Here is a 57,671-nt window from a genome sequence, read left to right as displayed (position 1 = left end):
ATGATGCACAGGGCAACGAAACCGTGTTTAGCAGTGACCTGTTCAGCACCAATCCTTACTTTGCCGCCTACCGCTTTATCAACAATACAAAGAAGGACCGCGTGATTGGTATGACCAGTTTACGCTATGCGCCTACTTCCTGGTTGTACATACAGGGTCGTGTGGCAAATGACTTCTTCAGTTTCAATGCCACCTCTATTACGCCGACTGGTACTGCTTACCGCCCTAAGGGTAGCTTAGACCTGGAGCGTAACAGACAGTTCAACGAAATGAACGCAGACGTGCTGATTGGGGTGAATAAAAACATCACCCGCAACCTGAGCATGAACCTCAATGCCGGTGCGAACCTCCTGCAAAAGAATGATAAGGTGAACGATGTGACGGCGTCTAACTTCGCTTTCCCATTCGTGTACAATCCATCTACTGCAGGTACGAAGAACAGTACTATCATTGAATACAAAAAAGAAGTACATTCTGTGTATGGTGCGTTGGAACTGGCCTACAGCAACTTCCTCTACCTGAACCTGACAGATCGTAATGACTGGAGCAGTACCCTGCCAGCGGCAAATAACTCCTACAATTATCCATCTGCTACTATCTCTTATGTTTTTTCTGAAAATGTAAAAGCAAACTGGCTCAACTTCGGTAAACTCCGTGCTGGTTTTGCACAGGTAGGTGGTGATGCGGATGAATATAAAACTGCATTGTACTACAGCACGCTGGGTAGCACCGTCAACGGTGCTCCAATCGGGGACATTGACAACAAGATTCCTAACAAGGCACTGAAACCACTGAAAGTAAAAGAACTGGAAGTGGGTGCTGAATTCAAGTTGTTCAACAACCGTGTGTTTGCTGACTTCAGTTATTATAACAAGAAAGCCACGAACGATATCGTGACTGCTACCGTATCATTAGGGTCTGGTTATTCCAGCGCTCTCGTGAATGTGGGTGAATTGCAGAACCAGGGTATTGAGTTAATGATCGGTGGTACGCCTATAAAATCCGGTGCATTGACATGGACCACGACATTCAACTTTGCCCATAACCAAAACAAGGTGATCCAGCTGGCACCGGGTCAGAATGAAATGGTGGTAGAAAACGGGGAATCCCGCACAGAAGCTGCTTTCATAGAACATGTGGTAGGTAAACCATATGCACAGATCATGGTGTACGATTATAAGAAAGATGCAAAAGGCAACCTGGTAGTGAATGCTTCCGGCCTGCCACAACGTACAGATGCACTGGTGAGTGCTGGTACAGGTGTAGCGCCTTTCAGCGGAGGATGGAGCAATGATCTGGCTTATAAACAATTCCATCTTTCTTTCCTCATCGACTTTAAATCAGGTGGTCATATTTACTCAGGTACAAATGCGAACGCGTACGGATATGGGCTGCAGAAAGAAACATTGCCAGGTCGTGAGACAGGGGTTACTGTAACAGGTGTAGATGATTCCGGTGCACCCGTAACTACCAACATCACTGCACAGACTTATTATAGCCAGCTGGCAACGATCTCTGCCCTGCATGTATATAAGACGGACTTCATCAAGTTCCGTTCTGTAAGTCTTACGTACGACTTCAGCACCAGCACCCTGCACAACAAACTGCATGGTGTGAGTGTATCGCTGGTAGGACGCAACCTGTTCTACTTCAAGAAGTCTACACCTAACATTGACCCCGAATCCAACTATAGCAATAGTAATGCGCAGGGTCTTGAATATGCCGGTCTGCCTACAAGCAAATCCTTTGGCGTTAACCTGAATGTTAAATTCTAAAACCAGCTGCAATGAACGCTCTATATAAAAAGATAATTGCTTTTTCTTTTTCTGCTATCATGCTGTTGCCAGCTTGTACCAAGAACTTTGAAAGCATTAATACAGATAAGAATAAATCCAGTGAGAACACGGGTGTACCTGAGTACAACTTTACCCGTGCATTGCTGGAATATACTGGTAACAGTGATTACAGTTATGATACCTGGCGTGTGAACATCATCTATTGTGCGATGATGATGCAACAGTTGTCAAACGTATCCTGGTATGCAGGTGATAAGTATATGCAGAATGATGCATGGTCCAATGCCTTGTTTGATAAGGCATACACCGACCAGGTGAAATACATCACAGATGTGATCCGCCTCACGAAGAATGATACATACTATAGCAACCAGTATAACATGGCGCGCATTGCCAGGGTACTGATCTTCCAGCGCCTGACCGACGTGTATGGAGATATTCCATATTCTGAAGCGGGTGAAGGATATAGTGATCAGAACTATGCACCTAAGTATGATGCGCAGCAGGACATCTATACGAATATGGTGACAGAACTGGACGAAGCGGCCAAAGCTTTGGATGCCACGAAAGCCATCCCGGGACAGGGCGACCTTATTTACAATAAAGGAGGTAGTTCCACGGCAACAGTAGTGGTAAAGAACTGGCAAAAACTGGCTTATTCACTCATGCTGAGAATAGGGATGCGTCTTACAAAAGCAGATGTAGCCACTGCACAACAGGTAGTAGAAAAAGCTTATGCCGGTGGTGTGATTGCTGACAATAGTGAGAATGCCTATATCCTGCACGATGCAGCAGGTGGTAGAACCACTGTGAACAGAAACAGTAACATCCTCTCTGGTGAGTGGAATGCAATCGGCAATGCAGGTGAAGCAAGTTTAGGTACAACTTTCATTGATTTTCTGCGCAATACCAATGATCCCCGTCTTGCATACATCGGTACCGTTCCTGCTACAGGTAGCACGGCAGCGGCAGATCAGCTGGGTATGCCGAATGGATTTGATACAAACGGCGCATCAAGTGCTACAGATATTACGAAGGCGCCGAATTATCCCGGTGATCTGAAAAAGTATTCAGTACTGAATAAGAACGTATTTCTGAAGCTGGATGGACCTACTTTTTTAATTACTTATGCACAGGTAGAACTGCTGTTGGCAGAAGCTGCCAAAAGAGGCTGGAATGTGGGAGCAAATGCCGCGACACATTATGCCAATGGGGTGAGCGCTGCAATGGGTCAGCTGGCGCAGTACGATGCGTCAGCGGCCATCAGCAGTACGACTATTCAAACTTACCTGACAGCACATCCTTATAATGATGCTGATGGTTACAACCAAATTAATACGCAGTATTGGGCTGCAAGCCTGCTGGATTGGTATGAAGTGTGGGCGAACTGGAGGAGGAGTGGATATCCGGAATTAACACCGGTAAATTATGTGGGAAATGCGACTGGTGGACAGATTCCAAGGAGGATGTTGTATCCTGCATCAGAGGCGGCTAGCAATGCAACGAATTATCAGGAGGCGATTTCAAGACAGGGTAGTAATTCGTTGATGACGAAAGTGTGGTGGGATAAGTGATGAACTAACTTATGTATAGCCATCTATACCGCTATAAAAAGCAGCAATAACAAGCCGGACCTGTTCAGGTCCGGCTTTTGTTTATTTACTTGAGTAACCACATTGATCCGTTAATATCATCACTGCTCAATCCCTGGTTGCTCAGCGCTGCTTTCCAGTTAGCTGCATTCAGGTTCTGTTCCGAACTTGGATACCCCCATCTCTTTGGAATCACTCCATTATTCCCGATACCAGTTCCTTCATCAAAAACAGGTACTCCTGTTCTGCGATAATTAAAATAAGCCTCCCAGCCGGAATTCTGGAACATGGCAATGTACTTCTGTGTCAGGATCTGTTTCAACCCTTCATCAGCACCTGCATACTTCACGGAAGATTGGGCTAAATAGGTACTTAAATCGAACGTAAAGGCATAAGAGGTATAATCACCCAGTGAGCTACCAAACTTCAGGAAATAAGCTGTATAACTGGTCTGTGAAGCGGTAATACCATAGAATTTCATAGACTCTGTAATACCTGTATTATACCAGGTCTCGGCATCACCACTGATCCAGCCTCTGTTGATCGCCTCTGCAATGTTGAAACACATTTCTTTGTAACCTACCAATACATCCGGCTCACCAGTGTAAGTTTCATAATAATGCTTACGATTGATCAGGGAAAGGTTACCAGCAATGGCATCAGAATACATGTTCGCAATGGATTCACCTGTGCTCGCGCCTACAAATGAACGATAATCCACCGCGCTGTAACCTTTTGTAGCAATGATATTCCATGCCGGCTCGCAGGTGATGAACACACGTGCATCGTTCAGATCAGTAAGGTTATGCACATATGTATTCGCCATGTTGTACCGCTGTGCATCGGATCCAAAGTTATTAGGACTCTGTGGATAAACATTATAGGTTTCTACATAAGTGAATTTGAAATCATCATCTACAGAGGTGAAGATCGGATAAGTTGAAGGATTATTGATGATAGTGGCAAACTGAGATACCACATTCAGTTCATTGTCAGACGTCTTATTACTCAGACTAATCAATACACGGAGCTTGAAGGAATTAACCAGCTTGCGCCATTTGGTCAGATCACCTGCATAATAGATATCCTGTGTAGAACCGTTGATGGTATTATCACCAGCATTGATCAGTGTAGTCAGGTGGTTATTCACAGTATCCAGTGTATTCAGTACAAAGGTGAATACATCTTTCTGTGAAGCATAAGCCGGGGTAAGGTTAGCTGTACCCTGCACTGCACCATCCAAAGGAATATCACCCATCATGGAGGTCATGTTGTAATAGTAGTATGCACGTACAAATTTACCAATCGACTCATAAGGATTGATAGAATCTGCACCACGGGTGGCGGCTTCTTTCTCCATCTGTACTACGTTTTTCAGTACGATGTAGCTATCAAAGCTACCACTTGACCAACCATACTGGTTATCACCATAATATTCATAGTTACGGCAAAAGTACTGGTTCCAGCGATGTACGGCGCCCCATGATCCATAGCCTTCCAGTGAACCATCATCCTGCGTACCCGACATATCAGTCAGTACAGCCCCCAGCAGTAACTCTGCTGTGACACTACCCGGCTCATTCGGATTGGCCTGTAGTTCTTCGATTTTTTTGTTACAAGCTGTCATGATCAGACAACTCAATGCGATGATTAATATATGCTGATATCTTCTCATTGTGTTCGGGTATTAAAAAGTGATATTCAGGTTCACACCATAACTGCGGGTAGTAGGCGTCTGCAGGCCAGAACCACTATCCTGTGTGTACTGGTCTACGTCCATATCCTTGTAGCGGTTAGGGAAGAAATACAACAGGTTGCGACCTACCAAAGAAACTGATGCCTGCTGGAACAGACGGCCACCCATCAGGGTTGAAGGCAGACGATAAGTGAGGGTCACCTCTCTCAGTTTAGCATATGTTTTCTTGATATTGTTCAGGTCATGAATAGAAGCCATCCTGGTTACATACTGCTGTACAGATGTCTTTGTCGCATTTTTAGATACAGTCAGTTCTTCTTCGTTAGTGATCTTACCTGTGATCGGATCCAATGAAATGGTTCCACCCGTCAGGTTTACACCTTCACCCACATAGGAGAAACCAGCAGACCCAAGTGCGTCGTCAGGGCGTGCTTCCCCAAATTTACCCTGTGTGCTTTCGATATGACGACCTCCCTGCAGGGATTTCTGACGTACGTAGTCGTGTACCACACCACCTACCATACCATCGAATCTGAAGCGGAAAGAGAAGTTCCTGTAACTGAAAGTATTGGTGATACCCCACTGCCAGTCAGGATCTGAGTGACCATACACTTTCTTGGCGTTTACACCCAGGTCAGTATAACGCAGCAGCAAACCAGATGACTGGTCGATGACTAACTGGCCACCAGAAGTTCGAACGAATGCATTGTCATACACCAGGTCAGTACGGGTACCGCTATGTACCCAGTTGTCACCACTTGGGTTATCAATCCATTTGCGTACGAATTTGAACCAGTTTACATTCACATCCCAGTTCAGACCAGTCTTGTTGCGGATAGGAGAACCACCCAGTGTTACTTCCCAACCGTCGTTCTGTGTCTTACCCTGGTTCTTGATTAACTGTGAATAACCTGTTGATTCAGAAACATCCGCTGTATAAATCAGGTCGTCTCTGTAACGGTAACGGGTTACATCCAGGCTCAGTCTGTTTTCGAGGAAACGTACATCCAGGCCTCCTTCGTAAGCTTTTCTTTCAGCAGTTCTGATATTGTTACCCACCAGGGTATTGGTATAGGAAGCGCTGTTTTGATTGCTATAGTAAGGCTGCAGGGTGTAAGTCTGTGAGAAATCGTATCCTGGACCATCGTATGGAGAATAGTAAGTATATCCATAACCACCACCTGCCAGGTTAGATACATTTGGCGCAAAATAGGTATCAGTACCACCCGACTTACTGCTGGCAAATGAACCACGTACTTTCAGGAAAGAAATACCTTTTGGCAACTTCACATAATCAGAGATCACAGTAGCCAGGTTGAACGAAGGATAGAAATAAGTATTGTTTTCAGCCGGTAGTGTGGAAGACTTATCGAAACGGCCGGTAATGTTGGCAGTCACATAAGATTTGTAACCCAGATCCAGTGAATAATAACCACTCAGCACCAACATTTCAGCATTATAAGAAGCTGCCTGTACAGAGTTAAGTGAGTTAGAAAATGAATATACACCAGGTACATTCAGATAGTTGGTAGTAGTATACTCTGAATTGAAACGGAAGGTTCTGGCATTACCACCAAACATGCCCTGTACATCGAGGAAACCAAGGATAGCGTTTCTATGGTACTTAGCCTGAAACTCTACGTTCGATTCGAAAAGAGAACGGTTATCCACACGGTAGTCACCTTTATGCTCAGGTCTGTCGTATACTGTAGCAGAATAAGGCAGTTTCTCTGTATTGGTAAAGTTGTAAGTAGTTATGCTAGGACGTAAAGTCAGATCAATGTTGTTATTAACATTATAGTTCAACGCTGCATAACCATTTACGTTATTTACGTAATGACCTCTCAGCCACTCGTAACTCATGAACCATGGGTTATTATAACGATAATATTCAGCGTATTTCTGCTGAACACCTACTTTACCTGGCTGCCAATAATCACGCATATCGTCTACGCTCCAATCCGCACCACCCCACAGGATCATATTGTAGATGATACTGTTAGGACCATAGTTTACATCCGGAATGTTCGGCGTAGACTGGCGGCTGTAGTTGATATAGGTCTGAATGGAGAAACGCTTTGTAAATTTATACCCAATGCTGGCAGAAGCATTGAAGTTGTTCAGTTGTGTATTGGGTACGATGCCTTTCTGGTAACTGTTACCCATAGAGAAACGCAGGTCAGCTTTGTCGGTAGAAGAGCTGAGTGCCACGCTGGTGCTGTTCAGGATACCTGTTTGCAAAAAGCGTTTCAGGTTATCCTTACCACGCGCCGTCCAGGCAGTTGGTTTGATATGACCCTGAAAAGATGTACCATCTTCGAAGTTGGTAGTATAAGTAGTGTTTGCATCATATTCACCATCGTACTGTGGCAGCATACGACCATCCAGCTTAGGGCCCCATATGTCGTAGTCATAGTCGTTTACACCCCCACCCTTGCCATCGCCAAATGCATATTTACCATATTCACCTGCACCATATTCATCCTGGTATTTAGGGAGCGCAATGAAACCACCATTCCACTGTGTACTGTTGTTTACATCAATGGTATAGCCGCGTTTATTTTTAGTACCTTTTTTAGTGTTGATTATGATCACACCATTCTTACCTCTGAAGCCGTATAATGCCGCAGCACTAGGTCCTTTCAGCACAGTGAAACTTTCGATATCATCCGGGTTGATGTTGTAAGTATCAGAGCTTAATGGTACACCATCTACCACATACATTGGGCTACCATCACCACGCATAATTACGCCGGGTGAGTGACCAATTTCAGGTGTAATATTTATAGAGAGACCCGCTACATTTCCTTTCAGTGAATTGAGTACACTGGGTTCGCGGGCCTGTGTCAGATCATTGGCTTTTACGTCCTGGATAGCATATCCAAGCCGCTTTACTTCTTTTTTTACCCCGGTAGCGGTTACCACTACTTCATTGAGGTCTTTAGTGCTGGCGTCAACTGTGATCGTGATGTCCTCACCATTTATAGTAAATTCAGATGGAGTGATACCAAGACCAGAGATAGCTAATATATCTCCCTTCTGTGCCCGGATAGCAAAGCTCCCATCTACGTTGGATACTGTTCCGTTTTTTGTGCCTTTTACAATGATCGTCGCACTGGGAATGGGCGTCTGGTCTGATTTAGCCAATACATGGCCATTTATTAGTTTTTGCGCAAGGGTGGAAAAAGGTAACAATAGCATTACCATTAACATCCATGCGAATGCATTACATCTTTTTGGCATAACTGTTTTTTAGTTGATGTGAATTACTACTATAAAGCGATTTAATTGATTTAGATAATTTATGATGGCTATCTACTACAATCCCTGTGATGATGGGTACAAAGATCTAAAAGGAGTTTTAACAATTTGTTTAGTATACCTTAACTAATTGTTAAGTATTTATAAATGGGGATAAACAAAAAAAGCGCTTTTACCGGGTGGCAAAAGCGCTTTTTATTATAAGTTATAACTACTATTTACGAGCCTCCTGCATTGGGTTACCTCCTGTGGAAGTACCTCTTACTGCATGCTCGCTGCGGAACAACTCAAACCTTGTTGGTGTCAATGCCTTTGGCCAGCTGTTATTTGCTTCATCTATGTCACCTGTCTCTCGCTGTGGATCCAGTTTAATAGATACGACTTCTTTATCTTTCGCAAATACCTTGGTCACATGGTTTTCATCATGACGCCAGATGTAGGCCGAAATACGCTCTGTTTCCTTCGTACCATCTGCATATGTCCATTCTATGATCAGTGGCATTACCAGCCCACCTACATTCGTGAATGATACCTGGTAGAAGTTCTTTTTGCTATCGTACAGTCTCTTCTCTTCAGGGCTCAGGGCTGCATAGTAATTACCATACGCCTTTTTATCTTCTTCACTTACATCAAAACGATTCCATTTATAATAGAAATCCTGTAATGCAGTATCCTGTTCTGCTACGAATTTCATGCCCTCTGCTTTGTTGCGTGCGCGGGAAATATGGTCTGCGTTACGATCATATTTTGCTTTCGCTTCTGCTTTTGCTACCTGTGGCTCTTTTGTATCCAAACGGAACATCTTCACACTATCAATAGAGATATCCACCGGCTCAATACCATAGAACCATCCCCTCCAAAACCAATCCAGGTCTACTGCAGAAGCATCTTCCATCGTACGGAAAAAGTCGGCAGGTGTAGGATGCCTGAATGCCCAGCGACGTGCATATTCACGGAAAGCAAAGTCAAACAGTTCACGCCCCATCACGGTTTCACGCAGTATATTCAGTGCTGTACTAGGTTTAGCATAGGCGTTCGGACCAAACTGCTCAATGTTTTCAGAGTTGGTCATAATAGGTTCCAGCTGATCCTTCGGCATGCGCATATAATCTGCAATCTTGTAGGCAGGTCCACGGTTGGAAGGGAAATTGTTATCCCACTCCTGCTCGGCCAGGAACTGGCAGAAAGTATTTAGCCCTTCATCCATCCATGTCCATTGTCTTTCGTCAGAGTTTACGATCATAGGGAAGAAGTTGTGGCCTACTTCGTGGGTGATCACACCTATCATACCATTCTTCACTGCTTCAGAATAGGTACCGTCTTTTTCAGTACGGCCATAGTTAAAGCAGATCATCGGGTATTCCATACCATTGGCAGCTTCTACTGAAATCGCTACTGGGTAAGGGTATGGAATCGTATGTTTAGAATATACCCTCAGGGTATTTGCAACTACCTTCGTCGAATAGCGTTTCCACAGCGGGTAAGCTTCAGGACCATAATAAGACATGGCCATTACTTTCCTGCCTTCTACATTTGTGGCCATTGCATCCCATACCAGGCGGCGGGAAGATACCAGTGCAAAGTCACGCACGTTTTCTGCGTTATATACCCATGTTTTACGTGCGGTGGAATGGCTGCCCATATTACTTTTCATCTCATCAGGCGTCACGATTTCCAGCGGCTCTTTTGCACTCTGTGCCTGTTGCCAGCGCTGGTACTGTGCACCTGTCAGCACCTCTTTGTAATTCTGACATTCGCCGGTAGCACCTACGATGTGGTCAGCAGGTACATTCATGCTTACATGGAAATTGCCAAAAGTAAGTGCGAACTCACCACGACCGGTGAACTGATGGTTCTGCCAACCCTGGAAGTCAGAATATACAGCCAGGCGGGGATACCATTGAGTGATTGTGTAGAGGTAGTTTTTATCTTCAGGGAAGTACTCATAGCCGCCACGACCACCTTCGATCATACGATCAGAAATGTTGTACCACCATTCAACCTTGAACCGGAACTTCTGGCCCGGTTGCAGGGTTTGTGGCAGATCCATACGCAACATGGTCTGGTTAATGGTATACGGAATCTCTTTCCCGCTTTCGTCGGTGATCTTTACGATGTTGGTACCGAAACCAGGGCGTGGGCCAAGGATCTGCTTTACATCCTTCATCGTCATTCTGCTCTTAATGGCGCTACCGTCAAAGCTGTTGTTATCGCTTTTTGGATTGTGCTCATTTTCATCCAGTTGCAACCAGATGTACGTCAGCGGATCGGGAGAGTTGTTGTAGTAGGTTACGGTCTCCTTCCCTGTCAGCTTTTGCTTCTCATCGTCCAGGGTAGCGGAGATATCGTAATCGGCTCTTTGTTGCCAATACTTAGGACCTGGTGCACCGGATGCAGAACGGTATTCGTTAGGCGTCTGGAGAATGGTTCCTAATTGCTCAAACTTATTACCATGGTTAGAGCCGGTAGGTGGTAAAGATTGTGCGCTGGCACCGGCAGTGATACAACAGGCCGCCAGAGCCAATTTGATTGCTTTTTTTCTCATAAGTAATCTGCTGACAGTTGGTTGTCCCTGTCTATTTTGTTATAAATTCTTTACATCTTTCAATGGTTATCAGAACGGCTACACCAAAGATGGCTGCAGAGAGGTAAATATTCCAGTCTCTGCGTTTTACCCCTGTAACATTTACAATAATACCGGCCAGTAATAATACGCCTGCTACGACCATCATCTGCCCTACTTCCAGCCCCAGATTGAAAGCCAGCAAGGGTGTAAGGATGTTTTCCTGTGTGCCGATCAGACTCTTCAGGTAGGCAGAGAAGGCCATACCATGAACAAGACCGAAAAACAATGCGAACAGATAGTTCAGTTGGACTCTTTGTGGCGACAGCTCTTTTTTAAACATATTAAAAAGAGCAGTAATCCATATAGTAATTGGTATGAGCAGTTCTATCAGACTGCTTTGGATATATACGACGTTTGCAACACTTAAAACCAGTGTGATGGCGTGACCAATTGTAAAAGCTGTGACAAGAACAAGCACTTTTCTCCAGTCCTGCAGCATATAAATAGCGGACAACGCCATGATAAACAGGATGTGATCGTAGCCATCCCAGGCAATGATATGCTGCCACCCCATTTGAAAATACATCCCGAATTCGGTGCTCACAATTTCCTATTTTTGGTAATTATACAAGGATACTGCTAATATTTAAAATTTTTTAGGCAAGTGGGTTTAATATTATATAAATGGTTATTGGGGGCTTTTTTCGCGTTTCACCCATTCTATGTGAGTGTCACTGAAATCGAGCATGTAAAGGCTAAAAACGAGGTCCAGGTCAGCTGCCGGATCTTTGCCGACGACCTGGAAAATGTACTGAAAAAGGAATCAAAACTCCCGCTGGACATCATCCACCCAACCAATAAGGCACAAATAGATAGCCTCATCGCCGGCTATATCAATAAACATTTATATATCAATGTGGATGGAAAAGCCGTAAAGCTTACCTATCTCGGTTATAAAATTGAAGAAGAAGCGGCCTGGTGCTTTTTGGTGGCACAGAACATCACTCCTTTTAAACAGGTGAATGTCAAAGACGATATCCTTTATAGCGAGCATCCCAACCAGATCAACATGATCCATGTGATCCGGGATGGTGTAAGAAAAAGCAATAAACTGGATAATCCGAAAGCCGCTGTATCTGTGAGCTTTTAACCACGGTTATCCACAAACTTCACGGGTTTGCGTAGCCCTTCAGGCATCAGCATCTTCATGATCTCCGTTTGCCCTACATATCTGATCTGAGGTATTACCCGCAGTTTGGCTTGTAGGTAAGAACGGATCTTTCTGTCTATATCTTCTGATTCCTGTATTGGCCACAGGTGCAGTAAGATCTCGTCTGTGCCTATTTCGTTGGAGAATACTTCTACTACAAACTCTCTCACTTCTTCCATATCATTCAGCAAATCAAACAGCGCAGGTGGATACAACGTTGTACCCTTGTACTTGATCATCTGTTTACGACGCCCTATCACAGGTGATAAACGCTTCGTCTGGCGACCACAGGAACATGGTTCTTCAAAGTAACGGCAAATGTCTCCTGTTTTGTAGCGCAGCAATGGCATCCCTTCTACACCCAGTGTAGTAATCGTCACTTCGCCATCCTGGCCAGGGCCTACAGGTTGATTATTTTCATCCAGCAGTTCTACATATAGCAACTCAGGATGATGGTGCCCTCCATGACCTGCATTACACTCCGTAAATGCCGTCTGCATTTCTGTACTGGCATAGGTAGAATAAAGCTTGATATCCCATTGCTCTGTAATCCTCTTGCCCAATACATTGTAAGTGAAATCCGCATTACGGATATTTTCCCCTATACACACCGCCTTTTTTACTGAAGACGAGTTAATATCGATATTATGTTCTTTTGCAAATGCAATCAGCTTCACAATAAATGAAGGTACCGCTACTATTGTGGTAGGCTGTATCCGCTGTATATTTTCCCATTGCAGAGAAGGTACACCCGGCCCCACACGCAATACACCGGCCCCCAGCTTACGGATACCATTGTAATATGCCATCCCCGCCATAAACTGCCTGTCCAGCGTAAGCATCAGCTGAAAGATATCATTCTCAGTACCATCTGCACAGCAAAAAGAAATGTATTCATTATACGCCAGCCGATCCTGGTCTTTCTGTGTCAAAGCAATGATCACAGGTCTGCCCAGGGTACCGGAGGTAGTGGTATATTCAGCAATCTTGCTTTTATCCACGCACAGAAAATCCCAGTTCTGTTCTTGCAGGTGCTCTTTCGTGACAGGTGGAATCCGCCAGAGGTCATCCAGCGATTTTACGTCGGAAGGCTGTATGCCATGTTCGGCAAACCAATTCCGGTAAAAAGGTGAAAATTCCCGCAGGTAACCCAGCAGGTGAAGGACTTCTTTTTCCTGAAATGCCCTGATGGAAGTAGCGGGCTGCAATTCAATATTGGGTATGTACATGGTATCAGGTTGTCAGACTTCAATGATCACAGTCGCCACCGCAGTGGTATTAATATGTGACAAAGAAACCAAAATCTGTTTGATCTGTAGCTGTTCGTAGTGGAAGCGTGCATTACCTATCAGCTGTAGCAATGGCTTGCCGGTAGCATCATTGGTAATCTCTATTTCATTGAAATGTACACCGCCATGCATGTAACCTGTACCCAGTGCTTTCAACAGGGCTTCCTTGGCTGCAAACCGGGCGGCATAATGCTCTTCGCTATGTACCTGCTGCTCGCAATAGGCGATCTCGTGAGGGGTGAACACAAGTTCCTTAAAACCAATCCCCCTGGCTATTTTGGCGCCTATGCGTGCCACGTCCACGATATCTGTTCCTATGCCGTAGATCATGATTTTTTATTACACAATTCTATTTGTTTCCGGATATGGATCTCTTCTGATTTGTTCGCGATCACCTTGGTGAGCGCTCTTTCATAAAATACTTTTGCTCTTTGAAGGTCACCATGCTTGAATGCATAATCACCTGCCACTACATAAGCATGGTAAAATTCAGGATCCAGCGCTGGTATCATACCAGGATCCAGGTCCACTCCTGCCTGTGCAGCAACTTTTAAAGAACGATATACTTTAAAATTAGTAAAGGCTTTTGTTTGCATGAATGGATCAGGTGCTATCATGCGGCTACTATCGTACACCTCATGATCCGTTTGTAAACCATGCATGCTAAAGATGGAATCCAGGTTGTAGCATACATACTCACCCAGCTGCCAGGGTGCTGTAGATACCCATACCAGCTTCTTCTTTGGTTCAAATACAACGGAATGATGTGCAATGAACTGGTTGATCGCTTTCTCATTACCTACACCAATATCTTTACCATGCAGGCCAAAACGGTCACGCAGGATATCGACAGTGTTTTGAACTGTATTCGGACCTTTCTCTTTCAGCAGTTCGGTCAGGCGCTCAAAGCGGTAACCGGAAGCTGTTTCATCTCTCTGCCTGATATTTTCAGGCGTCGCTTTAAAGTTCTCCCCCTGAAAGTGATTGGTGCAGGTGATGAAGTTCTTTTTAGGATCATACAGCTCCATGCTGTCTGGTGTCTTTTCAATGATGGCGGCACGGTTGTCAAATGCTGAACCAATCAGGAAAGACTCAGATACGAACATGGTATGCTTCTTTGCGATGGCATATGCTTCGTCGATGTTCTTTGCATACTGCAGGATCTCGCGCGCTACCAGCGATACAGGCGTTGCTGAACCGGTAGGAATTTTACTCTTATCTGCATTGATGGTCACGGTCAAACCTGCCTGGTTCATACCCGAAGCACAACCGGTGAAACCAGCCCAGGTCACAATCATAAAATTGAACCCCTTGTCAGGATGATAGAAGGCAATCACTTTGTCTTCTGCAAACTTATCGCCTACATAGAAGTCAAAGTTACGGCCTATGATCAGGCTACTATCAGCAGAAGCGTCATTCCAGGTAGCGAAGCTGGTACAACCCACCAGTGCCATATTCTGCAATGCGTGACCAATGTCGTGTGCAGCGTGGTAGTTGAGCAGGCGCTCATAGTTAGTACCAATGAAATCGTATTTGTCAGACGCAGAGAAAGAGATACCGTATATTTCTTCCTTGTTCTCTTCTTCAATATTATTAGCCAGATTGCGGTTGAAGAAACCTACAAAGTAGCGGAGAAACTTGAGGTACGACTGGGAAGGGATCATCTTCTTTATCTGATCCGTGAAGTTGTCTTCCTGTCTTTTCACCAGTTCTGCAGAGAGCTTGCCATAGATCACACCTCTGTCAAAAGGCTTTCCTTCTACATACATTTCATACAGACCACTGTTGCTCTTACGGAACCAGTTGTTGCCAATGGTATACGCCGTTGAATCCAGTGATTTACGTTCCAGTTTCAGTGCACGCTTGTCAGCAATATCCGGTGGATTGATATGACCTACGCTCACCACATAAATAATCAGCGCTATCAGCAGCAATAAAAAGCTACCAAAAATAAATAACAGCGCTCTCCCCAATTTGCGCCATCCGCTCCGTTTTTTCCCCTTGTTCATATATAATTGCTTAACTCTTATTTATCTCTTCCACGATGGTTTCAATATTTACTAACCCCGCACAGGTCAGCACCGCGCTCATCGTTACCCCCAAAATACCATGTAAGTTCAGATTTTGCCCTGTAAGATACAAATTAGGTATTCTGGTTGCTGCAGGAATCATAGACTTTAACGGTTCTCTAGCATCTTTGACCATGCCGTACATACTACCTTCCGGAATGTTCAGGTAGTCACGGTACGTAAGTGGCGTGGCCACGTACATGGAATGGATGCAGCTACGCAGGTGAGGATATTGTTCCGAGACCATATCCAGCAGCTTTTCAGCTTTCTCTTTTTTAAATTCCTGGTAACTGGCATCCCGTTCGTGTGGCTTATCGTCAGTATTGAATGTATCATGCCATTGCGCCACATCTCCGTAACGCATATAGGTCATAATAGACAGGTTATCAGCATATTCCTCGTGACCAGTACTGGCAGATACGAACATGGCGTAAGTCAGCGGCCAGTTGTCCGCAGTATAATTAATGCCATCCCATGCATTGGAAGTGGCGTGATGATATATGTTGTGATTCAGGTATGGAAAAGTATTGGGCTTCAGTACCACATTGATCATAAAGGTACCGGGTGTATTTTCCAGCGAGTTAATACGGGACTTGTAAGCATTACGCAATCCGTCACCTTTTAACATACCGATGGTACGGGCAGGGTGCAGACCGGAAATGAAATACTTCCCTCCTATTTCCTTACCGTCTTCCAGTACGATATGGCTCACCTTCCCATCCTTCTCTACGATTTCTTTTACTTCTGTATTACGAATGATGTCGCCCCCCTGTGCACGGATCGTCTTGTTCAGACTACGGGCAATGATGGAACCTCCGTCTATGCATTTCCAGGCACTTTCTATATAGCTGTGTTGTACCAGGGCGTGTACATACAACGGTGTTCTTTCAGGGAAACCGGCATAGAGCATATTATTCCCCACAAGTACATGTTGCAGACGTTCATCGTCCGTGATACTACGCAGAAATGCGCAGACCTCTTCTCCCATTGCACTTTCCTTTTCAGCAGCACTACCCATTCTCAGGTTAAAAAGTGGGAACTTGCCACATACTTCTTCCAGTTTGTTAACATAGGCATGCAGGGCATCCTTTTCTTTTGGAAAAGAAGTTAACAGTTGCTGAATAAAGTTATTACGTCCCTGGGCCATCTTGTACACCTGCGGCTCATTGCCGAAATGGATATGATCAAAACCATCCATCTCCATGCGAAGCAGCTTCATGTTGTTCAGTATACCAAGGTACCTGAACACTTTGTGAAGGGTTTGTCCATCTTCCAGGCCACCCAGATAGTGTACACCGGAATCGATAATTGCCTTGTCGCGTGAATAAGTTTGCAGACATCCACCTATCTGCCTGTTTTTTTCATATAAACAAACGCGATAACCATACTTGCCGAGGATGGCTCCGCAAACTAAACTGCCCAGGCCACTTCCGATAATTATGACATCATATTGCTGCATCTTCAGGGGGTAACTTTTTGATGATAAAAATAACATTTGAGGTATAACGCGTGTTATCAATTTTCTCCATCACGGCGCCATTAGCTGCTACAATATTGGCGATGGCTGATGAGGAAAAGAAGGACAAGGGTTTATCTTTTGTCTTGTTGAACCCAAGCAGTTTAGTAGAAAAGAATTCAGTAAGACGGGTACCTTCATGCCTTTCGGTGAGGTCACTGTCTCCATCCCTTACTATGATCACGCCACCCGGTTCCAGTTGATCGATGCACGCTGACAGTACTTTTGCCTGCTCGTCCGCCTGCAGGTAATGCAATACATCTGTGATCACAAATGCATCGTACCTGTCAAATGTATAATTGGTTACGTCTACGCATTCAAATGACAGCTGCTCTCCTCTCAGGTAGCCATGCTGTGCGGTGATGATCTTATCTTCATCATAATCGATCCCCTTAATCACTCTGTCAGGCGACATCCAGTGGAGCATATAGCTCAGGAATCCATATCCACAGCCTACATCCAGTATTCGGCCTTTCTTTGGCAGCAGCTCATCGAACAGTTCATAGTTACCTTCCAGTTTTGTTTTGATACGCATGTACCATTCCAATACCGGGCCTTTATAGATATAGTTATAGATCATCTGCTCACGATAGTAGGCAGGTGTTTCTATGGACTGACGCAGCACTTCATACTCTGCTTTGAAATAACGGCTCACCTCCTTGGTACGCGCAGCATAGTTATCACCGGGTGCAATACGGGGCAGGTATTTCACCGTGATATGCCCATCCTTGAGCAGGAAGTCATTCTTACTCATGGTGTAACCTGTGCCATGAATAATGATTGGTAGAATATCCAGCCCTAACTGTTCTGCGATATAGAAAGCACCTTTGTGGAAGCGTTTCATTTTACCATCAGGAGAACGGGTACCCTCAGGATATACTACGATAGAGTAGCCATTGTCTACCTGTTCTTTCAGTTTCTCAATACTACCTTCTGCACCATCTGCCACCGGGTAGTAATCAGCCATTCTCACCACTGCACCAAATACAGGTGAGTTCCATACCCACTTACTGGTGAGCAGCACCACATTCGGATGCAGCATAGTAGAGACCAGGATATCAAGAAATGACGTATGATTGCTGATGATGACAGCTGGCTTATCCAGCTTTTCACCCAAAGGATTAATGATCTTCTTTTTCACATTGCCCATAATGTATATTACAGACCATGTGTATTTTGACAATAAGCGATGATACAACCGCTTACCAACTTTCCTATTGAATGGATTGATACGGAGCAGGAACCATCCTATCACCGTCATAAGCAGACAACCGAATACAAAGTAAGTGAATGAGAACACTGACTTCAGCCAGCCATGCAGTGTCCACGGCGCCCTGCCTTTATTGACCCTGTTAGTAATGAGCCAGTTGAACAGGAACGGAATCAGTACCTGTGATACCAACACTACGGAGCTGATACCAATGATAGAGATCAATGCCAGCGACTTCAGGGAAGGATGTTTTGCAAAGATCATTACTCCCAGACCGATGATAGTAGTAATCGCCGACAGGAAGATGGAAGAACGGAATGAAGATAGGTTCTCTTCTTTACCCGTCTTGTATCGTTGCAATAACCCATCCATGGTAAAGATGCTGTAATCGTCACCCAAACCAAAGATGAATGTACTGAGAATAATATTCACAATATTGAACCGGATACCAAACAGCCCCATGATACCCAATATCCACACCCAGCTGATGGCCATGGGGATAAAGGTGATGATGGTGAGTTCTATACGACCGTATGAGATTAATAATGCAAAGAATACCAGCAATGAAGTCATCCAGGCAATGCTGCTGAATTCACTTTGCAATACGACTACTAAACGGTTCGTTACATATTGCTTGTCGAGAATGGTAGTATTGGGATCGTGTTCCAGCTTTTCGTAGACCGTCTTTTTCTGTGCAGGATCTACTTTCAACAGCGTTACGAGCGATATCTTACCATGCTTTTCTGTGATAAAATCGCCTAATGATCCTGTACGCAGGTTATGTAAGGTTGCATCCGGTATATGTTCGAAGTGCTGTGTGAGCCAGTGTGCAAATGGTTCGAAGGCAGCGGGTTTAAAACCTACGGCAGGGCCATGCTGCTGCAGATATGCAATGACCTGTTGTTTCTTCTCAGGTGTCCAGTAACTGTTCCATCTTTGAATACGACGTTGTTGTTCCTGATTGGAAAGTAACAATACATTCACACCAGTATACTTTTTCACAGCACCCTGTTGTTGTAACTGATTTACCTCTGGCAGCAATGCTTCGCTGCGTTGCAAGGCGGTTTCCAGGTCGGGACCTTCGGTGATCAGGTATACAGATTGTGCGGTGTAAGCATTGACCTTATTGAGGGTAGTTTCTGCTTCTTTCAGCTCAGGACGCATAAAGTTCATACGCATCATATCGCTTTCAAAAGCTACATTTTTCATAGTAAAGATGAAGATCACTGTCAACACAAGAATACCACCTACCAGCCATTTATTTTTCTCTGGTTTATAAGTAGACATCTTATCTAACCAGGTGTCATGATGAGCTACTTCTTCTCTCTTTCCTAATACAATCAGATGGGGTAAGAAAATAAGGGAGAACAATGCAGCCCCAATCAGACTGAATGCAGCAAAGATGCCCACATCCTGCAAAATAGGAGATTCTATGAACTGTAGACAAAAGAAACCACCGATCGTGGTAAAGCTACCGATCGTCATCGGTGCCGCAAGGTCATTGATCACCTCACGGATGTCGGGGAAATGTCGGTAGTGGTTAAATACATGCAGGGAGTAGTTGATCGCAATCCCCAATACGACCGCACCCACACCCAATGCAATACCAGAGATGCTACCTTGTACCAGCCAGATACAGGCCAGGGAAAATAAGCCACCGAATACTACCGGCAGCATTAGCAATACCGCTGCTCTCTTTTTACGGAAATACAATGGAATCAGTATCACAAATACAACAATGGTAATGCTCAGTGTAAGCACCAAATCCTTTTTCAACTGTATCGCATTACCTGCTGATACAGCCGTTCCTCCAAAATAAGAAGCGGTCGTAAATGAATGATGTTCCTGCAATGAATCGATCTGCGCCTGTAGTTCATCTAAGAAAACCGTATTCTTTCCCGTTGCACTGGGAGGAAACTTTGGAGTGATGAACATTAAGATGTGCTGATGGTCCTTCGTCATGATGTAACCATCATACAGCTCAAAATGGTCGTCGTATTGTAAGTGTTGTAATTTCTTGATACCCAGCCAGGACATGCCGGTAGGATCCACGCCGATCACTTTTTTCACCACCAATCCTGCCGGTGAGATCAGGGTGTTATAATTGCTTTGCAGTGATTGCTGTAAGCGCCCGGGGGTAATGAGTGAATCGATGCGTGCATAATCCTGTTCTTCCAGGAATACAGGCAGGTGATCCTGCATTACCTGCATCATATCCAGCACGGTACTATCCTGTACCTGTGCCTGGATCTGGTTCATCCAGGGAGCCAGGTGTACTTTTGCACTATCAGCCAGTTCACCGGCAAATGCAGTGAGACTATCCGGTTGTGCAGCAGCAGTGCTATCTTTTTGTGAAATAGTAATGACCAGCTTATCAGCAAAGTGTGAATCATTGAACACCTGCTGTAACTTATCGAGGGTTTTATCCTGGGGCAGAATACGGGTAATATCCTCTTCCAGCCGGATCTGCCACGCCCCTACGCCTACCAGTACAAAACTGAATAGCATACAGGCCCAGCACCATGCTTTGTGACGATCAAAGAAATTGTATATGCCTACGAATATTTTGCCCATACTGATAATGCTTAACTAAATTGGCTGGTCTTGTTTTATAGGATCGTTCCTGAATATAGAAAGTAATGCATACACTATCAATCCTGCCAGCAAGCCAGCCACGATCGAAAGCGTAATACTACCATAGAGATATTGTTCAAAATTCAGCTTCACCGTTTCAAAGCTCAGTTGCTTACTAAAGTTGATGGTCATACTGCCATTCTTCATCCAGAACTTACCTGTTGCAAAGCTGACAAAGATGATAAAAGGGATCATAGGCGGTACGCTGATATTACATGCTATCAGCACCAAAGCCTTGTTGAGTTTTAATCTCGCTGCCAGCAGGTAAGCACTCAGCAGCTGAAAACCCCATATGGGTACGATACCCAGGAACACCCCCAACGCGATGGCCGCTGCCTTCTTCGCATTGGATTCATTCCTGTTCAGAATATGATCATTCCAGATACTCTTCCAGCTCTCCTTTTTGAAGAGGTAGCGGATAAAGTCGCGTGGCTTGATATACAGAAAGGTGATCAGCACCAATACCGTGTTCAATACACTGATACGGGAAAAATCGCGCAGCGGGCGGAAGTGAGAAACCCGCTCCTCAGCTGGCGGATAATATACCTTTACAGGCGCTGAATTGATGCCTATGCCCTTCCAGGCACTGCGCACCATTACTTCTATTTCAAATTCATATTTTGTACACCAGAAGTGCATGCCCTTCATAGCATATATTGGATACAGGCGATAACCGGATTGTGTGTCCGGCATTTTCAACCCTGTTTCCACATAGAACCAGAAGTTGGAAAACTTGTTGGCAAATGTATTTTTGCCGGGCATGTTTTCCTGTTGCAAATTACGTGCACCAATCACGATGGACTTAGGATGCGTGCTCACCATTTCCAACATCACCGGCAGGTCTGAAGCAAAGTGCTGCCCATCAGCATCCATAGTGATCACATAGTCGTACCCCTGCTGCATGGCGTATTTAAAGCCTCTGCGCAGGGCAATACCTTTTCCTTGGTTCGGCGTGTACTCCACCCGTTGAATGTGCGGAAACTCATCCAGGATAACAGTAGTACTATCCGTGCTGCCATCGTTCACCACGATCACATGGTGGGTATAGGATAATACATCCTGCAGCACAGCTTTGAGTGTGCCGGCATTGTTGTAGGTAGGAATCAGTACGGCTACTTTGTGTGCCGAAAACTGATCGTTGTATATTGGCTGTTCCGTCATGAAGCGGCTACGAATGATCCCTGAAATTTCATAAATGTGAGCACATCAAACTTCAGCGAGGCTGTCACTTTGATTTCTCCTTCCTGTTCCTTGTGCTGAATAGTCACGTCCACCTGCGGGTTCGCATTTGGATCAATCATGTTCAGAAACTTCATCTGGCTGGCTTTTTTCAGCACCACCTTCTGCTGTAACCTGCCTTCCAGCAGTTCCTGGATGGTTTGCATCATCGTTACACCGGGTACCACAGGGCGCCCGGGGAAATGGCCTTCAAATACAGGATGCTGCGCATTCAGCACAATACGATAAGTGGCGCTGTCTACGGCCTCCTGTAATGTCTGTTCCAGTGTATATAATTTTCCTGCTAACATTATTTCTGTACGCGTTGTAGTGAAATATTAAATTTGAATCCCTGATGTCTGATCAGGATTGTATCCGGCACACCGTTTTTATAATCCGTGAGCCAGGCCTTTACTACCGGTTTGCGGGAAGATGATTTTTCAATCCTTTCCAGCTTTGTACAGGTAGTGTCGGTAATATAATAGTTGTTCCCTTTTGCTGTAGGAACGATTACATAGCGAAAGTTATCATCCTTCTTAACTATTGCCTGCCGTAAATCAGGATGTAATAACACCAGCTCAAAATCCCCTCTCAACGTCTTTACGACCGCCTTCTTATCCATCTTGTCCATCATGTAATGCTTGATGAACTGTCCGTCCTTAGTAAACTCAAAGTCGAAGAACTTAAAGCCCATCTCATTTGCAAACACCACCCGCTGACTGCTATCCGGCATTTGCTTGAAGAACAGTAAACCACTCAGGTGATGCTTCATCACATCTACCTGTGTGCTGTACAATGTATTGTCAAACTGTGGCCTGAACTGCGTAATGCAGGCAGGATCGCCTGTTGCCTGTCGCAGGTCTTTGTATACATTGGTACAGCTGGTCAGTATGCATAGTAGCAACAGACTATTTAGCAGCAAAAGTCGCATCCGGTATATTTACATTCAGTTGTTTGTGCAGAAAGCTGATGGTGGTATTGTCTCCACCGGCTTCGTACATCTCAATCTTATTCACAGTCAGATCTTTCTTGTCTACCAGCAGTACGATGGTCTTGAAGTACTGTGCCAGCTGTTTGTTCACTGGTGTCATTTCCAGCAGGTAACCAGCGGTGTTTTCAAGGATGGTGGTTTTAAAATCTGCATTGTCCACTACATTTCCCTGTACACAATCCACAGTGATCCTGTTGATCTGCTCGAACAGTTTGTTGCCTTTGGTAGATACATGGCTTTCTTTCTGACCATCTTTGGTTTTGATGTCTTTGCCATTCATCACCAGCAGGTAGTACGATGGAGTGGTATACTCCATTCTTACCTTATTTTCTTTTTTGAACCAGAACTTGCCTTTGGAAGTGATCTTGTCTGCCAGCATGCTCAGGTTTTTTTCCTGCACAAAATCACATTGTATAGACTGCGTCTGACGGGAGGCTGTGGCAAACTGCTGCTTAAAACCTGCTACGTCTGCTACCAGTTTGTATCCCGGATGCTGTTGGGCATTTACCTGTACCCCACCACACATCATTATCAATGCTATTATCCATCTACGCATATGCGGGTATATTTAGTAATTGATCAATTCTTTTAATAGTATATCCTTGTTCACGGATGCGCGCGATCAATGCCGGCAGTATTTCTACAGTGAGGGAGATTGAATCATGCATGAGAATGACAGCACCAGGTTTCAAACCAGATAAAATCCTGTTCATCAGTTCATCTGCTTGTTTGGCCACTGTATCCAGCGAACGGATATTCCAGCCAATAGCTGTGTATTTTCCTCTCTGTACAGCCCTGCGTACATTCGGATTTGTCACACCATAGGGCGGGCGGAAGAGGCGAGGCCTTTTGCCTGTCAACTTTTCAATAGCGGAATCTACCTGTTGCAATTCTGCCAGCATTTTCTTTGCTGGAAACAGGTCAAACCAGAAGTGATGAGAGTAGCTGTGATTCCCGATCACATGTCCTTCTGCATCTATTCTTTTCAGCAAAGCTTCCTGTCCTGCTATCCTGTTGCCAATGCAAAAGAAAGCAGCAGGTGCCTGTGCTTTGTGTAAAACATCGAGTATCTGTGGGGTAAATTTAGTGAGTGGACCATCGTCAAATGTGAGGGCCACTACTTTCTCTGCGGTCTCAGCAGCACATACTGCTTTCAGAAAAAAACCTGACTGAATCTGCATGGCGCCCCATACGAGTGCGCCTGAATAAGGAATAAACAGCAATACAAATGCCCACCATGGCAATGACAGCCATAGAAACAGTGCAATAAGTGCGATCAGGACGATATTTGTATTCCGGTGTGTCAGCATATTGATAAGAGGATCATCGAATGATGCGAGGCGTCATGATGATTGTACAACAATACCTTCTTTATCGATGTTGGCGCATTTCCCTTGAATAATACAGCAGGAGTCACTTCCTGACTGGCAATGATTCTGCTGGCCATCCAGGTACCGAATGCATTGGCAGTAGGATACTCTCCGCACAGATGTTTAAATTGCGCCACAGGCAACTCACTAAATAACTTATTCTCCACATGCTCATACCACGCATCCCCTGCCGGATCCCCGTTACGACCTGTAATAACCAGGTCTACATCTTCCTGGCTACAATTATGTGCGGCAAGGAAACCAACGATATCAGCAGCCACTTCTTGAAAAGATTCCGGTTTATACAACACAGACACTCCTTTCAGTTTCGCAATGGCATTCGGCCCCTTCTCTGTGCTCAATACAAAACAGGCGGCACCTTCACCGGAATGAGCGTGTTTAAATAAATTGAAACGGGAAAGGATATTAAAGCTGTGATTCGTCAGCTCATCCATCGCCCCAGCAAGTATGTTGGATATCTTTCCTTCGCGCAGCTGCATGATACTATCTATCAGTGCATGTTCGAAAGAAAAACCCTTGTGTACAAAAGTACTATTGTAAGCATGGCATTCCAGTAAAAGAGCTATCTGTCCAGCCACTGTATTGTGAGTAGACTGTATGAATGCCGTTGGTGTCAGCATTTCTTCGTTCTGGTTAATCATTTTGGTGAGGAACACACCTGTATCATCCAGGCAACCATACGCAGTGCCTGTGATGATGCCTTCCGGTTTGGAAATCCCCGCTTCCTGAAGACTCAGTTGTGCTGCAGCTACACCCATTTTAATGACACGGCTCATCCTGCGGATCATCTTGATGTCGATCCATTGCTTGTAATCAGGTTCTGCCGATTTGAGACGGATATTGTCGTACAAAGGCCTGGCCGATGGCAAACGCCCTTCTATCGCTGTTTCCAGCGGCGAGACACAACCCGTTCCGTTTATATAAATGTTCATAGTTCCTAACTAATTTCCTTCGAGAAGACAAGGCTGGAACAGTTTCCGCCGAATCCAAAAGAGTTTGACATGACATTGTTGATCACATTGCCTTCTGAAAATGTCGTCACCGGCGAAAAATTCAGTTCCTTCATCTGATGGCTGAACTGTGCATTGGGATAAAGATAGCCCTCTTTCACTGCCAGTGCAGCAAATACGGCTTCTATACCACCACTGGCACCCAATGTGTGACCGGTGAACGATTTGGTACTGCTGGCCGGAGGCACGGCATTCCCAAATAAACGCTGAATGGCTGTACCTTCTGACAGATCATTGTTGAGCGTACCTGTACCGTGCAGGTTGATATAGCTCATGTCCTCAGTAGTGATGCCTGCCATTTCCATCGCTTGCTGCATCGCCAGGTAGTTACCAATGCCATCAGGCGAAGAAGCCGTTTGGTGGTAAGCATCATTGGCATTGGCATAACCCGTCAGTTTACACCATGGCTGGATGTCCATCTTTTGTGCAATGGCATCGCTGACCATTACGATATAGCCGGCGCCTTCTCCAAGGTTCAGACCAGTGCGGGTATCGTCGAATGGACGACAGGCTTTCTGATCGAGGATCATGAGGGTGTTAAATCCATTGAGGGTGAAGCGGGTCAGGGCATCTGTTCCTCCTGCAATTACAACGTCGACCAGGTTGTTTTTGAGTAATCTGGCGCCATACATAATCGCATTTGCAGATGAAGAACATGCTGTACTGATAGTAGATACATGATGGCGGATGCCCAGCATATCGGCTACCAGTTCAGTGATGCTGCCACATTCGTGGTTGACTACATCGCGCAATCTGCCGGATTGGTTATCCTGCAGGTATTCGGCGAAGAAGTGTTCCGTTTTGTCCATCCCCCCTACGGTATTTGCTGAGACGAGACCTACCCGGTATTCGCGGATATTGCCCAGCTTTGCACGCTCCCATGCTTCCTTTACTGCAACGGCACTGAGTAGTGCTGTTCTGCTGATGTGGGCAGGGAGACCTGCCTTTGCAGCCAGCGTAGCGTTGTCAGCTTTTACTTCTACTACCGGAAAGCTGTCGCGATGTGTGGAGGTCAGGTATTGCATAGTGGTCATGCCCGGCTTCATTTGCCGGAAAGCCGCAATACACTCCGGTACGTTGTTACCGATACCGCAAATGACGCCACCACCTAATACCCAAACATCGTTTCCGCTCATGGTTTATTGATTTTGTTGCTGATGTGCTGTGATGAAATTGGCAATTGAGCGTACGGAATGAAAAATTTCAGGTCCCTGCTCAGGATTGGCAATACGAATACGATAATGCTGCTGCAGCAGAACGATCAGTTCCAGTGCATCGATGGAATCCAGTCCCAGTCCGTCTTTGAACAGGGGGGTATCGTCGCCGATATCCTCCGGTTTTACTTCCTGCAGGTTCAGTTGCTCTATGATCTGGGCTTTGAGTGTAGCCATCAAATTTTCCATGATATTTTTATTTTAAACGGCGTGCCCCACAGTGTGGGTCACGGAAAGAAATTATTTTTCTATCTGATGAAGAATCACTTCGTACTCACTTCCCATCACCTCTACCCATCCGCACAATACAGCACTTACCGCCCCTTCTGTCAGTAACTGTTTTGTATAATCCATGAGCAGCACTTCATCATAACGATCCGAAGTAAAGAACGCATTCTCTCCTTTGAATCCATGACGGATGCTGATCTCCCCCATTACTATATTGGCCAGCGTGTATACAAACAACGCCGGACTGGGAAATTCCTTTATTGAATCAAAATAGCGCAGGTCTGTATCCAGACTGGCGCTACGATTGGCTAATATCAATCCTACCTGCTCAGGTGCATACCCGGTAAACGGTCGGTGCTGTAACAGGACTTCTGCCGCCAGCCATCCCAGCTTGCTGAGATGATCCATCTTATGAAATTTGGGATACTGCCCTGAAAAATGATCATACGCCGCCCGCAAAAAGTCAGGCAATAGCTGATCTTCAGGTGTCTCCCAGATCACCTCATTATTCCTGTAGATCCGGTTGTTCCGGATCACCACACTTCCTGTTATATTTAGCCTGGTGCTATCCAAATCTTCGCTATTAAATGATACTATACAAGGTTTTTACCTTCTTCTTCAATCTTTTCCATCAGTTCGATGGTACGTGCCAGGCGTTGCAATCCTTTTTCATGGTTCTTTACATATGGATTGGTTTCATCCCATACATAACCTGCCAGTACCGAACATATCTGGTTTTTCATATCCTGCTGAATATTCTTTGCAAAGAAGATCTTGTCCAGGGTACCCTCATACCATGCCATTACATAAGAGCGGAAGGTGTTCACCCCCTGCATAGTGGGTTGCATGTATTCTTTTTCCCAATCTACATCTTCGCCTTTCAGCTTACGGATCACCAGTTTAGATGCCGTCTGTGCAGATACACAAGCCAAAGTTACGCCAGATGAAAAGATCGGATCAAGGAATTCGGTCACATTACCCGTTAATACAAATCCTTCTCCATAGAACTTATCTGTGGTGGCGGACCATGATTCCAGCACCCGTGGTTCAAACACCAGGTCTACGTCTTTGAAACGCTCTCTGGTATAAGGTTCTGCTGCCAGCATAGCTCGGAACTGCTCTTCTGGTGTACCTGAAAACTCATTATGGAAAGAAGGATCACTTACAAAACCTACCGAAGTATTGCCTGAACTGAATGGAATAATCCAGATCCAGGTTCCTGGGCGGTGCACCACAGCTGTAATACGGTTAGGCTCGTCATATTGCAACCTGTTTACATCCACCGTGTGGGCAAACAGTGCTTTACGAGGTTGTAAATTAGAGTTCTTTTCGAGATTGAAGAGGCGTGGAATCACACGACCATAGCCACTTCCGTCTACTATAAAACGGGCTTCGATCTCATACTGTTTACCATCTGCTTCTTCTACAGTAGTAACAGAATCGGAGCCATTAAATTCGATATTGGTCACAGTGGTATTGTAGCATACCGGCACCCCCATTGCTTCTACTGCATCTGCCAGGGCTTTATCAAAATCGGCCCTGGTTACCTGCCAGGTCCAGTCCCACCCCTTGGTAAATTGCTCTTTAAAGGTAAAATCACAGATCTTGTCGCCCTTTACGAACTTGGCGCCAAACTTCTGCTGGAATCCCTGAGCAGTAACTGCATCAATGAACTTTGCTTCTTCCAGGGCTTCCATACTACGGGGCAACAAACTCTCCCCGATCACAAAGCGGGGGAATTGTAATTTCTCGACGATTTTCACAGCATAACCTGCCTGCTTAATGATAGAAGCAGCTACAGTTCCTGAAGGGCCGGCACCAATGACCAGCACGTCTACTTTTTCTCTCATTTTTGACACTTTAAGAGGGTATAATTTAAGCCCATCTGGTTGTTTTCCTCTACGATACGCAGACCTGCATCAGCAATGCATTTAAAGAAATCGTCAGTGTGGTACATCTGACTGTTTCCATTGGCCATAGCGGTAAAGTAAAGGCTGGTCTGCTGCAGACTGAATGCTGCTGACTTAAAACGCTGCCTGTTCCAGAATGGTTCCAGGATATAAATGGTACCATTTTCGGTCAGCGCTTCACGGCAACGTTTCAGGATAGATACAATTTGCTCTTCGGAGAAGCAGTCAAGGAACTGACTCATCCAGATCGCATCAAATCCCTGTGGGAAAGGCAGGCTTTCATCCAGGATATTCGCTTCGTGGAAAGATACACGATCCGCTACACCCTCATCTTTCATCTTTTGCGCAGCAATTTCAATTTCACCTGGCAGGTCAAACATGGTCACACGAACATTGTCGTCATGTTTAGTGCATGCCAGTGTCCATTTGCCGGTATTACCGCCAATGTCAAGCAGGGTGCGTGGTTTATTGGCAAATACGATCTGTAGTGCCTGTGGAAAGGCCAGATCGGAATAATAATGGTCAAAGTCGAACCAACTCTTGCCAATTTCAGGTGGCAGGAGTGGTAAACCCGGGTAAATGGTATCCCATGGCCCCAGTTCTTTCAGGCCTGCAGGGCGGCCTTCTTCCAGACTTTCTTTCAGGTGGTTCATACCCAGGTAACAGATATCCTGTGAGAAATCCATATTGATGCGGGTCAGCCTGTCGTGTTGAATAAAGTAACCTGTCTTGGTCAGGATATACTTCTTCTCCTCACTTACAATCAGTAATTCCATACCGAGACCCGCCTCCAGCAATACACGTACAGCATAGCGAGACAGTTTTACTTTCTCTAATACTTCTTCAATCGTCAATCCCTCAGGACCACTGTTGCTGATCACTTCCAAAATGCCAAAGTCACGCAGTGCGCGGGTGGCCTGGAATGCGATCGGTGCAAATGCCAGTCTCAGGGCTGCTTCCTGTGCCTGTAGGGCTGTCTTTGTTTCTTTACTAAAAAGCTCCATGCTGTATGTATATCTATTTAGAAAATACCATCGCAGCATTACACCCTCCAAATCCCGACACTGTTTTCAGGAAATGCTGCATTGGTTTATGTGTTATCTGATTACTAACCAACACTGGCTGACTTACACCCAGTGTTTCAAATCCCAGTGTAGGTATCACTATATCCTGCTGTAGCGCCTGCATACCGATGATAGCTTCTATCAGGCCGGCGGCACCCAGGGTGTGTCCATAGTATCCTTTCAGGCTGTTCACTGGTGTTTCCAGCAAACCTGCCAGTTGTAAGGCTTTGGACTCCATCTCATCGTTGTACATTGTAGCAGTACCATGTGCGGATACAAATCCTATATCCGATGGCGTTAACCCCGTTCCTTTCAGTGCCTGCAGCATCGCATAACTCAGTTCTGCACCCGTACGGCTCGGACCAGAGATGTGATTGGCATCGTTTGTGACTGCGCCCGCACCCACACGAATGCCCATTTCGCGAACAGTCAACAGCACTGTGGCGGCTCCTTCTCCCAATGTAACCCCTTTGCGCGCTGCATCAAAAGGACGACAGGCTTCAGGACTTACTGCCTGGAATGACTGGAAACCGGATAATACAAACTTCGTCAGCACATCTGCTCCCGTTACAATTGCCTGGTCATACCTGCCAGAGAGGATCAGTCTCCTGGCGGTGAGTATCGCCAATAATCCGGAGATGCAGGCATTGCTTACTACAATCGGATCCGCCATATAACCAAAGTGAGTGGCTACCTTGCGGGCAGTATGGAACAGTTCCATCTCTGCCATCACAGGGTTTTCCTGTTCTTCCAGCAGTTCTATATTCCCCTTAGTGGTGGATACGATGAAAGCAGTACGCCCATCGTTTATATCAATATTGGTTTGGTCCAGTACCTGCTGTACAGAACGGATGAGCATCTGTTCGAAGCGTGTATGGGCAGTCATCTTCAGCTGTCCGGGTGCAAACATGGCAGCATGAAAAGGACCCGGTGAAAAGGCCGGATCATCATGCAGGCGAATGCCGCTCTGCCCATTGCATACCTGTGCAAAATTTTCAGCTGTCGTACTACCCAGCGGAGAAAAGATATTATCTGCCGCTACATACACATTCCTCATGTCCGCTCATTTATTTAGTCTGCTCGAGCTGACCATGCTCCCTTTTCCATTTCTCGAAAAAGGAAGGCAGGGTCAGTTGCAATGAATTTGTCTCAATGTCCAGAAATACCTGCATGGAACTACCGTCCGCCACCAGTTCTCCGGTGGCAGCATTGTATAGTTTATACTCAAACTTCAGTTTGGCTGCCCGGGTATTTACATAGGTGGTTTCCACAATAACACGGTCTCCGTAGCGTAAAGAGCGTTTGTAATTACAATCTACCTTTACAACCGGCACCGAATATCCGTGATTATATATATCGAGGTAACGGAACCCATACTTTTCTCCAAAGGCTTCGCGGCCGTCTTCAAAATAGCGTATGTAGTGACCATGCCATACTATTCCCAGTGGATCTGCTTCATTAAACTTTACCAGTATATTGGCCTTTTCCGTTAGTGTCGGGTACATATTTTCATCAGTTTTATCACACGGCCTTCTTGCCTTTCTTGGCGGCTTTCGGCTTCGCAGTATCAGCTTTTGGCGCTTCTGCTACCTTTTCTTCAGGAGCTGATGCAGCGGTTTTTGCCCAGTCTTTATATTTATCGGAACTAATTGTGTGCAGTACTTTGTAAACGGTATATGCCCAGTAATTACGGAAACCGAAACCCTGTGCCTTACCTGTTATTTTTTCTGTGAGCAATACTTTCTTTGTGCTCAGGTTAATCAGGGTCGCATACATCGCAGCTTCCTTGTTTGTTTTGCTCATGCCATCCATGATGAATACCAGCCCGATACCAGTCTTACCATTCAGGTTATATTCTTTTACATGTTTGCTGATATCGTCAGGTGTCAATGTGCCCAGGTCGCTCACATTATCAGTCTTCATTTTGGTCACATTCGCGTTTTCATTCACTTTGTTTACCGCATCAGGGTAATTAATGACAGCTGCATCTCTTTTGAAAGAGCCTGTTATGTCATACTTTTTAGCTTCAGTAATGATGACAGAATTAATAGGTTCAAACTTTGTGCTGATTTCAGTTGGAGTCGCAGCCTCTCCCTGAATCTTCGTCAACGAGAAGTCTACGCCCAGATAGGTTAGCGGTGTAGAAGTGTTGGCGAAAAATTCTTTTAAAGTTTGTGCATAACAGGATATACTTGCGCTACATAACAGGAACAATGTCAGGAGAAGAAAAGGTTGTTTTCTAACATGCATCATAAAGAATGGTTTTAAGTGATTAGGGGTTTATAAATATTTTGAGCTCACACTGAGCCATCACTTTTCCGTTTAACTGAACTTTGGCAGCTACCATGGTAGCATTGAACACCTGGCTCACGATCTCCGTGGTAGTTTCGATAAAGGAGCCTGCAGGTGGGAATTCAAACACTTCAAAATCTTTTACCGCACCGATAAAACCGATGGGTACGGGGGTATTTTCCTGTTGTGCTACGTAACCTACCCTGGCAGCCGCAGTCTGTGCCATATTCTCCAGCAGGCCTGGAGTTTTGAGTACACCATCTTCTACAAACAGGTTGTCCGGCGCTATCTGAAGGCCGGTACGGGTGATATTATCTTTTACTTCCAGGATACCACTGATCATCACGATCGGTGCACGCTGTGGAATATATGCTGTAATGTCGTCAGTATGGATGAACATCTTTTTTTAATTAGTTTTAGGCTGTTCCCAGAAATCGTAATAATTAAACCATTGCTCAGGATACTTTTTCACCATACCTTCCAGCTCCTGCACAAAATCCTGTACAGCCAGTTCTACCCCCTGCCGGCGCCTGCCATGATATTCATGTGGTGGCGTAGCATAGAGGTGGTAATGGGTATTGGTCTCCTTAAATGCAAAAACCAGTGATACCGGTACCCTGAAGGTGGCTGCCAGCAGGAATGGTCCTGCGGGAAAACTGGCTTCCTGCCCCATAAAGGTAGCATTCACTGTTTTGTTGCCTGCCAGAAACCGGTCCGCATGCATGCATACCAGCTCCTGATTGCTCAGCGCTTCATTGATGGCGTAAATGTGCGACAAATCATCCTTAATAACAATGATATTCACATTACGTTCTCCCGTTATACTGGATAAATAATTTTTGATCCTTTCATGCTCCCCGTCAAACATCACAATATTGATGCGGGTCTCCAACCTTGTAAACAGGTGACCTGCTACCTCCCAGTTACCCAGGTGGGCACTGAGCATGATTCCGCCCTTACCCGCTGTGGTAATTTCTCTGAGGTATTGCTCCCCTTCAAACTCAAAGGTAAATTTATTAGACAATCCGGACATGACAATGACCTTATCGATCAGTACCTGTCCGAATACATAGTAATTCCTGTACACACTCCACAATGACTTCCACCAGCCATAACCTACCTTCGTATGAAAATATTGAAAAATAGGGCGAGATGAACTATAGGAAAATAAGAAATAATATGCGGCTACAAACCTTAATAAAATGTAGGCAGGCAATACGCCTCCATAACGTAATGTCCCAATGAAGATGCTGTACCCCAGTTTATTCCCTTTCGACTTTCCCTCCCAGGAAGCCATTATACCAGTTCTTTTTGTTTAAGACGATTGGCTACGTAGTCATAAAAGTCCTGGAAGGTAACAATACCCTGGAAATCTTCAGGGTTTACCTTGAAGCCAAAATTATTCTCAATTACAACTACCAGGTCGATGTAGTCCAGGCTATCCAGATCCAGGGTAGCTTTCAGGTTAGCATCAGGCGTCAGGGAAGCCAGATCAGCCTCAAATTCCTCTACAAGGAATGCATTCGTCGTTTGTATAATCTCTTTCTTATCCATAATCAAGTGTAAACTAACTCAGATATAGGTTGTGTGTTTAAAAATTGGTTTGAAATAGTTCGCGTCACCTAATCATCTTTAGTATTCCTTTATCTGTCTGTACCCTTCTTAATGTTGTGCGTTGATCTTTGCCTCAAAGTTATAATAAATACTCTAAAGTGCTGACAGTTAACAACAAGCTATTCATTATTCCACTTGCGGACTATCAATGAACTGTTGGTTCCCCCAAATCCAAAAGAATTAGACAAAAATATATTAAAATCTTTATTAATGGTAGTATCAGCTATATTTAATCTGGCTGCTGCGCCATCGGGGTTTTCCAGGTTAATATTCGGCGCTATAAAGCCATTTTGCATCATCAGCATGGAGTATACAATCTCACTGGCGCCTGCCATCCAGCACTCATGCCCCGTCATTGATTTGGTGGAGCTCACGTGCGGTCTGCTCTCGCCAAATACCTGATCGATGGCGGCCGCTTCGCTGGCATCACCGGCAATGGTACTGGTAGCATGTGCATTGATGTATTCCACATCTGACGGTTTTAAACCAGCATCTTTCAGGGCGATTTCCAAAGAACGCACCGGCCCTTCTATAGTCGGGTTAGAGATGTGCGCACCATTTGATGAAAATCCGTAACCAATCACCTCACCCAGGATCGTTGCACCACGGCGCTGTGCCGATTCCAGACTTTCCAGTATCACAGTTGCCCCACCACCACTTGGTACCAGGCCATCTCTGTCTTTATCAAACGGACGACTGGCCTTTGCAGGGTCATTTTCCCTTACTGAAAAGGCAGCAATACCGTCGAAGTTGCCCATTGAATAAATATTGATTTCCTGTGCTCCCCCACAGATCACACAGTCCTGCATACCGTTGCGGATGAACATGTACCCTAGTCCAATAGCATGGGAGCCACTGGCACAAGCCGCACTCACACTAAAGTTGATGCCTTTCAGTTTGAAAATGGTGGCCAGGTTCATATTGATGGTAGAGTTCATGGTCTGGAATACAGAACCGGAACCTACCAGCATGGTATCTTTCTTTTCGCGCATGATGTCTGTCGCCTCTATCACTGGCTTGGAAGAGCTGTCATTACCAAACAACAACCCCACTTCCTTCTTTTCCAGGTAATCCTGATCCAGTCCCGCCATAGCCAGGGCTTCGCGGGTACTCATGTAGGCAAACTCCGCCTGCTCCGGCATCATGAGACGGGAACGGCGATCCAGCATACCTTTCAGGTCCGGACGGTCTACATAACCCGTCAGCCCTGAGCGATACCCAAACGCTTTCCGGGCAGGATCCAGGATAATACCGGACTTACCTTTATATAATGAGTCTCTTACAGCTTCCAGGTTTTTTCCAATACAGGAATAAATCCCCAATCCGGTGATCACAACTCTGTTCATGATAACAATTTTTTAGAGCAGCCTTTATGCGAAAATAAAAAAGTATACGGGGTTTCTACCCGTTTAGCAGGCTGGTTGATAATGCGTGGGTGTGTGACAGTAAGGTGCATTGATCTACAATGAATTATACTTTTTATCAGGTGTACAGACCACCATTGATGGACAGTACTTCACCTGTGATATAAGCAGATGCTTTGCCGGCAAAAAATGCCACTGCTTCTGCTACTTCCTCGGGGGTTCCGAACCTGTTCATAGGTACCTGGGCAGCCAGTTCCTTTTCATTCAGTTCGGCTGTCATATCTGTTTTGATAAAACCGGGCGCTACTGCATTCACAGTCACACCACGTTTGGCTACTTCCTGCGCCAAAGCCTTGGTAGCACCAATCACACCTGCTTTAGCTGCAGAATAATTGGTCTGACCAGGCAATCCTTTGATTCCTGATAAGGATACAATATTAATGATACGTCCGTAACGTTTCATCAACATATTGTTCAGTACCTGCTTGGTTACATAGAAAAATCCATCCAGGCTTGTGTTTACCACATTGCGCCATTGGGTGGAATTCATCCAGAACATCAGGTTATCTTCACGGATACCGGCATTGTTTACCAGTATTTCGATTTGTTTTTCTTTATTGGTTTCTACCCATCCTCCCAGTACTGCCTGTACCTCCTGCTCATTGGCTACGTCAAACTGTAAGGCTTCTCCGTTGCTTCCTTTCGCACGCACTGCTTCCAGCGTTTCATTGGCAGCAGCCTCGTTTCCTTTATAGTTGACAATCACATAGTAACCCATTTCGGCCATCTTCACACATATCGCTCTGCCTATGCCCCTGGAGCCACCTGTTATTAAAGCACATTTCATCCTTTAGTATTTTAATCCTTTTAGATATTCACTTTTGGTTCGTGCTGCTGCAGGTATTCCTTAATCCTTTTAGCATCCTTGTATTTAGGGCTGTCCTGGATAAATTTAGGGAAAATTGCCCTTACCTCCTGGTAGATCAGGTGTGAGAAGGATGACAGTTTATCCTGACAATTCAGGTAATCCACTGCCTGGAGCATCGTCATCACCTGGATAGCCAGCACTTCGAAGGTATTTTCTATTACCTTCTGGGTCAGGAGCGCTGAGTTGGTACCCATGCTCACAATATCCTGGTTATCATTATTGTTAGGAATACTATGCACATACATCGGGAATGACAGCGTCTGGTTCTCCGCTACAGTAGAAGTAGCAGTGAACTGAATACCCTGCATACCGAAGTTGAGACCCAGTTTTCCCAGGTTCATGAACGGGGGGAACTTGTGATTCAGCTTGTCGTTCATGAGGTAATTCAGCTGCCTTTCAGAGAGCATGGACAGTTTGGTGATCGCAATCTTCACCTTATCCATTTCCAGGGAGATGTAATCACCGTGGAAGTTACCACCATGGAATACATTCTGCTGATGATGATCCACTACCGGGTTGTCGCTCACGGAGTTTAGTTCCTGTACCAGGATCTGCTCAGCATGTGCCAGCGTATCGTAAACCGGACCCAGCACCTGTGGTACACAGCGCAGGGAGTAGTACTCCTGTACTTTATCTTTAAAGATTTCTTCTTCCAGTTCTTTGTAGAAGTGGTCAGGACGGTGCCTTACCATCTTACTATCTTTCAGAATGTCGCGCATAGCGGCAGCCACTTTGTTCTGACCGGCATGTTTCTTTACGGCATTCAGTTCGGCAGAAAGGTGGTCGTCAAATGCTTCCACAACCTCGTTGATCATAGCGGACAGGATCAAACTCCATCCCAGCAGTTTCTTTGCCTGGATGATGTTCACCAGACCTATACCAGTCATGGTAGAGGTACCGTTAATCACTGCCAGCCCTTCACGTACATGCACACTTATTGGCTTGATGCCGAGTTCCGCAAATACTTCGGCTGTCGGGCGCAGCTGGCCTTCATATACCACTTCTCCTTCACCGATCAGTACCAGGCCCAGGTGAGCCAACTGAACCAGGTCGCCGCTGGCACCTACTCCACCATGCTCATAAACACAGGGGGAAACGTTTTTATTGATCAGGTCTCTCAGTAATATCACCAGTTCAGGATGTACTCCGGAATGTGCCTGCATAAAACTGCTGAGACGGGCTATCATCAAACTTTTGGTCAGTACAGGATTCAGGTAGTTACCAGCTCCTGAACTATGGCTGCGTATTAGATTATATTGCAGCTGATGTGTATCGTTTTCGCTGATGCGGTATTGTGCCATAGGGCCAAAACCGGTATTGATACCATAGATCAGTTTTTTGGCGGAAAACTGCTTTAAGAATGTAAAATTCTCCTCTACCTGTTGTAAAGCCGCTGTATCAAGGGATAATTCCTCCCCATTGAACAAGATCCGGTGCACTTCTTCCAAAGAAAGCTCTTTACTTCCTAATACGACCATTGTATTGTATTAAATTAAATTATTTACTTATGTAAAAGAGAGCGCAAAATTAATAAATTCACCCAATTATCCCCCCTGGGAGTTAACTCATTTTTTTGCATTCAAGGTTATCCTTCCTCCACTTCCGGTGACGGAGCTACTACAAGTACTTTATCAATTCTGTGGGCATCCATGTCAACTATCTCAAAGGTAAATCCTCTCCACTCGAACTTCTCCCCTACTTTAGGGATGTGTTCCTGGTGGTGCAGGATAAATCCGGCCATAGTATCAAATTCCTGCTCAAACTCCGTCATCCAGCCCTCTTTGTCAAACTTGCTGAGGAAGTCATAAAACGGGATCTGGGCATCTACCAGGAAACTACCATCCTCACGTTCCACAATCTCCCAGTCATCGTTCTGACCTGTTTCAGGCATGTCGCCCACGATCGCTTCAAGGATATCGTTCAGGGTGATCATACCCAGGAAGGTACCATATTCATCTACGATAAAGGCTGCACGGCTTTGGGTTTCCTTAAATTTTTCCAATACCTGATAAGCAGAGTTGTTCTCCGGAACAAACAGGGGCTTTCTCAGAATGGTACTCAGGGAATAATTATTAGAAGCGGCAGCCATATAGAGATCCTTAATCTTAATGATACCTACAATGTGGTCTACCTGTCCTTCACATACAGGGTATACTGAGTGTGGACTGTCAAATATTTTCTTCCTCACTACCTCTTTATTATCATGGATGTCCAGCCATTCAATATCTGTACGGTGGGTCATGAGAGAGGTAATATTCCGGTCTCCGAGGTGAAAAACACGCTCGATGATCTCCTGCTCGGTTTCTTCAATCGCGTCTGATTCAGTGATCAGGGCCTTGATTTCATCTTCCGTGAGGTTATTGTCTGATGGCTTCACATTGAAGATCTTTACCAGCAGATTGGTAGAGATTCCCAGAAACCAGATAAAAGGATATGTGATTCTGGATAACAGGATCATAGGTCTGGCTACGCTCTTCGCAATACCTTCCGGACGTGCCATTCCCACCCTTTTGGGCAGCAGTTCTCCCAGCACCAGGGTCACATAGGTCACTACAACCACGATTATCGTGATGGCAATGCCATTGCTGTATGGGCTAAGCAGCGGTGATCTTGAGATAATGTCGACGAGTGTCGCTCTGAGGAAAATACCAGATAGAAGTCCAATGGCAATACTTGTTAGGGTAATGCCGACCTGTACTGTGGACAAAAACCTGTCCTGATTGTTTGCAAGCTTTAATGCTGCTTTTGCTTTTTCATCCCCTTTATTGGCAAGGTATTCCAGCCTGGCCTTCCTCGAATATTCCATAGCTATTTCTGCCATGGAGAAGAGACCGTTCAGTAAAATAAGGATGAAGATAATGACGACGACTTCCATATTAAAAGCCTAAAAATAAAGAATTATTCAAATATTAAAGTAAGAAATGCTAAAAGGAGTCCTGCCATTATGGCCAACACCTTCCGCTTGCTCAATTCATGATGACGTGTACCACTTTCATAGAAAATGGTAGTGGATATATGTAAAAACGCTCCGATTACCAACGCTACGAGGTAAACGATAATGTTTGTAATATACACGGAGTGACTGCCCAGAACGGCTGCCAGTATTGCGGCGGCCGGAGTGACGGCTGAAAAGATAAGAAGAATACGCCATAGTTTCGCTCCATGCTGATGACTATGCATCATAACAGTGATCAAAGTCATCGCCTCCGGCAACTTGTGGGCAGCTACTCCTATCACCAGCGAAGACAGTGCTGCCGGGTCTGCGAACCGGAAACCCAGTGGAATTCCTTCCATAAATGCATGTACGGAAAGTCCCAGCAATAAAGGGGTAATAGACACATGATCATGGTCCCCCTGTGGCAGGTGGGTATGCCCATGCTCTGTACCATGTGATAATTGCTGTAACGCTACCTGGAGAAAAAAGCCGGCTACTATGTAAATACCAGCCTTGTGACCCAGTTCGTGATACACTTCCGGCACCAGGTGCAGGATAGTGATGCCGAAGAGGCAGGCGCCAGACAATGCCAGCAGGTAAATGGGCAGGTTGGGATTTGCCTTCCTGACCACCATTGGAATAATACCACCACCTATGGTAGCAGCAAATATGATGATTAATAAAAGCCAGTTCATGTCGTTAGTTCAGGTTCCAGTCGGATACGGCGTTGGAAAAAGCTGCCGCTCATTACTCCTAAAAATATCCCTAATATGGCACCGCCAGCTACATCAAATGGATAATGCACCCCTACGTATACCTGAGCATAGCAAATAGCAAGTGCCCACAGGAAAAACAGGGAAGCCAGCCATTTGTTGATATGGCGAAAAGTTAAAAAACAAAAGGTCCCCAGAGCAAAGTGATTGGCTGCATGGTTGGAAGTAAAGCTACCACTCTGCGGGCAATAACTCACCAGAATGCGCACGGTACCCGCCAGATCCGGGTTACGGCAGGGTCTTACCCTGTCGAAAAAGTCCTTAATGTGCAGACTACCCTGGTCTGCAAGACCAAAAGTGAGCAGGAAAAAGGCAATCCACCAGAAACCTCTCCAACCAAAGTTGATAGTGACAAACAAACCGAGGAAAAGGTATAATGGCGCCCACATAAAGGGTTCCCTTAGCATGGGAATGAAGGCATCCATCCACGGCGTATGCCATTGGCCATTGATCAGGTTGAACAACTGATGGTCCAGGTGAAGCAATGCTTGTTTCATGTCTAAGGTTTTGTGGCAATAATGATCAGTCTGGGTGACAATTGCTCATTATAAGCATTGAAATGATAGTCACCAAAGACCTCAGTTATCTGTAAACCCTGACGGGCGAACATCTCTTCAAAGTCGGCTAAAGTATAGGCGCATACGCTTTCGGTGAAGGAAGCACGCTGCAGGCGGGCACGATCAAGGATATTGATCTGCTTGTGGAAGTGACCGTCTACCAACTCACGCTGAATGTCGAAAACAACATCGTCCACTTCTTTTATCTCGCTGCCTACCAGGTGCTCAGCTACATAAGTGCTGTTCAGATAGTCCAGTACGAGTTTTCCTCCCGGTTTGAGGGAGTTTTTAATGGTGCGGAGCGCATTGTCGTTTTCCCTTTGGGACTCGAAGTAGCCAAAGCTGGTGAAGAAGTTGAAAACCAGGTCGAAGTAGTTGACCCTGAATGGGAGACGCATATCGTGCTGGAAAAAGGTCAGGTGATCATTTTCCAGTTTTTTTGCAATATTGATACTGTTGATGGACAAGTCAATGCCTGTAACGAAGAAGCCCTTGTCCGCAAGGTAGCGGGAGTGACGACCACGGCCACAGGCTACATCCAGCATGGTTGCGCTGGCGGTTGGTTGCAGATATTCCAGCAACTTGTCGATAAATGAGGCAGCTTCTTTATTATCCCTGTTGTTATACAGCAGGTGATAATAGGGAGAATTGAACCAATCTTTGAACCACTGTTTTTGTACTTCCACGTCCGTATCGTTATATGCTTCTAGTATCATAATTGGGAGTGCAAGATACTAAATATCCGGTTGGAGTTTGTGAAAGCAAACTCCAACCGGTTAAATACAGAGGGGGGAGGACCTTATCATCCCCATCTGGTGCTATTTAGCGTTTGGTTTCTTATTATTAAACATCAGATACCTCGTACTCTCATACATCGCCTTCACCAGCCTGTCCAGTCCCTTTGCCGTATCCGGCAGCTCCTTTACCACATTCTTCATGGGATCTTTGGATTTCAGGTCATATAGCGCCGGTTCCCCGGTCTTCATATTTATCTCGTACTGGTATTGATTCCCGATCACTGCCATATGCGTCATCAGGTTCTTGGCATATACACTGAGCGTATACCTGGTTTTAATGGTAGAATCCAGCATATCCCTACCCATCGTGTAGTTCTTCACTGGCATACCTACCAGCTTCGCCATAGTTGGATATACATCTACAAGGCTTACCGGGTAATTGATCTTCGCAGGTTTTATCGTACCCGGTGCATATATAAAGCAGGTGGCATGTACCCCACCGCTACCCAGTTCATATTCCGGTACCGGCATGAAGTGGTAAGGATTGAGGCTACAGTTATGGTCGCCGAACATGATAAAGATGGTATTGTCCAGGTAACCGTTTTTGCGCGCCTGATCTATCAGGTGGCCTACGTTGTAATCTTCATAACGGAGGGCATTGAACTGATCGATGGATACAAAACCAGCTTCTTTGAACTTTGCCATGTCGATATCCTTCTCTGTTACCTTTTTAAATCCGCCACCACCAGAAGTAGTGGTGTATGGAGGGTGATTATCAGCCAGTTGCAGAAATGCGATGAACGGCTGCTTTCTGTTATTGGCATCTTTGAACAACTTATCGGCCTCATTTACCAGGTCATAGTCAGCAATTCCCCACACATCAGCCTTGGGTGCACTGTACATCCCTTCTTCATATACTTTTACTCCTGCCACATTGTTGGTAAACACAGCTCGTATATTTGCCCAGTTGGTATTTCCTCCCAGCAGATAGTATTTTTCATACCCCTTGAACTGGTCCATAATCACCCGCTGGTCTACCATCCGGGGATGGCGGCTGGCAGTTTGGGTGACTGTCACATCCGGTACACCAGTTGTCACCCCATACACAGTACGGGCGGTGCTGATAGCTGGTACATAGAAATGATTGAAGAGGATACCACTGTCTGCCAGGGCCTTCATATTTGGTGTAGCCTGCATCGGGTTGCCACACATACTGGTGATACAAGCCCCTGTTGATTCCAGCATAACCAGTACCACATTCATTTTCTTCTTCTCGTCCGATCCGGGAATTTCCCGCTCAAAGTTCAGGTTATCCACATCCGGGTGGTCAATACCCAGGTAATCTACAATAGTCGGGTATAATTCCTTCGTTTTTTTCTCGTCAAAAGTGTCGGCCTGTACACTCAGGTTCGATAAATAGTATAAAACCGGGTTCAATCCTAAGCTGGTAATACCATTATCCCTGCTAAACATAGCCTGGCTCCAGCGCAATGGGAAGTAAGCCACATTGCCATAAATGCCGGCGGCAAATAACAGAATGATACTCACTGTCCAGCTGGTATAACGGCCTGCCTTCAGGTAAACCGGCGCTTCTTTGCTGAATCGGCGGTACAGCCCCTTGTACTGACGGCCCATGAGCCACATAAAGAGGCAAACGGCGATCACGACCCTTACAATAGGATAAGTTTCCCACAGCATGGTCGCATTATCCCCCCTCTCCCCGTCAGACAGGAAGCGCGTTACCGATGGTTCTATTCTCAGACCGAGATAGGCATAATGCCCCAGGTCAAAGATGTACATCCATACCAGGACGAAATAGATAATAAAAAGATAGATAAACGTGAATCTCCTTATCCAGGTCTTTGTAAAAAAGGAATTCCGGGAGATAAGGGCAATGATCAACAACGGCACCATGACATAGAGTGTCAGGCGAATGTCGAAGCGCAAACCAAAATTCCAGGCTTTAGCAATGGCTCCATTATCGTGAACGGTTGATTTAAAGAAGAAAAAATAAAATATCAACCGAAACAGCAATGTGAAAAGGTAGAGGAATATGGCCTGAACAATCACATACCGAATATACTTAGGTATATTCTTCCAAAATGATTTCATGTAATGTGGTGCTATTTTAGTACTTGAGAATGCATAAATTATTAACAATAATTTAAACAGGGGGCAAATATACCAAATTCCGAATGTGAAGATCGAAGGATAAGTTTAAAATCCCATTAAAAGGTAGTAAACCAATTATATAGGTATTAAACCCTGCTGAGTATGCTAAAAAGGCAAAAATTGATGAAATTTTACCTTATATATATTATATATAGTAGCGGATAGAGAGAATTCAGCCAGCGGGGGATATAATTTTTGTACACTTTACAAAAATTGCTTGTATATACGCAAAGGGTTGGAAATATGGAATTTGTCATTTGAGAATTGGAACTTTATCTTTGCCCTTCTCTAATTAAATTGAAATTCGTGGCACTGATCAAATCGATTTCTGGTATTCGCGGAACCATCGGAGGAAAACCCGGCGAAGGGCTTTCTCCTCTTGATGTGGTAAAATTTACAGCAGCATTCGGGACCTGGCTCACACAACAATCTGACAACAAAAAAGTAGTTATTGGCCGTGACGGACGTATTTCCGGTGAAATGGTCAAGCAACTGGTTGTTGCCACCCTGAATGGTTTGGGACTGGACGTGGTAGACCTCGACCTTTCCACTACCCCTACGGTAGAAATTGCGGTAAAAATGGAAAATGCTGCCGGAGGTATCATCCTGACTGCCAGCCATAATCCAAAGGAATGGAACGCACTGAAGCTACTGAATGGCGATGGCGAATTCATTTCCGGCGAGGATGGTGCAGTCGTACTGGACCTTGCAGCCCGCGAAGACTTTACCTTTGCTGATGTCAACAAGCTGGGTACTTATGAAAGGAACGATACCTATATGCAGAAGCATATAGATATGGTCCTGAATTACCCGCTGGTAGACGTTGCGGCTATCAAAGCGCGCAACTTTAAAGTAGTGGTGGATGCGGTAAACTCTACTGGTGCTACCTTCATTCCGGCTTTGCTGAAAGCCCTGGGTGTGGAGGATGTAACAGTACTGTTTGGTGAAGTGAATGGCCGGTTTAGTCATAATCCCGAGCCTCTGCCGGAGAACCTGACTGCGCTGAGCAACGAAGTAAACAAGTCACAGGCTGATCTGGGTATCGCCGTAGATCCGGATGTGGATCGTCTTTGCTTTGTTTGCGAAGATGGCAGCATGTTCGGTGAAGAGTACACCCTGGTTGCGGTTGCTGACTATATCCTGAAGCACCGGAAAGGGAATACCGTTTCCAACCTGTCTTCTACCCAGGCACTGAAAGATGTGACCCTGAAAGCTGGTGGGGAGTATCACCCTTCAGCTGTAGGCGAGGTGAACGTAGTAAGGAAGATGAAGGAAGTAAATGCCGTGATCGGTGGTGAAGGTAACGGTGGTATCATCGTTCCGGACCTGCACTATGGTCGCGATGCGCTGATCGGTATTGGTTTGTTCCTGAGCCATGTGGCACATACAAAGAAGAACCTGAAGGCCATCAGAAACAGCTATCCTGATTACTTTATTTCAAAGAATAAGATCGAGCTGGATAAGGGTGTGGATGTGAAGACGATTTTTGAAAAGATCAAGGGTAAGTATAAGAACCAGCCGGTAAATACCGAAGATGGTCTGAAGATTGAGTTCGACAAGGATTGGGTTCACCTGAGAACTTCCAATACTGAGCCAATCATCAGGATTTACTCTGAAAGTCAGAATGAAACGACTGCAGATAACATCGCTAAAAGAATAATGCAGGATATCAGAGAATTCATGCATTGAAAATAGCGCCGCAGGCAATCGCCAGCCGAAAAAAAAACGCTTTTGCCTACGCGGCAAAAGCGTTTTTTTTGGTAGGTATGCGCCAAAGAAATCGGTGCTGTTTTATTAAAAAAAGTTGGACATTTGTACCCGCCTATGGCGTTTTATCAGATCAAAAACCACCTAACCACCTTGAACAGAATTTATTTTGACAACGCAGCGACCACGCCGCTTGACCAGGATGTGCTGGATGTGATGCTGCCTTTCATGACGGAAAAGTTTGGAAATCCTTCTTCCATCTATTCCTATGGCCGGGAGTCACGCCTTGCCATTGAAAATGCGCGCAAGTCAGTAGCCAAAATACTGAATGCCCATCCGGGAGAGATCTTCTTTACTTCAGGCGGTACGGAATCCAGCAATACCGCTATCAGCGCTGCCATCCATAACCTCGGCTGCCGACACATCATCAGTTCTGAGATCGAACACCATGCCACCCTGCACTCTGTAGAGCACCTGCATGTACGTGACAATATCAAACTGAGCTATGTAAAACTGCTGCCAAATGGACATGTAGACATGAACCACCTGCGTGAACTGCTCTCTACATCCAAAGAGCGCTGCCTGGTCACACTCATGCATGCGAACAACGAGATCGGCAACCTGCTGGATATACATGCTGTTGGTAACCTCTGCAAAGAGTTTGACGCCATCTTCCACTCAGATACAGTACAGACAGTAGGTCACTATCCTTTTGACCTGCGCAATACTCCTGTTCACTTTATCAATGGTGCAGGACATAAGTTCCATGGCCCTAAAGGCGTGGGTATCTTATATATAAACGAAAATGTGAAGATCACACCGTTCATACAAGGTGGTTCACAGGAAAGGAATATGCGTGCCGGTACAGAAAATCTGTATGGTATAGTAGGTTTTGCCAGGGCATTAGAACTGGCTACTGCTCATCATGAGGAACACAAAGAATACATCAACGGATTGCGTATGTATATGGCAGAGAAACTGAAAGCAGAGATTCCGGGTGTAGACTTCAATGGTGATCTGTATGGCCGTAGCCTGTATACAGTGCTAAATGTAAGCTTCCCTAAAACGGAGAAGAGTGAAATGCTGCTGTTCAACCTGGATATAAATGGTATTTGTGCTTCTGGTGGTAGTGCGTGTACATCCGGTGCGGATGCAGGTTCTCATGTGATCCGTGCCATTAGCAGCAACCCCAATATGATTGCAGTGAGGTTCTCTTTTAGTAAGCACAATACAAAGGAGGAAGTAGACCGGGTAGTAGCTAAACTGAAGGAAATCATCTAAATAAATCCTAAAAAGCTTTTGGGGTCTAGATAAAAAAAGGCCTTTGCGGTAGCAAAGGCCTTTTTTATTTAGCTATTTCTATTGATCACATCATAAAACTTCTCTCTATACCCATCACTGATCGGAATACTCTGATTCGCAATCATCACTGTATTCTTCTCCACAGAGTTAATCTTATTTAAAGACACCACATAAGAGCGGTGCACCCTGATAAACTTGTCCGATGGCAATCTTGTCTCAAACGACTTTAAACTACGTAAAGTCAATACTGGTTGAAAAGGTGTATAGATCTTCGTATAATCTTTCAGTGCTTCTATGAAGAGAATATCTTCCAGGTTGATCTTAATGATCTTGTACTCTGTCTTGATGAAGATATAATCATTCACATGATTGTTATTGTTATCATTATTCTTCTGCTGCGACATCGTCTGCAATTCCAGTGCCTTTGTAGCTGCCCTCAGGAATCGCTCAAATGGTACCGGCTTTAACAGGTAATCCACGACTTCCAGGTCAAAGCCTTCCAGCGCATATTCTCCATACGCCGTTGTAAACACCACCATAGGCGGATACTTCAACGACTTCATGAATTGTATACCCGTAATGTCAGGCATTTTAATATCCAGGAACAACAGGTCTACCCGCTCCTCCTGTAAAAAGCGTAATGCTTCTGCAGCATTTTCAAATGTGCCCACCAGCTGAAGAAAGGGTATTTTCTTCGCAAAGTCTGTAATAATTTCCAATGCCAGTGGTTCATCATCCACCGCTATACACCTGATCATTTTTCAGCTCGATTTTAAGATCAACAATAAATTGGTTTTCAGCTTCTGTTATTTCAAGCTCGTGGTCTTCAGTATAGAGTAATTCCAATCTCTTTTTTACATTTTGTAAACCAATCCCCCCTTTTTCGGCCATCCGCTGTCTGAAAACAGCATTTTCCACCACCAGTCGTACCTGATTCCTTTCAATCGCCACCGCAATGGCAATAAAAGAAGGCTCCGCATAACTGATACCGTGCTTAAATGCATTCTCTACGAATGGGACCAGGAGCATGGGTTCAATACGTAATCCTGCCGGATTGCCCTGTACTGCATAATCCACGACGATATCCTCAGGCAGCCTAAGTCTCTGAATATCAATATAATCTTCTAGATATTGCAGTTCCTGTTGTAGCTGTACCTTGTCCTCATTTGACTCATAAATCATGTACCGCAGGATGGTCGAGAGCTTAATAATAGCATGCTCGGTCTGTGCAGAATGTTTATGTGCCAGTGAGTAGATAGTGTTTAGACAGTTAAAAAGGAAGTGAGGATTAATCTGGGACTTTAAAAATTTTAATTCGGCGTTTAAATTCTCCAGTTTAAGGGCTTCACGCTGCTGTTCAGACTTAAACCACTCCTGGGCAATCTTGATAAAACCACTCATAAACAACATGAGTAGGGCAGCAAAAACCGTCTTTCGCAGTATTTCTGGAAACAAAATATCGTCCAGAAAGGTTGGGACCTTTCCATTTACCGACCCGTCGTCAAATGCCAGCGGGGGTCTTTCCCGGAAATCTACTCCTCCATGTGGCCGGTCATGATAATAATGGTACATGGGCGGTGGCATAAGCCCCTCCTGCCCCGACTGGTGTAAGGCTACGTCTTCTTTCGCATACACTTTCCAGAACACATATTCGGAAACTGCCTGCTGCATAATCACAAAAACCAGTACCATGACCACAAAGGATAGGTAATAGACAATTTTCTTGATAGTAAAAAAGCGGGGAATAAGGAAGTAAAAATTGAGGTAAAACACCCCTATCAGAAAGAGGTTATCCACAATTTCACGTACAAAGAACCAGGGATGCTGAATCCTGATCCTATAGATAAAAAAGGGAAAGAACAGGAAACAGGTCCATACTGCAATATGTAAACCAATATTGAATAGTCTGTTCCTATAGAGTTGTTTTAAATTTATCATGTGCCAAAAAGCACGATAAACATACACTCAATTCCTGTAAAATCTGCTAAGTGTGCTGAAAAGAATCGTTAAAATTTGGGGTATAGGAATGCCCATGTGGCCAGATACAGTACTGCGGCCAGTATTAATATAAGTTTCCATATGTCTGCAAAACTGCTCTTAGCGCTCAGTTTGCTCATTATTTTAAAGAAAACCGACCTGCGGGACAAGCCGGTTTTCCTCAAAGGTGATTATTTCACACCTGCAATATGCATGTCCAGCAGTTCCTGACGGGTAATGTCCGGGAAACCTGTATGCTGGGTTCTCATTTTCTGAGCCATATTCTCTCCTACCTTCAGGGCGTCCTCTTTAGTCGCAAATGGTATACGACCCAGTATCACAGGAATGAACTCCTGGTGAATCCGGGTCTTGGGTCCGATTTTAATATCGAAGCCCCAGCCACCACCTTCTGGTTGAAAAGGCACTACCGTAATGTCCTGTTCGGACGTTACGGTAGCGTTTATAGTATCTCTGCTTTTCAGTTTGTTATCGCCGGAATGGCCTTTGTTCTCCTGACAAGCAACAACCCCAGTAGCCATTAAAGCTACGAGTGCTAATTGCTTAGTTGTCATTCGTATCGTTTTCTGCGGTTGGATCAAATACGCGGAGATCATCCAGACCAGAAGAACCGTTCAAACCAGTAGCAATATAACCGTTACCTTTTACGGTGAAACCTACTGCACCGGTACGGCTGGTACCATCAAATGCAGTTTTCTCGTCCCAACGGTCAGTAACCGGGTTGTATTCCCATGTGTTCAGAACAGAACCTGTAGCTAAATAAGCTTTGTTGTTGATGGTGAAAGCAACTGCCTGTGTACGTGCAATGGTGGTATAATCATCATCGTAAGAATAGTCGGTCGCGTTCCTGATCTGGCTCTTTTCTCTCCACTCATCCTTGCTTCTGTCATATACATACATGTAGTAAGCGCTGCTACCAGAAGAACCTGTACCCGATACTACGTATGCACTGTCATTGATTACAAAAGAAACTGCGTTCTTTCTTTTATCCTTCAGAGAAGTGATGGCATCCCATGTATCGTTGATTGGGTCATATCTGTAGAAGTCGCTTAGGATAGTGCTGGAAGAACCAGTAGTACCTGTACCAATATAACCGGAATCACCAATTGCAAAACCTACTGCATAGTAGCGTGCTACACCAGGGAAGCTTGCTTTTGAACTCCATGAGTTTGCAGTTGGATCATATGACCAGGTATCATTCAGAGAGTTAAATGAGCTGTCGCAACCAGTTACCACATATCCTTTACCAGCAACCGCAAATGCAGAAGCACCGGTACGGCCCAGGTTTTTGAAAGGATCTGTAGGATCCTGCATAGATGCAATTACAGACCAGTTGTCTTTACTAGGATCATATTTATAGAATGTACTTAATCTCGCACCTTTGTTGGGTCCTCCATAACCAGTTCCTACATACGCTGTATCTCCGATCACGAAAGCCACAGCTTCATACCTTGCATCACCTGCGTAGTCAGCTTTTTTAATCCAGTTACCCAGCTTTGTGGAGTCATCGCTCGATGAACAGGAGGCTAACATCAAGACGGCTGCTAAACCCAGAAAACATACATTTAAATAGCGCATAGATAATTTTTACTTTTTTAATAGCTGCCAAAATTATCTGCCTTTGTTTTGGCGTAATCAGAAAATAGACTATTCAGGTAGTTTTGCCAGACGAATCAAGACATTTTATCTACGAACTGGATTTTTAGCTTACCCAAAGGGCTACTACCCCAGCAGTAGTATAGAGACCTTCATCGAGCATTCGTCGATAAAATATGCCAATTGGCATATTAAATAACCGGGAAGTTGGCCGTCTGTCTAAAATTGCGCTCCATGAATAAAAATATCCGTGCCAAAATGGCTTATAAATACCTGGTTTGTGCAATATTAGTGGCAGGCGCTGCAGCTTGCGACAAGGAAGGCTTTAATTATAGTAATGAAGTTGAAACTAGCGGTACTGAGTACCTGGTAACGGATTCTATTACAATGAATGTAAGCACTGCTTATATTGATTCCATTCCTACTTCTGATCAGAGCGTCGCCCTCGTAGGCACCGCTGTTGATCCTTACTTCGGTACCATCTCTTCCAGCACTTACTTCAAGGTGAAGGCGCTGACCACTTCCACCACCCTTGAAGATCTGGCTGTGTATGACTCCCTGGTACTCGTTATCCATCCTAAGACTTATTATTATGGAGATACCACCAAGTCTCAGCACTTTGAGGTTTACAAAGTGACGCAGACCATCCAGAAAACAACTGGTACCTCCTATTATTATAGTGGTATGTCGTTTACCACCGACCCGTCACCTATCGGTTCCCTGCAGATCTCACACATCCGTCCAACCCTGGATAGCGTGTACGGTATCAAAATCGATGATGCCATCGGTCAGGACTTCTTCAACAAGGTCAACTATAAACTGCCTGCTATCACCAACCAGGATCAGTTTACGCAGTGGTTCCCGGGCCTTTGCATCAGACCAGGTGCTAACAGCCAGGTAATTACACCGCTCAGAGCTGATGACTCCCTGTCTCTCCGCTTATATTATCACGTGAATTCTTCTTCTTATGAGTGGAAATCCGTAGATTTTGCCATGTATGATGCAACTTCCCAGTTCAATCACGTAGATTTTACCCGTCCGGTAGGTTCACCACTGGCAAATCTGACGCCTAACTCAGAACTGAGCACAAACAAATTGCTGGCTGAGAATGCCGATAACCTCACTTATGTGCAGCCACTGACCAACCTGGTAACAAGAATTGACTTCCCTTATCTGAGACAATTCTCCCAGACGGCCAAATTCTATAAGATCATGCGGGCTACACTGACGGTGAAACCTTACATAGATACTTATGTATACCCGTACGAACTGCCGTCTAAACTGACGCTGGTAAGACTGAACAGTGGTAACGCAGTATCTGACTCCGTTACCAACCCAAGTACCGGTGCTGTACAAACAGGCAGCCTGGTCACCGATTATGTATATAACCTTGGCACTGAATATACTTACGATGTAACCAACTATGTGATTAACGAGATTTCCAGCACTGACAATACAACCAGGGCTTTGGGCCTCATGACGCCAGGTACTACCGGCCTCACTCACTTCGATCGTCTTGTACTAGGCGGACCTTACAATAAGTCCAACCCGATCGAGTTGAAGGTATATTATCTGCTGTATAAATAATGCAAGCTAGAACAGACTACATGAAGCGAATAAAATATACAACAGGCTTATGCGGCTTAATGATGCTCTTGATGGGATCAAAGGCACTGGCACAGCATGGCATTAATTCCCTTTACTCGGCATACGCCATTGGCGATCTGGAAGAAAGGGACTATAGCCGAAATTTTGGTGTAGGTAGCAGTGGTGTTGCCCGCCGCTCAGATTATTTTCTGAACGAGCTGAACCCCGCCTCCTATTCCGCTATCCCACGGCAGCATTTTATGTTCGACGTGTCCCTCAGGGGGCAGATCGTTGGTTATAAAAACAGCAGCAGTCTGAACCAGACTGCCGGAGACCTCTCTGTAAGACGCCTTGCTATCGGCTTCAAAGCGAACAATCGCTGGGGTATTAGCGCAGGTTTCTCTCCTTACAGCTCTGTGAATTATAAGTTACTCTCCACCACTTATATAGATAACACTGCTCAAACCACTACTACGACTGGCGATGGAGGTCTCAATAAAGGATACATCACCAACTCAGTAAGGCTGAACAAGAACTTCTCTGTTGGTGTAGCTACCAATTTCCTTTTTGGACCTATCAATACCGTTGAAAACGTAGGAGGCGATACTGTCTCCACCAAGCTGCAACGCTACGCTTTCAACGTGAACCTCAATACAGGTATACAATATGCCGGTAAGATCGGTACCAAATGGGTAATTGGTTTAGGGGCTACTTACCGCTTCAAGACCAATATGAACTTCGATAAGAAGCTCATTATACAGAACAGCAGCGAAACCACTGTTTACTCATATGATCTGGCTAAGGAAAAATATACCTTACCGGAAATGTATACAGGCGGTATCTCCCTCACCAATGGTACAATTACCTGGCTGGCTGACTGGAAACACCAGAAATGGAGCCAGTACGGACAGAAAGGTACACACTACCAGCTGGTAGATGCTAACCGCTACTCTACCGGTCTGGAATATTCTTTCAGACGTACTTATGGTGATTTGCGTGTAGAAGGTATCGTGGTGCAGGCTGGTTTTGCATATAATAATTCTTACCTGCAGGTGTATGGTGAACAGTTGAAAGATGTATCAGGTACTGCGGGCATCTCCATCCCTAGTAAAAGTGGTTCTATCCGCTACTACATTGGCCTGGAAGCCGGACAACGTGGATCTTATAACAGTGGGTTGATTAAGGAAACGTATTTGAATGCGGTATTCCACTTCTCACTGAGAGATATCTGGTTCATCCGCAGAACTTACGATTGATCGCAAGACAGATGGTTTAATATTATTGAGGTCGTTCCTGATGGGAACGACCTTTTTTTATGAAAATGAGTTTTATTCCAGTTGACGAATTCCCTCTTTCCTAAAGGTTTTTCCTGAAAATGTTTCATCCCCGTTGGCGAATTCCCTCTTTCCTAAAAGTTTTTATTTATCATGCAGGAAGTCCTGGAACCATAACCCCGAGTCTTTCAGGGTGCGCACCTGTGTATCGAGATCTACATGCGCCAATCCAAAACGGGCACGGTACCCTTCCGCCCACTCAAAGTTATCTGTAAGCGTCCACACAAAGTAGCCATCCAGTGGCACCCCTTCGTTCTTTGCCTTCAGAATCGCTTCCAGGTAGGTGATAAAGTAGTTGATCCTGTCAGTGTCGTGAATACGCCCATCTGTCAATACATCGTTGAAAGCAGCCCCGTTTTCAGTAACAATCAGCCTGGGGATATTCGGATAGGCAGCAAACTGTTTCAGGATATTATATATCCCTTCTCCACTAATCTCCCAACCCATTGCCGTAACCGGTACCTTGCGGTAACGTGGCTTTACTTCCGATACCCCGACGATGGGCATAAACGGATTCCGACGAATCACCAGCGGGAAATAATTCTGTACCCCTATAAAGTCGTAGTCGAAAGACAGGTTATCGCGATCCCGCCAAAGGGCATAGCGGCGCTCTATTTTGCCCAGTAAGGGGAAATCAGCTACAGGATAGCCCATGCCCAGGATAGGCTCCAGGAAGATCCGGTTGAATAGCGCATCTGCTTTGCGGGCGGCCTGGATATCTGCCTGGCTTTGGGTATTGGGTAAAATATAAGAGCAGGATAATGCAATCCCGATATTTGCACCTTTTACCATCTCACGGATCACCTTGGCACCGGCGGACTGTGCCAGCAAGGCATGGTGCACTGCCGGGAAGAAATAAGATAATCCAAATTTGCCCGGAGCGTGTACCCCTAACATATAGCCCAACGATGTAAAACCAAACGGCTCATTCATCACCACCCAGTTTTTCACTTTATCGCCATAAGCTTCTACACAGATCCGCACATATTCTTCAAAGGCGAAGATGATACCCCTGTGGCACCAGCCTCCTTTATGTTCCAATGCCAGCGGCAGGTCCCAGTGATATAAAGTCACATAAGGAACCATGTCCAGTTCCAGGCAGGTATCGATAATGCGGTGATAAAAGTCAATGCCGGCAGGATTGATGGCCCCTGTGCCGTTAGGCAGAATACGTGGCCATGCTATAGAAAAACGGAATATTTTAAACCCCATGGATTTAGCGAGAAGAATGTCATCCCGGTACCTATTGTAGAAATCTGTAGTGACCTGTGCATGGGTGCCATCTTTGATCTTACCCTTACGGGCTGTAAAATCATCCCAGATGGAAGCGCCTTTTCCGTCATGATCATGTGCACCTTCATTCTGAAATGCAGAAATAGTGATACCCCAGAGGAAATGCTCTCCAAAATCGTGGCGGTGGAAGGGTGCTGAAAATTGTTCCATATGTTAAGCTGATGCAGTTTACGACAGTTTCGCAGAAGTAGTGATTATTTTAGTGTTAATTTTTCACCATATGTAATGTTTCCAGAAAAATAAAAATGATTGCGTCCTTGCTGCCGCAGACTAATATTTCATGAAATAATTCCGAACTTGTGAGATATGTTTCGTTATATGCCACTCTACCTGCTGGCAGGAGCTATATCGCTCAATGCCTGCCAAAGCAGAGAAAAGAAGAGCCCCAGCAATGACAGTGTGCTGGTTACGACAGCGGATACCGCCAATCATATGATACGGATACCCGGCGGCACCTTTATAATGGGTGCTAACGATGCGGAAGCCCGTCAGGATGAGCAACCCAGGCACAGCGTCACTGTCGATAGCTTCTGGATAGATGAACATGAAGTGACCAATGCAGAGTTTGCCGCCTTTGTGAAAGCTACCGGATACGTCACTACGGCTGAAAAGCCTATCAGCAAAGAAGAGTTGATGCAACAATTGCCTCCCGGTTCACCGGAGCCTGACAGCAGTATGCTGTTACCAGGTGCACTGGTGTTCACACCTCCTGATCATGCGGTACCGCTGGACGATGTTTCTCAATGGTGGACGTTTACACTGGGTGCCAGCTGGCAACATCCTCAGGGTCCGGGCAGTGATATCAAAGGCAAAGAAAACCTGCCTGTGGTACAGGTGTCATGGGATGATGCTCAGGCTTATGCCCGCTGGGCAGGTAAGCGGCTACCTACAGAAGCAGAATGGGAGTTTGCAGCCAGGGGAGGGTTGAATGATCAACCTTATTCTTGGGGCAGCGATCCGATCACTTCCGGCAAACCAAAAGCCAATACATGGAGTGGCAATTTCCCCTATCAGAATACAGCAGTAGATGGGTTTACAGGATTGGCACCAGTGAGGTCCTTCCCTGCTAATGGTTACGGATTGTATGATATGGCGGGGAATGTATGGGAATGGGTAGCCGACTGGTATGATGTGGATTATTACAAACATGCAGAACATCTGCATAATCCGAAAGGGCCTGCAAAAGGGAATGATCCGGAGGATCCTGCAGTGGCAAAACATACCATCAGGGGTGGATCATTTATGTGTACTGATCAGTATTGTTCAGGATATAGGGTTACAGCCAGAATGAAGTCATCGCCGGAGTCAGGGTTGGAGAATCTTGGTTTCAGGTGTGTAAGATAGCACAGGTTGATAAGACCAAAAAAGAAAGCCTTCTGTAAAAAGGAGGCTTTCTTTTTTTATATGAATACGATCTATTTTTGAAATTCTGTCTTCTTCCCGTCTTTTGATTCGATTATTATTTTTTTCGCTTCCACTGTCATCACTTCTGCTTTAGTAAGTGTCGGGCCTTTGGATCCGGTATAATCTTTTGTGTAAATAACGACTATACCATTCTTCCGGCAATCTTCTCCATATTCAGCAGGTACACTGTCGCCCTTCCATACAGATACAGATTCAATATTTGTATTGTTATACGCTGATGCTACAGACATTCCCTTACCCTTGAATTCATTATTGATGTAAACCAATGGCTCTCCTTGCGGATTAACAGCCCCCTTTCCAGTTATGGAACGAAAGATCACTACATGATTTGAATCTGGCACTGGTGGTGGCGGTGGCGGAGGAGGAGGTGGTGGCGGCACCACCGGCTTTGGACCATCAAAGGTTATTGAAAATACTGCTGGTGCAGGTGGCGGTGGCGGTGGCGGTGGAGTCTTCGCTGACTTTGGCGACTTCGGAGACTTCGGTGCCGGTGGCGGAGGAGGAGGCGCTACATCCTCAACAGCAACCTGATCTGCCTGTACGATGAATGGCTTCGGCGACTTTGGTGCCGGCGGTGGCGGTACATCTTTAACAATTACCGGATCTTCCCGGACTATTGGTGCTTTAGGGTCTGCCGGTATTGGGGTCACAGTCGTATCACTACGCAGCGCTTTCTTTACAGTAACAGTGATAGCTGCCCGGGAATAATTCAGCGACACAAGCGCAATGATCATTAAGCTCCCCAACACAAAGTACCTGACCAGGTTATATTTTGATGACCGTTGTTTATTCATCATCATAATCCTTTGTTTTAAGTGTGAAAAATTGAAATTGTTTGCGATGGCCGTCGCATATGGGATCCCACTTACTTTTAAAAGGCTGTATTGATAAACCTTAATATCTGTACCCTGCCGTAGCATGTACCTGTCGGTAATGAACTCCAGGTTTTCCCTGATGGCTGTGCTGATGAGCCATGCACCGGGGTTAAACCAGTAGAAAATCTTGTTCAGTTCTCCCAGCAGTACATCCAGTGTATGCCACTGCCGCACATGGACCTGCTCGTGCCGCATAATAGCTGAGAGTTCTGCAGGACTGTGCATATCAGGGTTGATGTATATATTATGTAAGAATGAAAAAGGTTGTAATGATTTGTCAGTCACCCTTACCTGCTGGTCAAAAAGTTTATCCTTACTGGTAGTTCTATGCAGGGCCCAGAGAGAGCTGAGTTGCAGAAGCATTCTCAATGTCATGACGATCACGCCTGCCCAGAATATATATAAAAGCACCACATTTATCCAGGGGGTAGCCGGCTGGCGGAGGTCATTGAAGTCAATGACGTAGGCGATGGCTGCACCCGTCAGTGGACGATTGTGACGGAAAAAGGTTTCCGGGTTGATGAATGGACAAACAGCGGCACAAATGATAGCCAGCAGGAGAAAAGCACGGTTTAAAGTATAGAATGTAAGGCGACGCAGACCAAAGCGGTAGGCCAGGTAGAATAACGTGAGGGCTATATTAGCCTTGAGCAGAAAGAGCAACATAATTATTGATTTTTCTCGATCATTTTTACGATTTCTTTGAGTTCTTCAGGGCTGATCTTTTTCTCCTTGGCGAAAAAGGTGACGAGGTTTTTATAAGAGTTTTCAAAGTAGTCTTTGACAAACCCACTCATGAATTTTTGCTTATACTCGTTTTCTGGTATGATGGGTTGGTATTCATATACGTTACCAATCTTCCGGCTTTGTAAATACCCCTTCTTCTCCAGGTTTTTGACTGTAGAGGCCAGGGTTGTATAAGGTGGCTGAGGAGCCGGATGAACTTCGAGGAAATCCTTCACAAATCCACCTGACATTTTCCAGATGGCAAGCATGGCATTTTCTTCTTGTTGAGTTAGTTTCTCCATAACTACGATTGTTTCGTAAATCTACGAAAGTTTCGTAAACAACCAAATTAATTTCCTAAAAACCGAAATGGTTCTGGTGGCTTCCGCCACCAGAACCATTTCGCCTCCAAATCAAAAAGGTTTTGCCTCTGGCAAAACCTTTTTGATTTGGCTTATTTAATTACTTCTTCTAATTTCTTTTCGAGTGCATCTCCGCGAAGGTTCTTAGCAATAATCACCCCCTTAGGATCCAACAGCAAATTCTGGGGAATCGCCCTGATCCCATACTGCTCTGCCACCACATTCTTCCACC

Annotated in this window: 50 protein-coding genes (2 of these 50 cut by a window edge); 8 read left to right on the top strand and 42 right to left on the bottom strand. The window is 45.2% G+C overall.

Annotation, left to right across the window (positions count from 1 at the left end; all coding sequences use genetic code 11):
• Window positions 1-1,775, top strand: the 3' portion of a protein-coding gene (locus SIO70_RS10825; RefSeq protein WP_320580882.1) for a SusC/RagA family TonB-linked outer membrane protein. The gene continues 1,345 nt to the left of window position 1, outside the view; only the last 1,775 of its 3,120 coding nucleotides appear in the window; its start codon lies beyond the left edge, outside the window; it ends in the stop codon at window positions 1,773-1,775.
• 11 nt (window positions 1,776-1,786) lie between these two features.
• The gene (locus SIO70_RS10820) at window positions 1,787-3,370 is read left to right on the top strand and encodes a SusD/RagB family nutrient-binding outer membrane lipoprotein (RefSeq protein WP_320580881.1); all 1,584 of its coding nucleotides are present in this window, start codon (window positions 1,787-1,789) and stop codon (window positions 3,368-3,370) included.
• Between the two features lie 85 nt (window positions 3,371-3,455).
• Here SIO70_RS10820 and SIO70_RS10815 read toward each other — a convergent pair whose 3' ends face one another.
• The 4 genes from SIO70_RS10815 to SIO70_RS10800 all read right to left on the bottom strand — a co-directional run bounded on the left by SIO70_RS10815 (window position 3,456) and on the right by SIO70_RS10800 (window position 11,515).
• Window positions 3,456-5,063: a SusD/RagB family nutrient-binding outer membrane lipoprotein gene (locus tag SIO70_RS10815; RefSeq protein WP_320580880.1), complete on the bottom strand. Its 1,608-nt coding sequence runs from the start codon at window positions 5,061-5,063 to the stop codon at window positions 3,456-3,458.
• 12 nt (window positions 5,064-5,075) lie between these two features.
• Window positions 5,076-8,327: a SusC/RagA family TonB-linked outer membrane protein gene (locus SIO70_RS10810; protein WP_320580879.1), complete on the bottom strand. Its 3,252-nt coding sequence runs from the start codon at window positions 8,325-8,327 to the stop codon at window positions 5,076-5,078.
• A 232-nt stretch (window positions 8,328-8,559) separates the two neighbouring features.
• A complete protein-coding gene (locus SIO70_RS10805) occupies window positions 8,560-10,890 on the bottom strand; it encodes a M1 family metallopeptidase (RefSeq protein ID WP_320580878.1) in 2,331 nt (776 codons plus the stop codon).
• A gap of 31 nt (window positions 10,891-10,921) precedes the next feature.
• Window positions 10,922-11,515, bottom strand: a complete 594-nt coding sequence (locus SIO70_RS10800; protein WP_320580877.1) for a HupE/UreJ family protein — start codon at window positions 11,513-11,515, stop codon at window positions 10,922-10,924.
• 60 nt (window positions 11,516-11,575) lie between these two features.
• Between SIO70_RS10800 and SIO70_RS10795 the strand changes: the two genes are divergently transcribed.
• Window positions 11,576-12,061, top strand: coding sequence for a DUF6702 family protein (locus tag SIO70_RS10795; protein ID WP_320580876.1), 486 nt, complete (start codon window positions 11,576-11,578; stop codon window positions 12,059-12,061).
• On the opposite strand, the gene SIO70_RS10790 is transcribed toward SIO70_RS10795, so the two are convergent.
• From SIO70_RS10790 to SIO70_RS10645, 30 genes are all read right to left on the bottom strand, one after another.
• Window positions 12,058-13,350, bottom strand: a complete 1,293-nt coding sequence (locus SIO70_RS10790) for a phenylacetate--CoA ligase family protein (protein WP_320580875.1) — start codon at window positions 13,348-13,350, stop codon at window positions 12,058-12,060. The genes SIO70_RS10795 and SIO70_RS10790 overlap by 4 nt on opposite strands.
• Window positions 13,351-13,362: 12 nt before the next feature.
• Entirely contained in the window at window positions 13,363-13,740 is a 378-nt protein-coding gene (gene acpS, locus SIO70_RS10785) for a holo-ACP synthase (RefSeq protein WP_320580874.1), read from the bottom strand.
• Window positions 13,737-15,419, bottom strand: coding sequence for a C45 family peptidase (locus tag SIO70_RS10780; protein ID WP_320580873.1), 1,683 nt, complete (start codon window positions 15,417-15,419; stop codon window positions 13,737-13,739). The genes acpS and SIO70_RS10780 overlap by 4 nt, the downstream gene beginning before the upstream one ends.
• Before the next feature lie 10 nt (window positions 15,420-15,429).
• Complete coding sequence (locus SIO70_RS10775) at window positions 15,430-16,938, bottom strand: NAD(P)/FAD-dependent oxidoreductase (RefSeq protein WP_320580872.1); 1,509 nt, start codon at window positions 16,936-16,938, stop codon at window positions 15,430-15,432.
• The gene (locus tag SIO70_RS10770; RefSeq protein ID WP_320580871.1) at window positions 16,925-20,779 is read right to left on the bottom strand and encodes a 1-acyl-sn-glycerol-3-phosphate acyltransferase; all 3,855 of its coding nucleotides are present in this window, start codon (window positions 20,777-20,779) and stop codon (window positions 16,925-16,927) included. Before SIO70_RS10770 ends, SIO70_RS10775 begins: the two co-directional genes overlap by 14 nt.
• A gap of 15 nt (window positions 20,780-20,794) precedes the next feature.
• Window positions 20,795-22,000 carry a DUF2062 domain-containing protein gene (locus SIO70_RS10765; RefSeq protein WP_320580870.1) on the bottom strand — a complete coding sequence of 402 codons (1,206 nt, stop codon included), beginning with the start codon at window positions 21,998-22,000 and terminating at the stop codon, window positions 20,795-20,797.
• The gene (locus tag SIO70_RS10760) at window positions 21,997-22,368 is read right to left on the bottom strand and encodes a 3-hydroxyacyl-ACP dehydratase (protein WP_320580869.1); all 372 of its coding nucleotides are present in this window, start codon (window positions 22,366-22,368) and stop codon (window positions 21,997-21,999) included. The genes SIO70_RS10765 and SIO70_RS10760 overlap by 4 nt, the downstream gene beginning before the upstream one ends.
• The gene (locus tag SIO70_RS10755; protein ID WP_320580868.1) at window positions 22,368-22,988 is read right to left on the bottom strand and encodes a hypothetical protein; all 621 of its coding nucleotides are present in this window, start codon (window positions 22,986-22,988) and stop codon (window positions 22,368-22,370) included. The genes SIO70_RS10760 and SIO70_RS10755 overlap by 1 nt, the downstream gene beginning before the upstream one ends.
• On the bottom strand, window positions 22,966-23,604 hold the full coding sequence (locus SIO70_RS10750) for an outer membrane lipoprotein carrier protein LolA (RefSeq protein ID WP_320580867.1): 639 nt from the start codon (window positions 23,602-23,604) through the stop codon (window positions 22,966-22,968). Before SIO70_RS10750 ends, SIO70_RS10755 begins: the two co-directional genes overlap by 23 nt.
• Window positions 23,597-24,358, bottom strand: coding sequence for a polysaccharide deacetylase family protein (locus tag SIO70_RS10745; RefSeq protein ID WP_320580866.1), 762 nt, complete (start codon window positions 24,356-24,358; stop codon window positions 23,597-23,599). The genes SIO70_RS10750 and SIO70_RS10745 overlap by 8 nt, the downstream gene beginning before the upstream one ends.
• Complete coding sequence (locus SIO70_RS10740; RefSeq protein ID WP_320580865.1) at window positions 24,352-25,371, bottom strand: beta-ketoacyl synthase chain length factor; 1,020 nt, start codon at window positions 25,369-25,371, stop codon at window positions 24,352-24,354. Before SIO70_RS10740 ends, SIO70_RS10745 begins: the two co-directional genes overlap by 7 nt.
• 5 nt (window positions 25,372-25,376) lie before the next feature.
• Complete coding sequence (locus SIO70_RS10735; protein ID WP_320580864.1) at window positions 25,377-26,585, bottom strand: beta-ketoacyl-[acyl-carrier-protein] synthase family protein; 1,209 nt, start codon at window positions 26,583-26,585, stop codon at window positions 25,377-25,379.
• A 3-nt stretch (window positions 26,586-26,588) separates the two neighbouring features.
• The gene (locus SIO70_RS10730) at window positions 26,589-26,852 is read right to left on the bottom strand and encodes a phosphopantetheine-binding protein (protein WP_083721357.1); all 264 of its coding nucleotides are present in this window, start codon (window positions 26,850-26,852) and stop codon (window positions 26,589-26,591) included.
• Between the two features lie 51 nt (window positions 26,853-26,903).
• Window positions 26,904-27,464 (bottom strand): hypothetical protein, encoded by a 561-nt coding sequence (locus SIO70_RS10725; RefSeq protein ID WP_320580863.1) that lies wholly within the window; start codon window positions 27,462-27,464, stop codon window positions 26,904-26,906.
• A gap of 20 nt (window positions 27,465-27,484) precedes the next feature.
• On the bottom strand, window positions 27,485-28,741 hold the full coding sequence (locus SIO70_RS10720) for an NAD(P)/FAD-dependent oxidoreductase (protein ID WP_320580862.1): 1,257 nt from the start codon (window positions 28,739-28,741) through the stop codon (window positions 27,485-27,487).
• The gene (locus SIO70_RS10715) at window positions 28,738-29,805 is read right to left on the bottom strand and encodes a methyltransferase (RefSeq protein ID WP_320580861.1); all 1,068 of its coding nucleotides are present in this window, start codon (window positions 29,803-29,805) and stop codon (window positions 28,738-28,740) included. The genes SIO70_RS10720 and SIO70_RS10715 overlap by 4 nt, the downstream gene beginning before the upstream one ends.
• A gap of 13 nt (window positions 29,806-29,818) precedes the next feature.
• Window positions 29,819-30,922, bottom strand: coding sequence for a beta-ketoacyl-[acyl-carrier-protein] synthase family protein (locus SIO70_RS10710; protein WP_320580860.1), 1,104 nt, complete (start codon window positions 30,920-30,922; stop codon window positions 29,819-29,821).
• A 10-nt stretch (window positions 30,923-30,932) separates the two neighbouring features.
• A complete protein-coding gene (locus SIO70_RS10705) occupies window positions 30,933-31,370 on the bottom strand; it encodes an acyl-CoA thioesterase (protein ID WP_320580859.1) in 438 nt (145 codons plus the stop codon).
• A gap of 16 nt (window positions 31,371-31,386) precedes the next feature.
• Complete coding sequence (locus tag SIO70_RS10700) at window positions 31,387-32,118, bottom strand: hypothetical protein (protein ID WP_320580858.1); 732 nt, start codon at window positions 32,116-32,118, stop codon at window positions 31,387-31,389.
• 19 nt (window positions 32,119-32,137) lie between these two features.
• Window positions 32,138-32,557: a hypothetical protein gene (locus SIO70_RS10695; protein ID WP_083721351.1), complete on the bottom strand. Its 420-nt coding sequence runs from the start codon at window positions 32,555-32,557 to the stop codon at window positions 32,138-32,140.
• A 6-nt stretch (window positions 32,558-32,563) separates the two neighbouring features.
• Entirely contained in the window at window positions 32,564-33,454 is an 891-nt protein-coding gene (locus SIO70_RS10690) for a lipid A biosynthesis acyltransferase (RefSeq protein ID WP_320580857.1), read from the bottom strand.
• The gene (locus SIO70_RS10685; protein WP_083721349.1) at window positions 33,454-33,711 is read right to left on the bottom strand and encodes a phosphopantetheine-binding protein; all 258 of its coding nucleotides are present in this window, start codon (window positions 33,709-33,711) and stop codon (window positions 33,454-33,456) included. The genes SIO70_RS10690 and SIO70_RS10685 overlap by 1 nt, the downstream gene beginning before the upstream one ends.
• 179 nt (window positions 33,712-33,890) lie before the next feature.
• Entirely contained in the window at window positions 33,891-35,117 is a 1,227-nt protein-coding gene (locus SIO70_RS10680; protein ID WP_320580856.1) for a beta-ketoacyl-[acyl-carrier-protein] synthase family protein, read from the bottom strand.
• A 136-nt stretch (window positions 35,118-35,253) separates the two neighbouring features.
• The gene (gene fabG / locus SIO70_RS10675; protein ID WP_320580855.1) at window positions 35,254-35,982 is read right to left on the bottom strand and encodes a 3-oxoacyl-ACP reductase FabG; all 729 of its coding nucleotides are present in this window, start codon (window positions 35,980-35,982) and stop codon (window positions 35,254-35,256) included.
• Window positions 35,983-36,002: 20 nt separating this feature from the next.
• Complete coding sequence (locus SIO70_RS10670; protein WP_320580854.1) at window positions 36,003-37,541, bottom strand: aromatic amino acid ammonia-lyase; 1,539 nt, start codon at window positions 37,539-37,541, stop codon at window positions 36,003-36,005.
• Between the two features lie 107 nt (window positions 37,542-37,648).
• Window positions 37,649-38,938: a hemolysin family protein gene (locus SIO70_RS10665; protein WP_320580853.1), complete on the bottom strand. Its 1,290-nt coding sequence runs from the start codon at window positions 38,936-38,938 to the stop codon at window positions 37,649-37,651.
• A gap of 23 nt (window positions 38,939-38,961) precedes the next feature.
• Window positions 38,962-39,693 carry a ZIP family metal transporter gene (locus tag SIO70_RS10660; RefSeq protein ID WP_320580852.1) on the bottom strand — a complete coding sequence of 244 codons (732 nt, stop codon included), beginning with the start codon at window positions 39,691-39,693 and terminating at the stop codon, window positions 38,962-38,964.
• Window positions 39,690-40,268 carry a phosphatase PAP2 family protein gene (locus SIO70_RS10655; protein ID WP_320580851.1) on the bottom strand — a complete coding sequence of 193 codons (579 nt, stop codon included), beginning with the start codon at window positions 40,266-40,268 and terminating at the stop codon, window positions 39,690-39,692. The genes SIO70_RS10660 and SIO70_RS10655 overlap by 4 nt, the downstream gene beginning before the upstream one ends.
• 2 nt (window positions 40,269-40,270) lie before the next feature.
• Entirely contained in the window at window positions 40,271-41,044 is a 774-nt protein-coding gene (locus tag SIO70_RS10650) for a class I SAM-dependent methyltransferase (protein WP_320580850.1), read from the bottom strand.
• Between the two features lie 102 nt (window positions 41,045-41,146).
• Window positions 41,147-43,177 carry an LTA synthase family protein gene (locus SIO70_RS10645; RefSeq protein ID WP_320580849.1) on the bottom strand — a complete coding sequence of 677 codons (2,031 nt, stop codon included), beginning with the start codon at window positions 43,175-43,177 and terminating at the stop codon, window positions 41,147-41,149.
• Window positions 43,178-43,543: 366 nt separating this feature from the next.
• Here SIO70_RS10645 and glmM point away from each other — a divergent pair, with 366 nt between their 5' ends.
• The gene (gene glmM / locus SIO70_RS10640) at window positions 43,544-44,926 is read left to right on the top strand and encodes a phosphoglucosamine mutase (RefSeq protein WP_083721427.1); all 1,383 of its coding nucleotides are present in this window, start codon (window positions 43,544-43,546) and stop codon (window positions 44,924-44,926) included.
• A gap of 171 nt (window positions 44,927-45,097) precedes the next feature.
• Window positions 45,098-46,225, top strand: coding sequence for a cysteine desulfurase family protein (locus SIO70_RS10635; RefSeq protein WP_320580848.1), 1,128 nt, complete (start codon window positions 45,098-45,100; stop codon window positions 46,223-46,225).
• A 68-nt stretch (window positions 46,226-46,293) separates the two neighbouring features.
• Here the strand turns inward: SIO70_RS10635 and SIO70_RS10630 are convergent, their stop codons facing one another.
• The 4 genes from SIO70_RS10630 to SIO70_RS10615 all read right to left on the bottom strand — a co-directional run bounded on the left by SIO70_RS10630 (window position 46,294) and on the right by SIO70_RS10615 (window position 49,819).
• Window positions 46,294-47,004: a LytTR family DNA-binding domain-containing protein gene (locus SIO70_RS10630; RefSeq protein WP_320580847.1), complete on the bottom strand. Its 711-nt coding sequence runs from the start codon at window positions 47,002-47,004 to the stop codon at window positions 46,294-46,296.
• Window positions 46,979-48,184 (bottom strand): sensor histidine kinase, encoded by a 1,206-nt coding sequence (locus SIO70_RS10625; RefSeq protein ID WP_320580846.1) that lies wholly within the window; start codon window positions 48,182-48,184, stop codon window positions 46,979-46,981. Before SIO70_RS10625 ends, SIO70_RS10630 begins: the two co-directional genes overlap by 26 nt.
• Before the next feature lie 230 nt (window positions 48,185-48,414).
• Window positions 48,415-48,795, bottom strand: a complete 381-nt coding sequence (locus tag SIO70_RS10620; RefSeq protein WP_179090991.1) for a DUF4907 domain-containing protein — start codon at window positions 48,793-48,795, stop codon at window positions 48,415-48,417.
• Window positions 48,785-49,819, bottom strand: coding sequence for a Kelch repeat-containing protein (locus tag SIO70_RS10615; protein WP_320580845.1), 1,035 nt, complete (start codon window positions 49,817-49,819; stop codon window positions 48,785-48,787). Before SIO70_RS10615 ends, SIO70_RS10620 begins: the two co-directional genes overlap by 11 nt.
• Window positions 49,820-50,071: 252 nt before the next feature.
• Here SIO70_RS10615 and SIO70_RS10610 point away from each other — a divergent pair, with 252 nt between their 5' ends.
• Entirely contained in the window at window positions 50,072-51,424 is a 1,353-nt protein-coding gene (locus SIO70_RS10610; protein WP_320580844.1) for a DUF4270 family protein, read from the top strand.
• Between the two features lie 71 nt (window positions 51,425-51,495).
• Window positions 51,496-52,680, top strand: a complete 1,185-nt coding sequence (locus tag SIO70_RS10605) for a hypothetical protein (RefSeq protein WP_320580843.1) — start codon at window positions 51,496-51,498, stop codon at window positions 52,678-52,680.
• Between the two features lie 162 nt (window positions 52,681-52,842).
• Here the strand turns inward: SIO70_RS10605 and SIO70_RS10600 are convergent, their stop codons facing one another.
• Window positions 52,843-54,201 carry a GH1 family beta-glucosidase gene (locus SIO70_RS10600; RefSeq protein WP_320580842.1) on the bottom strand — a complete coding sequence of 453 codons (1,359 nt, stop codon included), beginning with the start codon at window positions 54,199-54,201 and terminating at the stop codon, window positions 52,843-52,845.
• A 156-nt stretch (window positions 54,202-54,357) separates the two neighbouring features.
• On the opposite strand from SIO70_RS10600, the gene SIO70_RS10595 reads away from it, so the two are divergent.
• Window positions 54,358-55,395, top strand: a complete 1,038-nt coding sequence (locus SIO70_RS10595; protein ID WP_320580841.1) for a formylglycine-generating enzyme family protein — start codon at window positions 54,358-54,360, stop codon at window positions 55,393-55,395.
• A gap of 71 nt (window positions 55,396-55,466) precedes the next feature.
• On the opposite strand, the gene SIO70_RS10590 is transcribed toward SIO70_RS10595, so the two are convergent.
• The 3 genes from SIO70_RS10590 to SIO70_RS10580 all read right to left on the bottom strand — a co-directional run.
• Window positions 55,467-57,017: a M56 family metallopeptidase gene (locus SIO70_RS10590; protein WP_320580840.1), complete on the bottom strand. Its 1,551-nt coding sequence runs from the start codon at window positions 57,015-57,017 to the stop codon at window positions 55,467-55,469.
• A 2-nt stretch (window positions 57,018-57,019) separates the two neighbouring features.
• On the bottom strand, window positions 57,020-57,379 hold the full coding sequence (locus SIO70_RS10585; RefSeq protein ID WP_320580839.1) for a BlaI/MecI/CopY family transcriptional regulator: 360 nt from the start codon (window positions 57,377-57,379) through the stop codon (window positions 57,020-57,022).
• A gap of 152 nt (window positions 57,380-57,531) precedes the next feature.
• Window positions 57,532-57,671 carry the final stretch of a TlpA disulfide reductase family protein gene (locus SIO70_RS10580; RefSeq protein ID WP_320580838.1) on the bottom strand. It continues 1,000 nt past the right edge of the window, so only the last 140 of its 1,140 coding nucleotides appear in the window; its start codon lies beyond the right edge, outside the window; it ends in the stop codon at window positions 57,532-57,534.

This window comes from Chitinophaga sancti, from assembly GCF_034087045.1.
Taxonomy (GTDB): domain Bacteria; phylum Bacteroidota; class Bacteroidia; order Chitinophagales; family Chitinophagaceae; genus Chitinophaga; species Chitinophaga sancti_B.
The sequence above is the reverse complement of the archived record's forward strand: the minus strand, read 5'-3'. Positions and strand labels throughout refer to the sequence as shown.

Bases quoted from the DNA above. Each gene is read 5' to 3' on its own strand.
- SIO70_RS10820 (WP_320580881.1), top strand. From the start codon at position 1,787: ATGAACGCTCTATATAAAAAGATAATTGCTTTTTCTTTTTCTGCTATC.
- SIO70_RS10815 (WP_320580880.1), bottom strand. From the start codon at position 5,063: ATGAGAAGATATCAGCATATATTAATCATCGCATTGAGTTGTCTGATC.
- SIO70_RS10810 (WP_320580879.1), bottom strand. From the start codon at position 8,327: ATGCCAAAAAGATGTAATGCATTCGCATGGATGTTAATGGTAATGCTA.
- SIO70_RS10805 (WP_320580878.1), bottom strand. From the start codon at position 10,890: ATGAGAAAAAAAGCAATCAAATTGGCTCTGGCGGCCTGTTGTATCACT.
- SIO70_RS10790 (WP_320580875.1), bottom strand. From the start codon at position 13,350: ATGTACATACCCAATATTGAATTGCAGCCCGCTACTTCCATCAGGGCA.
- acpS (WP_320580874.1), bottom strand. From the start codon at position 13,740: ATGATCTACGGCATAGGAACAGATATCGTGGACGTGGCACGCATAGGC.
- SIO70_RS10780 (WP_320580873.1), bottom strand. From the start codon at position 15,419: ATGAACAAGGGGAAAAAACGGAGCGGATGGCGCAAATTGGGGAGAGCG.
- SIO70_RS10775 (WP_320580872.1), bottom strand. From the start codon at position 16,938: ATGCAGCAATATGATGTCATAATTATCGGAAGTGGCCTGGGCAGTTTA.
- SIO70_RS10770 (WP_320580871.1), bottom strand. From the start codon at position 20,779: ATGGGCAAAATATTCGTAGGCATATACAATTTCTTTGATCGTCACAAA.
- SIO70_RS10765 (WP_320580870.1), bottom strand. From the start codon at position 22,000: ATGACGGAACAGCCAATATACAACGATCAGTTTTCGGCACACAAAGTA.
- SIO70_RS10760 (WP_320580869.1), bottom strand. From the start codon at position 22,368: ATGTTAGCAGGAAAATTATATACACTGGAACAGACATTACAGGAGGCC.
- SIO70_RS10755 (WP_320580868.1), bottom strand. From the start codon at position 22,988: ATGCGACTTTTGCTGCTAAATAGTCTGTTGCTACTATGCATACTGACC.
- SIO70_RS10750 (WP_320580867.1), bottom strand. From the start codon at position 23,604: ATGCGTAGATGGATAATAGCATTGATAATGATGTGTGGTGGGGTACAG.
- SIO70_RS10745 (WP_320580866.1), bottom strand. From the start codon at position 24,358: ATGCTGACACACCGGAATACAAATATCGTCCTGATCGCACTTATTGCA.
- SIO70_RS10740 (WP_320580865.1), bottom strand. From the start codon at position 25,371: ATGAACATTTATATAAACGGAACGGGTTGTGTCTCGCCGCTGGAAACA.
- SIO70_RS10735 (WP_320580864.1), bottom strand. From the start codon at position 26,585: ATGAGCGGAAACGATGTTTGGGTATTAGGTGGTGGCGTCATTTGCGGT.
- SIO70_RS10730 (WP_083721357.1), bottom strand. From the start codon at position 26,852: ATGGAAAATTTGATGGCTACACTCAAAGCCCAGATCATAGAGCAACTG.
- SIO70_RS10720 (WP_320580862.1), bottom strand. From the start codon at position 28,741: ATGAGAGAAAAAGTAGACGTGCTGGTCATTGGTGCCGGCCCTTCAGGA.
- SIO70_RS10715 (WP_320580861.1), bottom strand. From the start codon at position 29,805: ATGGAGCTTTTTAGTAAAGAAACAAAGACAGCCCTACAGGCACAGGAA.
- SIO70_RS10710 (WP_320580860.1), bottom strand. From the start codon at position 30,922: ATGAGGAATGTGTATGTAGCGGCAGATAATATCTTTTCTCCGCTGGGT.
- SIO70_RS10705 (WP_320580859.1), bottom strand. From the start codon at position 31,370: ATGTACCCGACACTAACGGAAAAGGCCAATATACTGGTAAAGTTTAAT.
- SIO70_RS10700 (WP_320580858.1), bottom strand. From the start codon at position 32,118: ATGATGCATGTTAGAAAACAACCTTTTCTTCTCCTGACATTGTTCCTG.
- SIO70_RS10695 (WP_083721351.1), bottom strand. From the start codon at position 32,557: ATGTTCATCCATACTGACGACATTACAGCATATATTCCACAGCGTGCA.
- SIO70_RS10690 (WP_320580857.1), bottom strand. From the start codon at position 33,454: ATGGCTTCCTGGGAGGGAAAGTCGAAAGGGAATAAACTGGGGTACAGC.
- SIO70_RS10685 (WP_083721349.1), bottom strand. From the start codon at position 33,711: ATGGATAAGAAAGAGATTATACAAACGACGAATGCATTCCTTGTAGAG.
- SIO70_RS10680 (WP_320580856.1), bottom strand. From the start codon at position 35,117: ATGAACAGAGTTGTGATCACCGGATTGGGGATTTATTCCTGTATTGGA.
- fabG (WP_320580855.1), bottom strand. From the start codon at position 35,982: ATGAAATGTGCTTTAATAACAGGTGGCTCCAGGGGCATAGGCAGAGCG.
- SIO70_RS10670 (WP_320580854.1), bottom strand. From the start codon at position 37,541: ATGGTCGTATTAGGAAGTAAAGAGCTTTCTTTGGAAGAAGTGCACCGG.
- SIO70_RS10665 (WP_320580853.1), bottom strand. From the start codon at position 38,938: ATGGAAGTCGTCGTCATTATCTTCATCCTTATTTTACTGAACGGTCTC.
- SIO70_RS10660 (WP_320580852.1), bottom strand. From the start codon at position 39,693: ATGAACTGGCTTTTATTAATCATCATATTTGCTGCTACCATAGGTGGT.
- SIO70_RS10655 (WP_320580851.1), bottom strand. From the start codon at position 40,268: ATGAAACAAGCATTGCTTCACCTGGACCATCAGTTGTTCAACCTGATC.
- SIO70_RS10650 (WP_320580850.1), bottom strand. From the start codon at position 41,044: ATGATACTAGAAGCATATAACGATACGGACGTGGAAGTACAAAAACAG.
- SIO70_RS10645 (WP_320580849.1), bottom strand. From the start codon at position 43,177: ATGAAATCATTTTGGAAGAATATACCTAAGTATATTCGGTATGTGATT.
- SIO70_RS10630 (WP_320580847.1), bottom strand. From the start codon at position 47,004: ATGATCAGGTGTATAGCGGTGGATGATGAACCACTGGCATTGGAAATT.
- SIO70_RS10625 (WP_320580846.1), bottom strand. From the start codon at position 48,184: ATGATAAATTTAAAACAACTCTATAGGAACAGACTATTCAATATTGGT.
- SIO70_RS10620 (WP_179090991.1), bottom strand. From the start codon at position 48,795: ATGACAACTAAGCAATTAGCACTCGTAGCTTTAATGGCTACTGGGGTT.
- SIO70_RS10615 (WP_320580845.1), bottom strand. From the start codon at position 49,819: ATGCGCTATTTAAATGTATGTTTTCTGGGTTTAGCAGCCGTCTTGATG.
- SIO70_RS10610 (WP_320580844.1), top strand. From the start codon at position 50,072: ATGAATAAAAATATCCGTGCCAAAATGGCTTATAAATACCTGGTTTGT.
- SIO70_RS10605 (WP_320580843.1), top strand. From the start codon at position 51,496: ATGGGATCAAAGGCACTGGCACAGCATGGCATTAATTCCCTTTACTCG.
- SIO70_RS10600 (WP_320580842.1), bottom strand. From the start codon at position 54,201: ATGGAACAATTTTCAGCACCCTTCCACCGCCACGATTTTGGAGAGCAT.
- SIO70_RS10595 (WP_320580841.1), top strand. From the start codon at position 54,358: ATGTTTCGTTATATGCCACTCTACCTGCTGGCAGGAGCTATATCGCTC.
- SIO70_RS10590 (WP_320580840.1), bottom strand. From the start codon at position 57,017: ATGTTGCTCTTTCTGCTCAAGGCTAATATAGCCCTCACGTTATTCTAC.
- SIO70_RS10585 (WP_320580839.1), bottom strand. From the start codon at position 57,379: ATGGAGAAACTAACTCAACAAGAAGAAAATGCCATGCTTGCCATCTGG.